Source organism: Antiquaquibacter oligotrophicus (genome assembly GCF_020535405.1).
GTDB classification, from domain to species: Bacteria; Actinomycetota; Actinomycetes; order Actinomycetales; family Microbacteriaceae; genus Rhodoglobus; species Rhodoglobus oligotrophicus.
In genome coordinates, this window is record NZ_CP085036.1 from 1,937,348 (window position 1) to 1,995,018 (window position 57,671).

A 57,671-nucleotide genomic window follows, 5' to 3' on the forward strand; every position below is an offset into this window, starting at 1 on the left:
CGGGCTCACGGGTCTCCTCGTTGTTGTTGTGCTCGGTGTTGTCGCCGTCACGGCGCCCGACGTGCGCACGCCGAACTTCGAACCGTTCCTCCCGCACGGCTGGGCCGGGGTCGCCACGGCGATCAGTCTCTTCGTGTGGGCCTTCGCCGGGTGGGAGGCCGTGACACACATTGCGGGCGAGTTCCGTAACCCGCGGCGCACGATCCCCATTGCGACCGCCGTTGCGGTGGTTGTGGTGGGAGCGGCCTACCTCGCCCTACAGGTGGTGACGGTCGGTGTGCTCGGCGGCGACGGCGCACCGAGTGTGGTGCCCCTCATCGATCTTGTCGCGGTGAGTGTTCCGGAGTGGGGGCCCGCGGTCGTCGCGGCGATTGCCGCGGTTGTCGCGCTCGGTGTGTTGAACGCGTACGTTCCGGCGTTCGCGAACCTCGCGGCATCCCTCGGTCGAGACGGCCACCTCCCGCGCTGGTTCGGCAAGGGGGCCGAGGCGGGTGCCGTGCCGCGGCGTGCACTGGCCCTTATCGCGGTCATCGAACTGGCGTATTTCGGCATCGCGGCCTCGCGGGGGCTCGACCTCACCCCGTTCATCCTCATCCACACGTCGTCGATGGTGGCCGTCTACGTGGTGGGCTCGCTCGCCGCCGTGCGGTTGCTCGCGCGCTTCAGCCTCGGCTGGTGGATGGCCGTGGTCTCGCTTGTCCTCACCGTTGGGCTGCTCGTGCTCGCGGGTGCCAACCTGCTCATCCCCGCACTTCTTGCCGTGATCGCTGTCGTGGTCACGGTCGTGCGCATCAGAAGGAGAACTCGTGCCCAATGAGACACGCCGCCGCGTCGTCGACCTCAGCCACGTCATTCGCGCAGGCCTCGTCACCTACCCCGGGCTGCCCGCTCCCGAGATCGAGCCGTTTCTCACTCGAGAGGACTCTCGCGGAAAGTATGCGGAGGGTACGGAGTTCGCGATGGATGTCATCCGCCTCATCGGAAACACGGGCACCTACCTCGACAGCCCCTGGCACCGGTACGCGGACGGCGCCGACCTTGCCGGCCTGGATCTCGCGACTCTTGTCGATCTCCGGGCCGAGGTTTTCCACATCCGAGACTCGACGGAGCGCGGAGTGCCTGCCGGTGTATTCCAGGAACGGAATGTGACGGATGCCGCGGTGCTCATCGACACCGGATGGAGCAACCACTTCGGTACCCCCGCCTACGGGGTCGACGCCCCGTACCTCTCGCGCGAGGCGGTCGAGTACCTGGTGGACCAGCGCCCGGCGCTCGTCGGAATCGACTCGCTCAATATCGACGACACCCAGAGCGGGGGCGAGCGCCCCGTGCACTCGGCTTTGCTCGCCGCGGGAATCCACGTCGTTGAGCACCTCACGCGACTCGACGAACTGCCGCCGAGTGGTGCCCGATTCACGGCTGCGCCGCCGGCGATCCACGAGTTCGGCACCTTCCCGGTGCGAGCGTTCGCGATCCTGGACTGACGTCCCTCGCGCGGCCCTGCACTAAGGTCGGGGACGTGGCCAGCGCGGGAGACGGACAAAAGCCCAACATCCGTCATGTCGCGCGCCTGGCCGGCGTCTCGCACACCACGGTGTCCCGCGTCATCAACGATCACCCGCGTATCGCGCCGGAAACGCGTGAGCGTGTTCTCGGCATCATGCGCGAGCTCAACTACCGACCCAATAGCGCGGCCCGCGCTCTCGCCAACCGTCGAACTCACCGGATCGGCGTCATCGTGGACAGTGTTGTCGAGTTCGGTCCCGGCAGCACGGTGCGGGCCATTGAGGAGGCGGCGCACGAGCGCGGATACACGGTGAGCACGATTGCCGTCGACGACCGCGTCTCGACCTCCGATGCGCTCGGCACCCTCGATGCCATCGGCGTCGACGGGCTCTGCCTCATCACTCCGCGGTCGTCGTCGGTCGAGTCGCTGCGATCGGGAGCGCTCGATGTGCCAGCGCTTGTGGTGGGGCCTGAGCCCGAGCCCGACTTTTTCACCGTCTCGGTTGATCAGCGCCGCGGCGCCCGCCTCGCGGTCGAGCACCTGATCGAGCTCGGGCACCGCGACATCCTCCATCTCGCCGGCCCCCTCGACTGGCTGGATGCCCGTGCGCGCGCATCGGAGTGGACCCGCTGCATGACCGAGGCGGGTCTGCGCCCGCGTCCCGTTGTGGTGGGGGACTGGACCTCGGACTCCGGTTACGCGTTCGGTCGCAGCCTCACGACCATGCCCGCGTTCACGGCGGTGTTCGCCGCCAACGACCGGATGGCGCTGGGTCTCATCCACGCGTTACACGAGCAGGGCATCCGGGTTCCCGACGACATCAGTGTCATCGGCTTCGACGACCTGCCGGATGCTCGGCATTTTCTTCCGCCGCTCACGACGGTCAGCCAGGATTTCCGCTCCCTCGGGGTGCTCAGCATGGAGACTCTTCTCGCCGCGATCGAGAGACGCGATGCGCCAGATCGCGGCCTCATCGAGCCGCATCTCGTGGTGCGCAACTCCACGGCGGCACCGCGAAGCTGAGCCCCCGCCCTCACCGCACCCTGTTGTCCGGTGCGCATGTGACCGGTAACATGGCCCACTGTGACTACCTATAGCCTCGATGTCGAGGCCTCCATCGCCGAGCTTCGCGCCCAGGTCGCAGAGCTCCACAACGAACTCGTCCGCAACAACCTCGTCGTCTGGACCGGCGGCAACGTCTCCGGTCGCGTGCCCGGTGCCGACCTCTTCGTCATCAAGCCCTCCGGAGTCGTCTACGACGAACTCAGCCCCGAGAACATGATCCTGTGTGATCTCGACGGCGACGTCATCCCCGGCACTCCGGGGTCCGAGCGCAGCCCGTCGAGCGACACCGCGGCCCACGCCTACGTGTATCGCAACATGCCGTGGGTCGGTGGAGTCGTGCACACACACTCCACCTACGCCACGGCGTGGGCGGCACGCGGCGAAGAGATCCCGTGCGTCATCACCGCGATGGCGGACGAGTTCGGTGGCCCGATCCCGATCGGGCCCTTCGCCATCATCGGGGACGACTCCATCGGTCGCGGCATCGTCGACACGCTGAGCGGTCATCGGTCTCGCGCGGTGCTCATGCAGAATCACGGGCCGTTCACGATCGGCGTCTCCGCTCGCGACGCCGTGAAGGCTGCGGTCATGGTGGAGGATGTCGCGCGCACCGTGCACCTCGCGCGAGAGGCCGGGTCGCTCATCCCCATTCCCCAGGAGGCGATCGACCGCCTCTACGACAGGTATCAGAACGTTTACGGACAGGGAGAGGACGAGCGCCGATGAACTCAGCAGTTGACGCGATCAGTTCAGGCCGGGCATCCCTCGGGATCGAGCTCGGCTCGACCAGAATCAAGGCGTGCCTCGTGGGCGACGACCCTTCCGAGGTGCTTGCCGTCGGCGACTTCGAGTGGGAGAACCAACTCGTCGACGGTCGCTGGACGTACTCCCTCGACTCCGTGTGGCAGGGTGTGCAGGCCGCCTACGTGGGGCTCGCGGATGACGCGGAACGGCGCCACGGCGTTCGCCCTACCTCCTTCGGCGCCATCGGCATTTCGGCGATGATGCACGGCTACCTCGCGTTCGACGCGGACGGCGAACTTCTCGTCCCCTTCCGCACGTGGCGCAACACGTCGACGGGGCCAGCGGCAGAGGCGCTCACCGAAGCGTTCGGGTTCGCGATCCCCCTGCGGTGGTCGGTCGCGCACGTCTACCAGGCGGTGCTCGACAACGAGAGCCACGTTGCGCACATCGACTACCTCACGACCCTCGCAGGTTACGTGCACTGGAAGCTCACGGGAGAGCGGGTCCTCGGCGTCGGAGATGCCTCCGGCATGTTCCCGATCAACGATGCCACCCGCGGATATGACGAGACCATGCTGACCGCGTTCGACGGGCTCGTCGCACAGCGTGCGCCGGGGTTGGACCTGCGGTCGGTGCTACCTGCGGTCCTTCCGGCCGGACGCGAGGCTGGAGCCCTCACCGAGGAGGGCGCCGCGCTCCTCGACCCAACGGGATCGGTGAGGCCGGGCATCCGGTTCGCTCCTCCCGAGGGCGACGCGGGAACCGGCATGGTCGCGACCAACGCTGTCGCACCTCGCGGTGGCAACGTGAGCGCCGGCACCAGCATCTTCGCCATGGTCGTGCTCGAGGGGCCACTCGCGAACCTCCACGAGGAACTCGACCTCGTCACGACTCCTGCTGGCGACCCCGTGGCAATGGTCCACTGCAACAACGGTGCGAGCGAACTCGCCGCCTGGGTGGGGCTCTTCCGACGGTTCGCCGAGTCCGCGGGTGCCGATATCGATGCGGATGCCGTCTACCGCACGCTCTTCACCGAGTCGCTCGACGGCGCGGCCGACGCCGGCGGACTTCTCGCCTACAACCAGCTCTCGGGCGAGCCGATCGTCGGCCTCGACGAGGGACGGCCGCTGGTGGTGCGCGCCGACGATAGCGTGTTCTCCCTCGCGAACTTCATGCGAGCGCAGCTCTACGGTGTGTTCGCGTCCCTGAGTATCGGAATGTCGGTGCTCGACGAGGAGGGTGTTGCCCTCGATCGGATGTATGCCCACGGCGGCATCTTCCGCACCGCGGGTGTCGCCCAACGTTTTCTCGCGGCGGCGCTGAATGCGCCGGTCTCCGTGGCAGCAACCGCGTCCGAGGGCGGACCGTGGGGCATGGCGGTGCTCGCCGCGTACACGGCATCCGGCGCTGAACAGAGCCTGCCCGACTACTTGCGCGACCGGGTGTTCCAGGGCGCGCAGCTCAGCGACGTCGATCCTGACCCCGCCGACGTTGCCGGCTTTGCCTCGTACCTCGAGCGCTACCGCGCGGGGCTCGCCATCGAGCACGCCGCGATCCAGGCCCTCTGACTCACGCACGAACAACAACAAGGACACATCATGACGAGCATCATCCCGGACCTCACGACCAAAACCGTGTGGTTCCTCACCGGCAGCCAGGACCTCTACGGAGAGGAGACCCTGCGCCAGGTCGCCGAGCAATCCCAGGAGGTCGCGCGAGCCCTGGAGGAGTCGTCCGACATCCCGGTCACGATCGAGTGGAAGCCTGTGCTCAAGTCGAGTGACGGCATCCGTCGAGCCATGATCGACGCCAACTCCGATGACAACGTCATCGGTGTCATCACGTGGGCGCACACGTTCAGCCCGTCGAAGATGTGGATTCACGGACTCAACGTGCTCGAGAAGCCGTTGCTACACCTTCACACCCAGGCGAACGTCGCGCTGCCGTGGGACGAGATCGACTTCGACTTCATGAACCTCAACCAGGCCGCCCACGGCGACCGGGAGCACGCCTACATCCTCAGCCGCATGAACGTGCCGCGCAAGACGGTGGTGGGCCACGTCAGTAACCCCGCAGTTCTCTCGCAGGTGGGCAACTGGACTCGCGCCGCGGCCGGGTGGGATGCCGCGCAGAACATGAAGCTCGCGCGCTTCGGCGACAACATGCGCTTCGTTGCCGTCACGGAGGGGGACAAGACCGAGGCCGAGATTCGTCTCGGCGTTCAGGTCAACACGTGGGGTGTGAACGAGCTCGCGGATGCCGTCCACGCGGCCTCGGACGCCGACATCGACGCCCTCGTCGCCGAGTACGAGGCCACCTACGACGTTGTTCCGGAACTGCGGAAGGGGGGCGAGCGTCACGAGTCCCTCCGCTACGGCGCGGCCATCGAACTGGGTCTGCGGAGTTTCCTCGAGGCAGGGGGCTTCACTGCCTTCACCACGAGCTTCGAGGATCTCGGCGCGTTGCGTCAGCTACCGGGGCTCGCGGTGCAGCGCCTCATGGCCGACGGCTACGGTTTCGGAGCGGAGGGCGACTGGAAGACGGCGGTGCTCGTGCGCGTCGCAAACGTCATGGGTGCAGGGCTCCCCGGCGGGGCATCCCTCATGGAGGACTACACCTACCACCTCACGCCGGGGGAGGAGAAGATCCTCGGCGCCCACATGCTCGAGGTGAGTCCGTCGCTCACGACCTCGAAGCCGAGCCTCGAGATCCACCCGCTCGGCATCGGCGGCAAGGAGGACCCGGTTCGCCTGGTCTTCACGGCCGACTCCGGCCCCGCGGTTGTTGTGGCGCTGAGCGACATGCGCGATCGCTTCCGCCTCGTCGCCAACGTCGTCGAGAACGTGCCGCTCGACGCCCCCATGCCGAAGCTCCCGGTCGGTCGTGCGGTGTGGAAGCCCGCACCCGACTTCGCGACGAGCGCCGCTGCGTGGCTCACGGCGGGTGCGGCACACCACACGGTCATGTCGACCGCGGTGAGTGTCGACGTGTTCCGCGATTTCGCCGAGATGGGTGGCATCGAGCTCCTCGTCATCGACGAAGACACAACCCTGCGTGACTTCCAGCGCGAGGTGCGCTGGAACGCCGCCTACTACCGCCTAGCCCAGGGCATCTAAACCTCGGTACGTTACGGAGGATGCCACGCCGGTGCGGCCACTCGAGGTGGCCGCACCGCGGCGTGGCATCCTCCGCAAACGTCGCCCCGAGAGCGTTCGGGGTACGACGTGGTATAAAAATGTGAACGTACACACGAGCGATGGGGCGCGGACGGAACATGGAGCCAGAGAAGGTTCGTGCGCCGAACATCCGTGATGTCGCTCGTCTTGCTGGCGTCTCGTACCAGACCGTGTCCCGTGTGCTCAACGATCACCCGAGCATCCGGGAGTCGACGAAACAGCGTGTTCTCGAGGTTATCCGGGAGATCGGCTACCGCCCGAACCAGGCGGCTCGCGCTTTGGTCACGAGCCGGTCGCGCACGATCGGTGTGCTCACGGCCCAGACGGTGAACTATGGGCCGTCTACGAGTGTGACGGCCATCGAGCACGCCGCGCGCGAGGCCGGCTACCGCATCACGATCACGAGTATCGCCTCCAAGGACTACGCCTCGATTCGCTCCGCGCTCGATCACCTGCGCACCCAAGCCGTCGAGGCCATCGTCGTGATTGCGCCCCAGGTCCGTGTGCTCGAGGCGATTCGCGAACTCGATCTCGACGTGCCCTACATCACCCTGCAGAATGCAGAACTCGGTGCCCACAGTATGTCGATCGACCAGGTCGCTGGCGCGCGTATGGCCACACGACACCTCATCGACCTCGGGCACACCGAGATCATGCACATCTCCGGTCCTCAGGACTGGATCGAGGCGGAAGCCAGGATGCAGGGCTACCTCGACGAACTCAACGATCGTGATCTTCGCACCAGGGCACCGATCCTCGGTGACTGGACCGCGCACTTCGGCTACTACGCGGGGCTCGAGCTCTTGCGCTTCCGCGACTTCACGGCACTCTTTGCGGGCAATGACCAGATGGCGCTCGGCTTCATTCACGCGTGCTGGGACTCCGGTTTGGATGTGCCGGGGGACATCAGTGTCGTCGGTTTCGACGACATCCCCGAGGCTGCGCACTTCTACCCGCCGTTGACGACGGTGCGCCAGAACTTCGCCGAGATCGGACGTCGGGCTATCTCGTTGCTGCTGGCTGAACTCCAGGGTGACCCGGTCGACCACGCGCAGATCGAGCCGGAACTGGTGGTCCGCCGTTCCTCCGCTGCACCGCGTTCCTGAACCTCATAGCTGGCTGTCATCGTTTCGTGATCATCCAGGCTTGACAGATGTGACCGTTTCGCGTGTAGTGTGTTCCCCGGCATGTGAAACGGTCACATCGGCAGTCACATGGCCAGTCGAGAACAAGACGATGGAGTCGCATGAAAGCCTTCACCCCCGAGATCGAGGTGGCGATCGCGCGCACCCGGGATGAGGTCGCAGCGCTTCACTCCGAGCTCGTTCGCAACGGCCTCGTCGCGTGGACGGGCGGTAACGTCTCCGGTCGCGTTCCTGGCGCCGACGTCTTCGTCATCAAGCCCTCCGGTGTGAGCTATGACGAGCTCAGCCCCGAGAACATGATCGTGTGCGACCTCGACGGCTCGATCATCCCCGACACCCCCGGCAGTGAGCGTGCGCCGTCGAGCGACACCGCTGCCCACGCCTACGTCTACCGCAACATGGAGCACGTCGGTGGTGTCGTCCACACGCACTCCCCCTACGCGACGGCCTGGGCCGCGCGAGGCGAAGCGATCCCGTGTGTGCTCACGGCCATGGCCGACGAGTTCGGCGGCGAGATCCCCGTTGGACCCTTCGCGATCATCGGCGACGACTCCATCGGTCGCGGCATCGTCGAAACGCTGAGCGGTCACCGCTCGCGTGCGGTGCTCATGCGCAATCACGGCCCATTCACGATCGGTCGTGACGCACGCGACGCCGTGAAGGCCGCCGTCATGCTCGAGGATGTCGCGCGCACCGTGCACATCGCGCGTCAGGGCGGCGAGCCACTCCAGATTCCGCAGGGCGCCATCGACTCGCTCTACGACCGGTATCAGAACGTTTACGGACAGCACGCCAAGGCGGTGCTCCCGTGACCACACAGGACTCCCCGGGATTCGTCCCGGTCAGAGACCCGGCCTTCATGGACGAGGCCGGGAAAGTTGCACCGAATACAACGACAACGAAGTCCATCAATCGAAAGGAAACACAGTGAAGAAGAGAGCACTTCTTTCGCTCGTCGCCTCTGGCGCCCTGGTCGTCGGCCTTGCTGCCTGCGCCCCGGCCGGTAACGGCGGCGACTCCGGTGGCGGCGAAGGCGGCCTCATCGGTGTTGCGATGCCCACCAAGTCCTCGGAGCGTTGGATCGCCGACGGCAACGCCGTCAAGGCGACGCTCGAGGAGCAGGGCTTCCAGGTCGACCTGCAGTACGCGGAGGATGACATCCCCACGCAGGTCAGCCAGATCGAGAACATGATCACCAAGGGTGCGAAGGCACTCATCATCGCGTCGATCGACGGCACGACCCTCTCCGAGGTTCTGCAGACCGCCGCGGATGCCGAGATCCCCGTGATCGCGTATGACCGCCTCATCCGCGACTCCGAGAACGTCGACTACTACGCGACCTTCGACAACTTCCTCGTCGGCCAGCAGCAGGCGTGGACGGTCCTCAACGGCCTCGGACTCACCGAGCTCGACGGAACGCCCATCGACGGTGCGCCCGCCGGTCCGTTCAACATCGAGCTCTTCGCTGGTTCGCTCGACGACAACAACGCGTTCTTCTTCTGGGATGGCGCGATGGATGCCTTCCAGCCGTTCTTCGACAACGGAACGCTCGTCGTCAAGTCGGGTCAGACCACGATCGAGCAGGCCGCGACGCTCCGCTGGGACGGCGAGACCGCTCAGAGCCGCATGGAGGACCTCCTCACCGCGAACTACTCGGACGGCAGCAAGGTCAACGCCGTTCTCAGCCCGTACGACGGCATCTCGCGTGGAATCATCTCCGCCCTCACCGACGCCGGATACTCGGTCGGTGCAGAGTGGCCGATCATCTCCGGTCAGGACGCCGAGGTCGACTCGGTCAAGGCGATCCTCGCTGGTGAGCAGTACGCGACCATCTTCAAGGACACGCGTGAGCTCGCAAAGGTTGCGGCCGGTATGGCCATCGCGATCCTGAACGGCGACGAGCCCGAGGTCAACGACACCGAGACGTACGACAACGGCGTCAAGGTCGTTCCGTCCTACCTCCTCCCGCCGGTTCCGGTTGTGAAGGACAACGTCGTCGAGGCTCTCGTCGACACCGGTTACTGGACTGAGGCTGACCTCGGTCTGTAATACCAGGGTCGTCTAGACCCACCGCCGGTGGCGGGGGAGAGCATCCCTCGCCACCGGCTCCCTCCACTTTTTCCGCAAGCCGACCGCCCGCAGTAGGGCCCCGATCAAGGAAGACGGCACAGTGACTCAGAACATCCTCGAGATGCGGTCCATCACGAAGACCTTCCCCGGAGTGAAGGCGCTCTCGAACGTCACGCTCGAGGTCGCGCGAGGCGAGGTTCACGCCATTTGTGGTGAGAACGGCGCCGGCAAGTCGACGCTCATGAAGGTGCTCTCCGGTGTGTACCCGCACGGTACCTACGAGGGTGACATCGTCTTCGAGGACAAGGTTGTCGAATTCCGCGACATCCGCGACTCCGAGGCCGAGGGCATCGTCATCATCCACCAGGAGCTCGCCCTCAGCCCGTACCTCTCGATCGCCGAGAACATCTTCCTCAACAACGAGGTCAAGGGGCCGCTCGGTCTCATCGACTGGAACAAAACCAACCAGGAGGCGAAGGCGCTCCTGGCCCGCGTCGGCCTCAAAGAGAACCCGACCACCCGCATCATGGACATCGGTGTCGGCAAGCAGCAGCTCGTGGAGATCGCCAAGGCGCTCTCCAAGCGCGTGAAGCTCCTCATCCTCGACGAACCGACCGCGGCCCTCAACGACGAGGACTCCGACCACCTGCTCGACCTGATCCTTCACCTCAAGGGCCAGGGGATCACGTCGATCATCATCAGCCACAAGCTCAACGAGATTAAGAAGATCGCCGACTCTGTGACGGTCATCCGCGACGGCAAGACGATCGAGACGATCGCCAAGTCGGATGTCACGGAGGAGCGCATCATCAAGGACATGGTCGGTCGCGACCTCGAACACCGCTACCCCGACCACACGCCGCACATCGGCGAAGAGATCCTCCGCGTCGAGGACTGGACCGCCCACCACCCGCAGGACCCGACGCGTGTCATCGTCGACCGGGTCAATCTCACGGTGCGTCGCGGTGAGATCGTCGGTATCGCCGGCCTCATGGGGGCGGGGCGTACCGAGTTCGCGATGAGCCTCTTCGGACGCTCCTACGGGTCACGCGTGAGCGGCAAGGTGTTCAAGGAGGGCAAGGAGATCCAGACGCGAACGGTCGACGAGGCCATTCGCAACGGACTCGCGTACGCGACCGAGGATCGCAAGACCTATGGCCTCAACCTCATCGAGGACATCAAGCGCAACGTCTCGGCGGCAGCCCTCGGCAAACTCGCGAAGCTCGGCCTCGTCAACGACAACGAGGAATACAAGGTCGCCAACGAGTACCGCAAGAGCATGAACATCAAGGCTCCGACGGTGCTCGCGAAGACGGGCAAGCTCTCGGGAGGAAACCAGCAGAAGGTCGTGCTGTCGAAGTGGATCTTCTCCGACCCCGACGTGCTGATCCTGGATGAACCGACTCGCGGTATCGACGTCGGCGCCAAGTACGAGATCTACACGATCATCAATCGCCTCGCCGCACAGGGCAAGGGCATCATCGTCATCTCGTCGGAGCTGCCGGAGTTGCTCGGCATCTGCGACCGCATCTACGCACTCTCCGAGGGCCGTATCACCGGTGAGCTTCCCATCGAGGAAGCCAACCCCGAAGCCCTCCTCACCCTCATGACCATGGAAACGCCCCGCTAGGGCCCGCCACACCCCACAAGGAGCACAGCACAATGTCGAACCTCGATACCGACCTCGTCGAGCAGGTCGGGCCTCCGCGCAATCGACTCACGAGCGCCCTCAGCCACGTCATCACCGACCTCGGCAAAAACGGCATCTTCCTCGCCCTCATCGCCGTGGTCGTGCTCTTCTCGATCCTGACGAACGGCATCCTGCTTTACCCGCAGAACATCTCCAACCTCATCGTGCAGAACGGGTACATCCTGATCCTCGCGATCGGTATGGTCATGGTCATCGTCGCGGGTCACATCGACCTGTCGGTGGGTTCCGTTGCGGCGTTCGTCGGCGCCGTGTCGGGTGTCTTCGCGGTGCAGTGGGGCCTGCCGTGGTGGCTGGCCATCATCCTGTCGCTGGGTGTCGGCGCGCTCGTCGGTGCCTGGCAGGGATTCTGGATCGCCTTCGTGGGGATTCCCGCCTTCATCGTGACCCTCGCGGGCATGCTCATCTTCCGTGGTCTTGCCCTCGTTGTTCTCGGCAACGCGAACATCGGTTCGTTCCCGGTCGAGTACCGCGCGCTCGGTAATGGATTCCTCACGGATGTCTTCGGCGAGTTCCCCATTGACCCGCTCACCATGGGTGTCGGTGTTATCGCGATCATCGCGTTCTGGGTCCAGCAGATCCGCGCCCGCCGCGGACGCCAGAGCTACGGCCAGGATGTCGAGCCGCTCGGCTGGTTCATCGGAAAGCTTGTGCTCCTCACTGTGGGTGTGCTGGCCTTCGCGTACGCGCTCGCGACCTTCAAGGGCATCCCGATCACGCTCATCATCCTCGCGGTGCTCGTCATGGTCTACGGCATCATCACCAACCGCAGTGTGTTCGGCCGCCACATCTACGCGATCGGTGGCAACCGCCACGCGGCAGAGCTGTCGGGTGTCAAGACCCGCCAGGTCGACTTCTGGATCTTCGTCAACATGGGCTTCCTCGCGGCGCTCGCGGGTCTCGTCTTCACCGCTCGTCTGAACCTCGCGGGCCCCAAGGCCGGTGACGGATTCGAGCTCGAGGCGATCTCGGCCGCCTTCATCGGTGGAGCTGCGGTTCAGGGCGGTGTGGGAACGATCGGTGGTGCCATCATCGGTGGTCTCATCATCGGTGTTCTCAACAACGGTATGTCGATCCTCGGTATCGGTATCGAGTGGCAGCAGGCCGTGAAGGGTCTCGTGCTGCTCTTCGCGGTCGCGTTCGACGTGTTCAACAAGCGTCGTTCCGGAGGCCGCTAACCGAAGGCTCACAGGGCCGCCGAAGGTAGGGAACTAATAGCGACATTCCTGGCATTAATGTTGCAATATTCCCTTACTTTCGGCGGCCGCTGTGCTTAAATGAACCCGTGAGTGACGTAACCGCCGGTTCATCCCGACTTCAGACGGACCTGTTTCAAATCCTGCGCGATGGCAAGGCGAGAACCCGAAGCGAGCTAGCCGGAATCACCGGGCTCGCGCGGTCCACCGTCGCGGCGCGCATCGAAGCGCTCATGGAGCTCGGTCTCATCGGCCCGATCGAGGACGCCGTGTCGACCGGAGGTCGCCCGTCGTCCCAGTTTGCGATCTCGGGCAGCAACCGCATCGTCGCGGGCGCCGACATCGGCGCATCCCACGTTCGAGTCGCGCTGAGCTCCCTCACGGGTGAGATCCAGGGTGAGCTCAAGGAGACCATTCCGATCGATCGCGGCCCGGAAGAGGTGCTCGGATGGGTCGTCTCCGGGCTCGAGAAACTCCTCGCGGAATCCGGCCGATCCGAAAGTGATCTGCTCGCCATCGGCGTTGGACTCCCCGGTCCGGTCGAGCACCGCTCCGGTCGCCCCATCAATCCGCCCATCATGCCCGGCTGGGACAAATTTGATGTACCCGGATGGATCGGGCGCTCGTTCTCGGTACCCGTCCTCGTCGACAACGACGTCAACATCATGGCCCTCGGCGAACGTCACGTCGCGTGGCCCGGAGTGGATCAGCTCATCTTCGTCAAGGTCGCCACGGGCATCGGCGCCGGCATCATCTCCGGCGGCGTACTGCAGCGCGGCGCCCAGGGCACAGCGGGCGACATCGGACACATCGCGGTGACCCGTGGCGAGGACATCCCGTGCCAGTGCGGTAACCGCGGATGCCTGGAGGCCCTGGCATCCGGACCGGCGATCGCGCGTGTCCTTCGTTCAGACAACGCCATCGAGGCGGAGACGAGCAACGACGTCGTGGGGCTCGTGAAACAGGGAAACCTGCAGGCCATCCAGGCGGTTCGACAGGCCGGGCGTGACATCGGCGAAGTACTCACGACGTGTGTGAGCCTCATGAACCCGCAAGTCATCGTCATCGGCGGATCGATCGCGCAGGCCGGCGAGCACATCATCGCGGGGGCTCGCGAGGTCGTCTACGCGCGATCGATGCCCTTGGCCACCGAGTCCCTCCACATCGTGCAGTCACGCACCGGAGCTGACGCGGCAATCGTGGGAGCGGCGCTTCTCGCGCTCGACCACGCGCTGTCCTACGTCAACGTGGAGAAGATGATTCTCGAGAACGAGCCGAAGCTCGCGCGAGCCTAGGCGCTGACCCGAAGGCCAGCGCCTAGCGCTCGTCAGACGGCCGCGTACTGCTCGCGGATGATCGGCCGGTAGTCCACCGCGGGCTCGGCCGACACGGGAACCACCCAAGCCGGGCGCTGGCCCGTGAGTGCCCACGCCGACTGCACCGCTGCACCCGCTGCGACATACTCGCCCGGCTGCGGAACAACGACGGGAACATCGAACACCTGGGCCGCGATCGTCGATACGGCGGGGTTCTGCGCTGCGCCACCCACGAGGAGGATGCGGCTGGCCGTAACTCCATTGGCGCGAAGGGCGTCGAGTCCCGCCGCGAGACCGCAGAGCAGACCCTCGATGGCGGCGCGCGCGAGGTTCTCGCGGGACGTCGAGGCGAGGGTCATGCCGAAGAGGGTGGCCGTGGCATCCGGCAGGTTGGGGGTGCGTTCGCCCTCGAAGTAGGGCTGGAGCACGAGACCCTCGGCGCCGGGCTGGGCCCTGAGGGCGAGCTCGCCGAGCTCGTTGTGTGTCACTCCGAGGAGCGCCGAGATCGAGTCGAGCACACGGGCTGCGTTGAGTGTTGCGACGAGGGGCAGGTACAGGCCGCTCGCGTCGGCGAAGCCCGCGACCGTTCCGCTGGCGTCGCGGCTCGGCGTCTCGGTGACGGCAAACACGGTGCCGCTCGTACCGATGGAGACCACAACATCTCCCGCGACGGCACCGAGGCCGAGGGCCGCGCCCGCGTTGTCGCCGGCACCTGGCCCGAAAACGAGGTTGCCGACCGCGCCCGCGCTCTCCGAGGGGGCAACGACACGCGGAACGATGGCCTCGTGGCCGAGGGCGATCGTCAGCAGCTCGTAGTCGTAGTCGTTCAGGGTGGGATTCCAGTAGCCGGTTCCACTCGCGTCGGAGCGATCCGTCGTGAGGGTGTCGAGACGCGGGTTCTCCGGGCCGAAGCCGCGCAGGCGCCACGTCAGCCAGTCGTGGGGGAGGGCGACCGCGGCCACACGTGCGGCGTTCTCCGGCTCGTTGTCGCGCAACCAGCGCAGCTTTGTCGAGGTGAAGCTCGCGACGGGCACCGAGCCGGTGCGCTCCACGATGTCCGGAACCTCAGCAGCGAGATCGCGAGCGGCCTGCGCCGAACGTGTGTCGTTCCAGAGCAGGGCGGGGCGGATGACGCGGCCGCCGGCATCGAGCACAACCATGCCGTGCTGCTGGCCCCCAACGGAGATGGCGGCCACGTCGTCGAGTCCACCCGCTTCCGCGATGGCGTCCTGCAGGGCATCCCACCACGCCTGGGGGTCTACCTCGGTTCCGGCCGGGTGGGATGCGCGGCCCGAGCGCACAACGGCGCCGGTCTCGGCATCCACGATGACAACTTTGCAGGACTGCGTCGATGAGTCGACGCCCGCGACCAGTGTGCGGTCACTCATGGGGTACCTCCGGTTGAGAGCGGGTGAAACGATTTCGTTGTGTAAAGAAAACCACCCCGCCTGGGGCTCCGAAGAGCACACCCAGACGGGGTGACGCTGTGTTTTCGGGTGACGGGACTAGCCGCGTGCGCCCATGAGGTGCTCGACAGCGAGCTGCTGCAGGCGAACGAAGTTGAAGCCCTTGCCGTTGAAGTAGGCAGTGGCGTCGAAGTCCTCGAACGCGGACTTGTCGGCGAGGAGCTCCTTGTAGGTCTCGCCGTCACCGAGCGTCGGAACCGAGATCTCGTCGACCTTGGCATCCTTGAGCGCCTGCTGGACCTCGGGGTCCGCACGGAAGGCAGCGGCACGCTCCTTGAGGAGCAGGTACATCTGCATGTTGGCCTTGACCGACTCCCAGACACCCGTCTCGTCCTCGGTGCGCGAGGGCTTGTAGTCGAAGTGACGCGGTCCGTCGTAGGACGGGGTGCCGTTCGGGCCACCGTTCTCGAGCAGGTCGACGAGCGAGAACGCGTTCTGCAGGTCGCCGTGACCGAAGACGAGGTCCTGGTCGTACTTGATTCCACGCTGACCGTTGAGGTCGATGTGGAAGAGCTTGCCGTGCTCCAGCGCCTGGGCGATGCCCTGCGTGAAGTTGAGGCCGGCCATCTGCTCGTGACCGGTCTCGGGGTTGAGGCCGACGAGCTCCGGACGGTCGAGGGTCGCGATGAACGCCATGGCGTGTCCCACAGTCGGCAGGAGGATGTCTCCACGGGGCTCGTTCGGCTTCGGCTCGATGGCGAAACGGATGTCGTAGCCGTTGTCCACGACGTAGTCACCGAGCGAGTTCACGGCCTCGCGGTAGCGCTCGAGCGCCCCACGGATGTCCTTCGCTGCGTCGTACTCAGCGCCCTCGCGGCCGCCCCACATCACGAAGGTCTTCGCACCGAGCTCGGCGGCGAGGTCGATGTTGCGGAGCACCTTACGCATCGCGAAGCGACGGACCTCGCGGTCGTTGGAGGTGAAGCCGCCGTCCTTGAAGACCGGGTGGCTGAACAGGTTCGTCGTGACCATCGGGATGATGAGACCGGTGTCCGCGAGCGCCTTCTTGAGACGGTCGATCTCGTGGCGACGCTCCTGCTCGGTCGCCTCGAAGGGGAAGAGGTCGTCATCGTGGAAGGTCATTCCGTACGCACCGAGCTCGCTCAGCTTGTTGACGGCGAAGACCGTGTCGACGGGTGCGCGGGTCGGTCCACCGAACGGGTCGGCGGCCTGCCAGCCGAAGGTCCAGAGTCCGAACGAGAACTTGTCCTCGCGGGTGGGGGTGAGAGAGCTCATGTTGTTCCTATTTCCTTGTTGAGATGGTCTAGCCCAGCCGGATGCCCGCGCTATCGCTTTCGCGCGTTGCCGCGCTCGGCGAGAGCCTGCTGGAGCATGACCGCGAGCACGATGATGATGCCCTTGGCAACAGCCTGGATCGACGTGTTCAGGTTGTTGATCGTGAAGATGTTGGTGAGGGTCGCGAAGATCAGAACACCGAAGACGGTGCCGATGATCGTTCCGCGTCCACCCGCGAGGAGGGTTCCACCGACAACGACGGCGGCGATCGCGTCGAGCTCGTACAGCGAGCCGTGCGTCGACACACCGGCCGTGGTGCGACCGAGGATCATGACCGCACCGATACCGGCTGCGAGTCCGGCGATCACGTAGAGGTAAACCGTGTGGCGCTTGACGTTGATACCGGCGAGGCGAGCCGCTTCACGGTTTCCACCGATCGCGACGGTGCGGCGACCGAAGGTCGTCTTGTTGAGGAGCACCCAGCCGACCGCGGCGACGATCGCGAACATCCACACGAGCGAGGGAATTCCGAGGAAGTCACCGCGTCCGAAGAACTCGACGAAGCTGTTGTCGCGAACGATCTGGCTCGTGCGGTTGGAGAAGATCTCCGCGAGACCGCGAGCGGCGACCAGCATGGCGAGGGTCGCCATGAAGGCGACAACTCGACCGTACGAGATCACGATTCCGTTGACGAGCCCCGCGAGGGCGCCGACGGCGATCGCGACGACAACCATGATCACCCAGGTGGTCTGTTCGGCGAAGATCTGCACCCACGACAGCGTGGCGACGACGGACGCGAGGCCGAGGACCGATCCGACCGAGAGGTCGATGCCGCCACCGATGATGACGAAGGTCATACCGATACTCAGCACACCGATGATCGATGCGAAGCGCACGAGGGTGAGGATGTTTTCGATGCTCGCGAAGCGCTCACCACCGGTGATGGCACCCACAACGAAGAGCAGGATGAGAGCAAGGATGAGGCCCAGGTTGCGGCCGAGGCCGCTGCCCATCAGGCGGGAGAAGCGAGCTTTGAAGCTCTTATCGTTCTTCTCCTGAGTCTCGATATCGACGGTCGTCGTGTTCACGCGGCCTTTCCTTCCATAACCAGGTCGAGCACTCCGTGCTCGTCAATCTCATTTGAGCTCACGGTGGTGAGCACACGTCCATCTGCGACAACCAGTACGCGGTCTGCGAGACCGAGTACCTCTTCGATTTCGCTGGAGACGACGATGATCGCCGTTCCCGCAGCGGTCAGCTCGCGAATGAGCTGGTAGATCTCCGACCGGGCGCCGACGTCGACACCGCGGGTGGGCTCATCGAGCAGAAGCACCTTCGTTCCGTGCACGACCCAGCGTGCGAGAAGGATCTTCTGCTGATTTCCTCCCGAGAGCAGTCCGGCTGCACGGTTCGGGTCGGACGGGCGCAGCTCGAACGCGTCGATCTGCTCCTGCGAGACCTTGCGCTCGGCGTTTTCGCGAACGAACGGACCGGCCGCGAATCGCGTGAAGGTCGAGAGGGTGATGTTCTTGTAGATCGGCTCGCCGAGCAGGAGGCCCTGGCTCTTGCGCTCCTCGGGGGAGAGCCCGATGCCGCGACGCACGGTATCGAGGATGGCCCCGGGCGGAAGTACCTTGCCGTCGAGGGTGACCGTTCCGCTGGTGCGCTTGATCGAGCCGTAAATCGTTTCGAGGATCTCCGAGCGGCCCGAACCGACGAGGCCGGCGAGTCCGATGACCTCTCCGGCGCGCACCTCGAGGTTGACACCCTCGAACATTCCGGCAGCGCCCAGGTCTTCGACCTTGAGCACGACGGGAGCGTCGGGGGCGACCGGGGTTGCTGGCGGGAAGACGTTCTCGATCTCGCGACCCGTCATGAGCTTGACGAGTTCCTTGGTCGGGGTGTCGGCGACGGCGAGGCCGTTGGCCATGCTGCGACCGTCCTTGATGACCGAGATGCGGTCACCGATCTGTCGGATCTCCTCGAGTCGGTGGGAGATGTAAACGACGGCGATGCCTTCGGAGGTGAGCTGGTCAACGACCTTGAACAGGTTCTTGACCTCTTCGGAGTCGAGCACGGCGGACGGCTCGTCCATGATGATGAGCTTGATGTCGTGCGAGAGGGCACGCGCCATCTGCACGATCTGCTTGTTGGCGGCGGACAGCGATCCCACCTCGCGCGTTGGCGCGAGGTCCCCGTGACCGAGGCGCTTGAGCAGTTCGCGTGTGCGACGGTTGGCCTCACGCGACTTCAGCATTCCGCCGCGGGCGAGTTCGTGGCCGAGGAAGATGTTCTCGGCGATGGTCAGCCCGTCGACGACGTCGAGCTCCTGGTACATCGTTGCGATGCCGAGATCGAGAGCCGCGGTGGGGCTACCGCCGATCGTGACCTCTTCGCCGTTCCAAAGGAACTCACCCTTGTCAGGAGTGTAGGCACCAGAGAGAATCTTGATGAGTGTCGATTTCCCGGCGCCGTTCTGGCCGAGGATGCAGTGAACCTCGCCTGGAGCGATGGACAGGTCGACACCTTTAAGGGCGCGCACCCCGGCGAAGGCCTTCGTGACGCCCTTCACCTCGAGCAGGGGTGTTTCATGGTCGGCTTTGATCATGAGGGCAACATAACAGAACTACCGAAACTTCGCAGCACCGGGGTGCCTCAGAGACGAGGTCACGATTCGGAATCAGCTTGACGACGGGGCGTTCTACGCACTAACAGCGGGCTATGATCAACTTCTGGTTGATGGTGCGTCATCTTATGTGTGATTGACAACCCACAAGCCACTGCTTATGTTGCATGAGACGTCAATGAGGACGATGGGGTTTTCCCGGGGTTTGTCCCGATCGCTTCTTCCTTGTTGATGGTTACTGCAGTTCACATTCGATTCAAGGAGGAATGACATGGTGGTTTCGAGGACGGTGAGCCGTAAGCTGCTCATCGCTGCTGGTGCAAGCCTTGCCACTGTTGGTTTGCTGGCCGGTTGTGCTGCTGGTACGCCGACGGACACGGGCACGGAGACCGGTGGTGGAGAGTCCACTGGTGGGAACGATGAGACGGGTGACACGGTTGTCATCGGTTTCTCGGGTCCTGCTGCTGACCACGGCTGGTTGGGTGCTATTAACTCGGCTGCTATTGCTGAGGCGGCGAAGTACCCGGACATTGAGCTGAAGGTTGCGGAGGGTACTAACGACGCGAACCTGCAGATCAGCCAGGTTGAGACGTTTGTCAACGAGGGTGTTGACGCGATCGTTCTGCTTCCGACCGATGGTGCGGCGCTGACGGAGGCTGCTATTGCGGCGATGGAGGCTGGCGTTCCGGTTGTTAACGTTGACCGTGAGTTCTCGAGCCCGTTCGCGGCTCGTACCACGATCCTCGGTGACAACTACGGTATGGGTGTTTCGGCTGGTACGTACATTTGTGAGCAGCTGGGTGACAACCCGGATGCGGTGATCGCTGAGATCGCCGGTATTGACTCGCTTCCGCTGACGCAGGACCGCACGCAGGGCTTCAACGATGCTCTTGCTGACTGTGGTCTGTCGGTGTCCAACCGTGTTGCTGCTGACTTCACCGTTGCCGGTGGTGAGGCTGTGACCTCGCAGCTGCTGTCGGCTGCACCGCAGATCGACGCGATCTGGAACCACGATGACGACCAGGGCATTGGTGTCCTGGCCGCTATCGCTGCTGCCGGTCGTGACGAGTTCTTCATGGTTGGTGGTGCTGGTTCTGCCAACGCCATGCGTGAGATCCAGTCCGGTGAGTCGGTGCTCCAGGCGACGGTTATCTACCCGTCGACCCAGGCCGCTGACGGCATCCGCCTGGCACGCCTGATCGCCCAGGGCAAGGTCATGAGCGACCTCGTCGAGGCTGCGGTGCCGGCACGTATCGTGCTCTACGCACCCGTGGTCACGGCCGAGAACGTGGAGGAGTTCCTCCCCACCGCGTTCGAGTCCTAAACCGAACACAGACGGTGCCCACGCAGAAACCTGCGTGGGCACCGTCCCTTTTAACGCGTACCCCTTAATAGGGGTACATCAGCGGTAGTAGGGCGCGTCAGCTCGAGCGCCGACGCCGCACCACAAAAAGCGCTGCTAGGAGCGCGACGAAGAGCACGCCGGCCGCGACGAGAGTCCAGATGAGCCAGGTGGGGATGCCCGTCGCCGTCGACGCGTCGGGAGCCGCGTCATCCGTCACGATGTCGACATCCATGGTCATGGTCGATGACGCGGTACCGGGAGTGGTGGTCGATACGGTGACGTCCCATGTGCCCTCGGTGAGGAACGGCTCCGGACTGATCCACAGGCCTTCCCCTTCGGGCGATGAGATGAGCCGTACGGGGCCGACAGCCGTGCCATCCGAGGCGACGGCGGTGGCCACCGGGTCCATGATCTCCGTGACAGGATGCCCGTCTTCGAGATAGTGCGCAATGAGGGAGATGCCGCCCGCGCCGTCCTGCCCGAACTCGAGTTCGAACGGCCCACCGTGCGCCAGTGCGGGTGTCGCTGCTCCCCACGCGAGCAGCGCTGCTACGGCGAGAGCGATCGCGCCCGGTTGTGCTTTGGATTTCCCTCGTCGTGTCTTCGTCGTCACCACGTCACTCCTCGATCGTGCGACCTATCGGGTCGCTTGCTGTCGACGGGCCACTGTAACCCGAAAGCCCGGCGTTCGCCTTGTCAGCGCGATCCGGCGGTGCCCTGTTTGCATTGCATACGAGAGGGATTTGTCATGACATTGTGCAACTTATGATTGACCTGCGCCAGAACCCCCCGTACGCTGAACGCACGGTAACCCCCAGCTTTGGGGGTACACCACGGGCTTGCGGTCCGATCGGGCTGCAATCTCCTGCGCACGACAAGGAAGTCGGTGCGCAAGCGCTCGATGATGACGCTGAAGGGAGGACGGGAAAGCGCGGGCAAGCGCACTCGCGAAATGTCCAATCACAGAAGCCGAGTCACGGCGTGCGTCGTTGCAGCGACTGACCGTGACCCGGCTGCCGGTCAGTAGGTGGCCAGCGATAAACCCATTTTCAGGAGCCTATTCTCACTATGGACGGTAACAATCACCCCTCGCGGCCACGGCGCCGCTGGGCTGTAGCGGCCACCGCCGCCATGGCGCTAACCGGAGGGCTGCTTTCCGCAGTCCCGGCAGCAGCGCACGATGGCGTTGATCACTCGACCGAACCAGGAGCCGATTCAGCGCTCGACTGGACCAACTACGAAAAGGCGCTCATCACCAAGGATGTCGGTGAGCCGATCGACCTCGCGATCCTTCCAGACGGTCGCATCATCCATACGGCACGGAACGGAGACATCCGCGTCACCGACCCGTCAACGGGCATTACAACTCTCGCGGCCACCATCCCCGTCTACGCGAATTCCGAAGACGGTCTCCAGACCGTTGCCATCGATCCGGACTTCGAAGAAAACAACTGGGTCTACGTTGTTTATGCGCCCATCGACGCAGACGGCGACGGCAGTCCGGACACTCCGTCCGGCAACGCGCCGAATACCCTTCCTTCAGGACAGGACGCGTCCTACTGGGACCAGTGGGTGGGCGTGAATCGTCTAGCCCGCTTCCAGTGGACAGGAAGCACCATCGACCTTGCGAGCGAGCAAACGATCATCGATATCGAGGTCCAGCGTGGCCAGTGCTGCCACGTAGGTGCTGACATAGATTTCGACGGTGAGGGAAACCTGTACCTGAGCACGGGTGACAACACTCCCGCAAGCACGCCCGGTGCCAACGGATTCGCACCCAACAACGATGCGCCCAACATGAACCCCGGGTTCGATGCGCGTCGCGGGGCGGGAAACACCAACGACCTGCGCGGCAAAATTCTCCGTGTCCACGTCGAGGATGACGGCTCCTACACGATCCCAGAGGGAAATCTCTTCGCACCCGGAACGGAGTTGACGCGCCCCGAGATCTTCGTGATGGGTGTGCGCAACCCGTTCCGCTTGGAGGTTGACCCAGAAACCAACTCCCTCACGTGGGCCGACTACGGCCCGGATGCTAGCGCCGCGACGGCGGCGACCGCGGGACGTGGCCCGATGGGGTACGTCGAGTGGAACGCCGTATCGCTGGATGACCCGCATAACTCGGGCTGGCCCTATGTCACGGGCGACAATTTTGCCTACAACGACTGGGACTTCGCCACCGCAACGCCTGGCGCATTCTTCGACCCCGAAAACCTTGTCAACGACTCGGAATGGAACACGGGCCTGACGGAGATCCCAGACGCGCGCCCGGCAACGCTCTATTACGGCGACGCCCCGGGGCAGCAGCCGTGGGACGAGTTGGTGAACTTCGGTTCCGGTGGCGGTCAGGGCCCCATGGGCGGCCCGGTCTACAGCTACGACGACACGAACCCCTCGCCAACAAAGTTCCCGGAGTATTGGGACGGGAAGGCGTTTATGGGCGAGTTCTCGCAGGATTACATCGCCGCATTTACTGTCGACTGGGCGGACACGTTTGGCGTGACCCACATCGAGGACTTCCTGCCCAACTCCTTCTTGACCGGAGCGGGGCAGCCGATCCACGACAACCCCATGGACATGGAGTTTGGTCCGGACGGTTCCCTCTACGTACTCGAGTACGGAGACGGCTTCTTCCAACAGAACCCCGACAGCGGGCTCTACCGGATCTCCTACACCCAGGGCAACCTTGCACCGCAGGCCAGCTTCACAGCAACCCCGTACTCGTCGTCGGCGCCTCCCCTCGAGGTGACCTTCGACGCGTCTACATCGTCCGACCCTGAGGGCGGAGACCTCACCTTCGAGTGGGATTTCAATGGCGATGGCACCTACGAGGCGACGGGCGTAACGGCGGCCCACACCTACACCGAGGTCGGCGCCTACGACGCTGTCCTCCGGGTGACGAACGAGTTGGGGCTGTTCGCCCTCACGAGCAGGCAGATTTCGGTCGGCAACCAGGCCCCGACGGTCACGGTGGAGTTCCCCGGTAACGGTGGGTTCTTCGACTGGGGTCAGGACATCCCCTACAGCATCACGACGGACGACCCCGAGGACGGAACGGATACCGAGTGCTCTCGAGTCGCGTGGACGTACGGGCTCGGTCACGATGAGCACGCCCATCCGGAAGAATCTGGCACCGGCTGCACGGGTGTGTGGCCCACCGACGCCAACTCTCCCGAGCACGGTCCAGGCGCGCTACTGTATGGCGCTGTCGTCGTCACGTACGAGGACGAGGGGGCAGAGTCTCTTCCGCCCGCTGTCGGTGAGGCTTCGATCCGTTTGAACCCGAAACTGCAGCAGGCCGAGCACGCGGCGCAGCGCGAGGGCGTCACCGTCGTGGAGGATGCCACGGCATCCGGCGGCTCTGCCGTCCAAGGTTTCGGCCCCGGCGACTTCCTCACCTACACACCCGTGAACTTCTCCGGTATCACCGGGGCGGTCGTGCGGGCCAGCGGTGCGGGAACGGTCAGCCTCCACTGGGGTCCGCCGGATCACGCTGCCGCATTCGCGACAGCCACGATCCCGGCTGGCGCCGGATGGCAGGACGTGGAGATCGAGTTCACTCCGCCGGTGGGTACCGGCGAGCTCTACGTCTCATCGTCGACGGAGCTGTCGCTGGACTCGATCACGATGGTCGGTGACGGAGTCGCAGTACCGGAGGAAGAGCCGGAGCAGTGCGTCGGGGGTCTCTCTGACGAGTTCGTCGGTAGTGAGCTCGATCAGGATCGCTGGGAAGTCCTGAACCCCGACGGGTCGATCGTGGTAGCCAATGGCAGCCTGACGATGCCGATCTCAAGGACGGACTTCTACGGCACGAACAACACGACGGTTCCGAACCTCGTGCTCCAGCCGCTGCCGGACGGGCCGTTTACGGCGACGACGAAGGTGACAGCCGATCTTGCCGCCTCCTGGCAGCAGGCCGGACTCGTGATCTTTGACGACCCAGACAACTACGCGAAAATCGCGCTGCAGCACACGGCCACTGCCGGTGAGCGTCGCATGCAGTTCCTCCGCGAGGTTGCCGGGGCGCCCAACGAGGTCGCCGCGACGTCGAACGTCGCGGTGGCAGCGAACTTCCCGGACACCTACTGGGTGCGCCTGACAAGTTCGGACGGCGTAAGCCTCAATGCCGCGTTCTCGGCGGACGGCATCACCTTCACGAACATGCCCGAGACGAAGTCTCTTGCCGGGATGGTCGACCCGAAGGTCGGTCTGCTCGCCGTTGCGGGCACCAATGCTCCGGCGACGCTGGTTCCCGCAAGCTTCGACTTCTTCCACGTCACGCCGGACGAGGCAGCCGGGGCCCCGGGCCCGGATGACGAGTTCGACGGGACGGAGCTGGAGACGTGCCGCTGGACGGTGGTGAACGAGGATACGGAGCTTTACGGCGTTGCCGACGGGGCCCTGAGGATCCAGACCACGCCGACCGACTTCTACCAGGCCAACAACACCGCGGTTCCGAACCTGATCCTGCAACCGCAGCCGGGTGACGACTGGGTTGTCGAGACTAAGGTGGACGGCGCTCAGCTCAACCAGCAGTACCAGCAGGGTGGAATCATCCTGTATGGCGACGAGGACAACTACGCGAAGATCAACTTCATGACGCCCAACACCGCAGGTTCCGCGGTGACCCGACGCATCGAGATGCGCAGTGAGGTGAACGCAGCGATCCAGAACCCGCAACCGCAGGCAACGGTGACCGGCTCCACGTGGCTGCTGCGACTCGAGAAGTCCGGTACGACGTTCACGGGGTCCTACAGCGCCGATGGTGCAACATGGACGACCTTCGCTTCCGTCCAGAACCCGAACCTGGCAGATGCCATGGTCGGTGTTTACGCGCTCGCCTCGTCCTCTCAGCAGGCCTCGGCCCCGGTGTTCTTCGACTACTTCCGCGTACTCGCTGAGGATCCGGTGGACGAGACTGCTCCGACGGTTCAGGCCAGTGTCGACGATCGCACCGTGACGATCACGGCTTCGGATGCTGGAAGCGGTGTGGCGTCGGTGGAGTATCAGTTGCCAGGCGGTGAGTGGACGGTGTACACCACTCCGTTCGACGTGCCGGGTACTGACGCTGTGACGGTCTCCTTCCGTGCAACGGATGTCGCGGGCAACGTCTCGACGGTGGCTACCGTCAACGTGGCCGCCGAGCCGGGCGAGGATCGAGTTCTCATTCCCGTTGATCAAGTCTCGATGGGTATGTACTCGTTGGGCCCGTGGGTCAACGCGGAGGGACTGGAGCCTGTGCTGGGACGACTGTCCGAGATCGGCTTTGAGAACATCGAGCCGTACGGAGCCAACTTCACCGGGTACACCGCTCAGCAGTTCCGAGCGCTTACCGACGGGCTTGATCTGAGCGTTCCGAGTTCGCACTACAACGTGAACGAGGCGACGTTCGACACCACGCTCGCGTACGTCGAGACTCTCGGCCAGGAGTACGTCGGCTCTGGTGGGTTCGCTGCTCCCGGCATCGGCTCGTATGCGAACACGTTGGCTACGGCCGAGACGATGAACCGTCTGGGTGAGCGTTCAGTGGCCGCCGGCGTTGGCAAGTTCTTCGGCCATAACCATGCGAGCGAGTTCACAACTCAGTACACCCACGACGGTGAGCTGATGTCGGCGTGGGAGATTCTTGTCGCCGAGACGAACCCGGAGTGGGTGACCTTCCAGCTCGATGTTGCGTGGGCTACCGATGCAGGGGTGGATGCCGCGGCACTCATCACCGAGTACGCAGACCGCATCGACCTTCTCCATGTCAAGGACGCGGTGAACCTCAACAGTGCGGGAAACCCGTCGTTCCGAAACCTTGGCGAGGGTAACGTTCCCCTCCAGGAGATTCTCGCCGCTGGTGTCGCCGCTGACATCGATTACTTCGTAATGGAGTACGACGTAGCCGCCGACGGTGAAAGCTTCGCGGCCGAGGGCTTCGAGTACCTGACCGGCATTCCGGCCGGTACGGGCGAGGAGGAGACTGTGGTCGACCGTATCGCGGGCGCCAACCGCTACGAGGTCGCGGTGAACATCTCGCAGGCCGCATACCCGGAGACCGCCCCGGTGGTCTACGTTGCCAGCGGCGAGAACTACCCGGATGCGTTGTCGGCAGGTCCTGCCGCGGCGTTCGAGGGTGGTCCGCTGCTCCTCGTCAAGCCGGGCGAGCTCCCGGCCGTGATCGGTGCGGAGATTGCGCGACTGGCTCCGGAGAAGATCGTGGTGGTCGGTGGGCCGGCATCCGTGGATGACGACGTCTTCTACGAGCTGTCGGGTATGGCCGCTGAGACGGTGCGTATCGCCGGTGCCAACCGTTTCGAGGTCTCTCGTAACGTCGCACAGTACGCCTTCGGTGACGAGGTGCCACTCGCCTACATCGCGACGGGGGAGAAGTTCCCCGATGCGCTGACGGCCGGTGGTGCAGCCGGTTCGCAGGACGCTCCCGTCATCCTCGTGAGGGGTTCTGCTGCGGATCTGGATGACGCGACGGCGGCTCTGCTCGCCGACTTCGGTACAACGCAGACGCGAGTCCTCGGTGGCTCCGCCTCGGTGTCGCCCGGGGTCTTCAGCGACATCAAGGCGCTCACCGCGGCGACGCGACTGGGCGGGGCTGATCGGTATGAGGCGGCGCGCGCGATCAACGCTGACGCCTTCACCTCCGCCGACCGGGCATTCATCGCGACCGGGTTGAACTTCCCGGATGCGCTCGCGGGTTCCGCGTGGGCTGCCGCATCGGCTTCGCCGATGTACGTGGCTCCCGGTTCGTGCATCACTCCGGGTGTCCTGGCGGACCTGGAGATGCTCGGAGTGACCCACGTCACCCTCCTGGGTGGCGAGGCGTCGCTGACTCCGGATGTCTTCGCGCTCACACCATGCGCATGATGAGGTAGCCGACCCAGTCGACCGATCAAGGGCCGTCGTGGTCGCCGGGACTTGTTCCCGCGATCACGGCGGCCCTTTGGCGATGTCCGAAGCACGCATCGCCGCTGAGGGCGAATAGCTCAGTGGATGCGGATCGCGCCCCCAAAGCTGGGGGAATTTGTTGCGCAATAGTCGGTTTATGTTCAAAGCGAGCGAATAGTTGCTTGCCGGTCAACATATCAACTACCGTGAGTGAAGTTCGGTCATCGTTGACATGGGCCTCTCCTGTGCGCGCTGACCGGCATCCCGTCACAGTGCAGTGGCGGTAGCCACCCAACTAGGAGAGATTCTGTTGAGAGCTCAATCCCATTCCCCCACGATCAGGCGATGGACGGCAGCGGCGGTAACGTCGGCCCTCGTCGCCAGCGGGTTGGCCTTCCTGGCCGCCCCCGCCGCCGCAGTAGAAGCGGCACCAGCGGCAGCAGCCGCACCGGGCGACGCCTTCAAGGCGCTCGTCTTCTCCAAGACCGCTGGCTTCCGGCATGGATCCATTCCGTCCGGTATCGCCGCGATCGAACAGCTCGGTATCGACAACAACTTCGAGGTTGACGCGACCGAAGATGCTGCGGACTTCACCGAAGAAAACCTCGCGCAGTATGACGTCGTCATCTGGCTGTCGACCACGGGCGACGTACTCAACGACGACCAACAGGCCGCCTTCGAGGACTACATCGAGTCCGGTGGTGGATACGCGGGTATCCATGCTGCGTCCGACACCGAGTACTCGTGGCCGTGGTACGGCGGTCTCGTCGGTGCGTACTTCTCTGCGCACCCGCAGAACCAGACCGCGACCATCAAGGTCGAGGACAAGGTCCACCCGTCGACAGCCCACCTCGATGACCGCTGGGTCCGATACGACGAGTGGTACAACTACCAGACCAACCCGCGCGGCGACGTGCACGTGCTCGCCTCCCTCGATGAGACCACGTACACCGCAGGCACGGGCGCGATGGGCGCTGATCACCCGATCGCGTGGTGCCAGAACTATGAGGGCGGACGCTCCTGGTACACCGGTGGTGGCCACACCAATGAGTCGTTCGCCGAGCCGGCATTCCTCCAGCACCTTCTCGGCGGAATTCAGACAGCAGCAGGGGTCGCCGACGGACAATGCGCGGCGACGCAGGATGACAGCTACCAGCTGGTCCAGTTGCTGGGCGAGACCAACAACCCCATGATGCTCGAGGTCACCGACGACGGCGACGTCTTCTACGTCGAGCGGGACGGACGCATCCGCCTCATCGACGGAGAGACCCTCGTGACCACGACGGCTCTCACACTCAGCGTCTTCCTCGAGAACGAGGACGGCCTGCAGGGTATGGTGCTCGACCCCGAGTTCGACACGAACGGCTGGATCTACGCTTACTGGTCCCCGGCCAACGTTGGCTCGTACGGTCCGCACAATGCTCTATCGCGGTTCACCTACAACCCCGACACACGCATCATCGACCCGGCGAGCCGAGTCGACCTGCTGCGGGTGCCCGTTCAGCGCGACGAGTGCTGTCACGTCGGTGGAGACATGATCTTCGACAATGACGGCAACCTCATTCTCGTCACCGGTGACAACACCAACCCGCACGCGTCCAGCGGCTACTCGCCCATGGACGGGCGCGCAGGTCGCGAGGCGTGGGACGCCCGCCGTTCCTCGGGCAACACGAACGACCTCCGCGGAAAGGTGCTGCGCATCACCCCGCAAGCCGACGGAACGTACACGATCCCCGAGGGCAACCTCTGGGCCCCCGGCACCGCGCAGACTCTCCCCGAGATCTACGCGATGGGCTTCCGCAACCCGTTCCGCATCGACATCGATCGCGGAACGGGTAATCTCCTGGTCGCCGACTACGGACCGGATGCTGCCAACGACAGCCCCACGCGCGGGCCGGGTAACCGGGTCGAGTGGAACATCGTCTCCGAGCCCGGAAACTACGGCTGGCCGTTCTGCACCGACCGTTGCTACAACCGGTACAACTTCGCGACGAACCAGGCCGGCGAGGTCTACGACCCGGAGAACCTGGTCAACGACTCTCCGCACAACACGGGACTGACCCAGCTCCCGGACGTGATCTTCCCGGAGATCTGGTACAACTACGCGGGCAACCCGGCCTTCCCCGAGATCGGTGGTGGTGGCGCCCCCATGGCAGGGCCGACCTACCAGTTCGACCCCGAGCTCGAGTCGGACGTCAAGTGGCCTGAGTACTGGGACGGCAAGGCGCTCCTCGGTGAGTGGAACACCGGCAAGGTGTTCAGCATTCAGCTCGACGAGGAAACCGGAACGGACATCATCGACATCAACCGGGTTCTGCCGGGCATCCTCGATCCGTCCGCCGGCTTCGCTCGCGCGATGGACCTCACGTTCGGCCCCGACGGTGCGCTCTACGTCATCGACTGGGGTAACTCGTTCTGGGGTAACAACGCCGACTCCGGCATCTACCGCGTCGAGTACACCCAGGGCGACCCGTCGCCGATCGCGCGCGCGGCGTCGGATGTCACGTCCGGCGGCAACCCGCTCGAGGTGCAGTTCAGCTCGGATGGTTCGCGCCACCCGGCTGGGCTTCCGATCACGTACTCGTGGGACTTCGGTGATGGTGCAACCTCCACCGAGGAGAACCCCGTGCACACCTACACGGTCAACGGCCAGTACACCGCGACCCTCACCGTCTCCGACGGCGAGCGAACCGGACAGTCGACCGTCACCGTCACCGTCGGTAACGCGATGCCGGAGGTCTCCGTCGTCTTCCCCGACAACGGTGGCTTCTTCGAGTGGGGCGACCAGGTGCGCTACGAGATCGTCGTGAACGACCCGGACGGCGAGTTCATCTGCGAGAACGTGACGGTGCACCCTGCTCTCGGCCACGACTCCCACGCTCACCCCATGGAGGTGCTGGAGGGCTGTGAAGGCTTCATCCAGACCACTCGCGATGACGGCCACGGTCTCGACGCGAACATCTTCTGGGTGATCGAGGGTCGGTACACCGACGACGGCGGCGATGCGGGCATCCCGCTCACGGGCTTCGGCGGCAACATCCTGCAGCCCAAGCGCATCCAGTCGGAGTACTTCACCTCGACGGGACGCCTCGCTGGCAGCACGAGCACCGGTGACCCCGGCGTGCAGATCCAGGCGACGGAGGACGTCGACGGCCTCAACAACATCGGCTACATCGAACCCGGCGACTGGTGGGCTCACGAGCCGATCAGCTTCTACGAGATCGAGTCGCTCAAGATGCGTGTCGCCTCCAACAACAACCCGGGTGTCGTCTCGGTGCGGTGGGGTGCTCCGGATGGTCCAGAGCTCGGCCAGATCTCCGTCCCGAACACGGGCGGATGGCAGAGCTGGCAGACCACGCCGGCACTCACCCTCCCGGAGAGCGCGTACCAGGGTTCCGGAACGCTGTACTTCGTGCTCCTCTCCGGTGGCATCAACGTCAACTGGATGGAGGTCGAGGGTCGCGGTGTGACGAACAACGTGCGCCCGAGTGTGCAGCTGACCGTCGACACCACGTCCGGTGAAGGCCCCCTTGAAGTGAATGCTTCGGTCGTGGCATCCGATCCCGACGGCGAGCCCGGCGACGAGCTCACCTACCAGTGGGATCAGGGCACGGGCGACGGCTTCCAGCCGGGTACCGCGAGCGAAAGCTTCACGTACACCGAGCCGGGAACCTGGCGTCTGACGGTGCGAGTGACGGATGCCGGTGGCGCCTACAACGACGCCTACCGCGAGATCACCGTCGTCGAGCCGCAGCCGACCCAGTGCTTCGCGGGTCGCTCGGACGACTTCCTCGGTACGGAGCTCGACGAGAACCGGTGGGAGGTGCTGAACCGCGACCAGTTCCTGTCGGTCGCCAACGGCAGCCTCACGATGCCGATTTCGCGCACGGACTTCTACGGCGCTAACAACACGACGGTTCCGAACCTCGTGCTGCAGCCGCTGCCGGATGGTCCGTTCACCGTGACGACCAAGATCACCGCTGATCTCGCCGCCAGCTGGCAGCAGGCCGGTCTCGTGATCTACGACACCCCGGACAACTACGCCAAGATCTCGTTGCAGCACACCAGCAACCCGAACGAACGGCGTATGCAGTTCCTGCGTGAGGTCAACGCGGCTCCGAATGAGGTCGACGCCTCGAACGTCATCGTTCCGACGACGTTCCCGGACACCTACTGGGTGCGTCTGACGAGCACGGACGGGTCGAACCTGACCGCGTCGTACTCTGCGGACGGTCTGACCTTCCTGCCGATGTCCCAGACGAAGTCGATCGCCGACCTCGTGAACCCGAAGATCGGCCTCCTGGCCGTCGCGGGTACCGGGGCTCCGACGACGCTCGTTCCTGCGAGCTTCGACTGGTTCCACATCACGCCGGATGACACGGCGACGACGGGACCGGACGACGAGTTCGACGGCACGGCGCTCGACGCCTGCCGGTGGGACGTGGTGAACGAGAACACCGAGCTGTACGAGGTGGCGAATGGATCCCTGCGGATCCAGACGACCGCCACGGACTTCTACCAGGGCAACAACACCCCGGTTCCGAACCTGATCCTGCAGCCGCAGCCGGGTGAGAACTGGGTTGTCGAGACCAAGGTGGATGGCACGGCGTTCGACCGTCAGTACCAGCAGGGCGGAATCATCCTGTACGGCGATGAGGACAACTACGCGAAGGTCGACTACATGACGACCAACGCGGCTGGTGCCACCGTCAACCCCGTCGTCGAGATGCGGAGCGAGGTGAACGCGTCGATTCAGAACCCGCAACCGCAGGATGATGTCACGCGAGTGCCTCACTACCTGCGACTCGAGCGTGCCGGTACGACCTTCACCGGTTCGTACAGCACGGATGGCGTCAACTGGACCGTGTTCGAGTCGGTGCAGAACCCGAACCTCGCGAACGCGCGCCTCGGTGTGTACGCGCTGGGTGCTTCTCAGACCGCGTCAGCGCCGGCGTACTTCGACTACTTCCGGGTTGTCCCGGCGGAGCCGGAGGACACCACCGCGCCGACCGTGTCGGGTAGCGCAACGGGCCGCACGGTCACGGTGACCGCTGAGGACACCGAGTCCGGTGTTGCCTCGATCGAGTACCAGTTGCCGGGTGGTCAGTGGACCGCGTACACGGCGCCCTTCGAGGTGCCGGGTACGGATGCCGTGACGGTGTCGATCCGTGCGACCGACAATGCGGGCAACGTCTCCATCGTGGGTTCGGTGCAGGTCGCAGGAGTCGGCGATCCGGATGTTGTGGTCGACCGTATCGCGGGCGCCAACCGCTACGAGGTCGCGGTGAACATCTCGCAGGCCGCATACCCGGAGACCGCCCCGGTGGTCTACGTTGCCAGCGGCGAGAACTACCCGGATGCGTTGTCGGCAGGTCCTGCCGCGGCGTTCGAGGGTGGTCCTCTGCTCCTCGTCAAGCCGGGCGAGCTCCCGGCCGTGATCGGTGCGGAGATTGCGCGACTGGCTCCGGAGAAGATCGTGGTGGTCGGTGGGCCGGCATCCGTGGATGACGACGTCTTCTACGAGCTGTCGGGTATGGCCGCTGAGACGGTGCGTATCGCCGGTGCCAACCGTTTCGAGGTCTCTCGTAACGTCGCACAGTACGCCTTCGGTGACGAGGTGCCACTCGCCTACATCGCGACGGGGGAGAAGTTCCCCGATGCGCTGACGGCCGGTGGTGCAGCCGGTTCGCAGGACGCTCCCGTCATCCTCGTGAGGGGTTCTGCTGCGGATCTGGATGACGCGACGGCGGCTCTGCTCGCCGACTTCGGTACAACGCAGACGCGAGTCCTCGGTGGCTCCGCCTCGGTGTCGCCCGGTGTCTTCAGCGACATCAAGGCGCTCACCGCGGCGACGCGACTGGGCGGGGCTGATCGGTATGAGGCGGCGCGCGCGATCAACGCTGACGCCTTCACCTCCGCCGACCGGGCATTCATCGCGACCGGGTTGAACTTCCCGGATGCGCTCGCGGGTTCCGCGTGGGCGGCCGCATCGGCTTCGCCGATGTACGTGGCTCCCGGTTCGTGCATCACTCCGGGTGTCCTGGCGGACCTGGAGATGCTCGGAGTGACCCACGTCACCCTCCTGGGTGGCGAGGCGTCGCTGACTCCCGCCGTCTTCGCTCTCACGCCGTGTGCATGACGAGGTAGATGACGTAGTCACCTGAACAGAGGCCGCCACGGCCGTCGGAATTTCGAATCCGGCACCGTGGCGGCCTTTGTTTCGTCTAGAAGCAGCTTTTGATTGACCTGCGCCATAAATGCGGGTTAGGTTGGGAGCAGGTTCTACCCCCGTTTAGGGGTAGAACGGCAAGACAACGGAGTCGAGGTGCACGAACGCTCGACGGCGAGCTGAGGGGAGGCGGCACCCGCGCTTCGGCGCACACGCAAGTACTCACAAAAAAAGCCGAGACACGACATGTGTCGTTGCAGCGACGTCGTGACTCGGCAGTCGACCAAAGATGGCCGACAGAACCCCTAACAGGAGCACTTTTCATCATGAACTATACGCATTCCCGCTCGCGAGCGCTTCGGCGCCCGTGGGCTGTTGCCGCAGCAGCAGCGCTGGGGCTGTTCGCTGGGCTACTGACCTCACCCGCCGCGGCACATGACGGTGTCGATCACGACGCAGAACCCGGCGCTGAATCCGCGCTGGACTGGAGCAACTACGAGAAGGTGCTCATCACCCGCGACGTGGGGGAGCCGATCGATCTGGCGATCCTGCCCGACGAGCGGATCATCCACACCGCCAGAAATGGTGACCTCCGGCTCACCGATCCGTCGACCGGTGTCACGGATGTCGTAGCTACACTTCCCGTCTATGCGAACTCCGAAGACGGCCTTCAGACGGTGGCACTCGACCCCGGCTTCGACGAGAACAGCTGGGTCTACCTCGTCTACGCTCCCCTCGACGCCGACGGCGACGGGGTTCCGGATACTCCGACCGGCTCGGCGCCACAGATGCTCCCCGAGGGGGAGACCGTCGAATACTGGGACCAGTGGCTCGGCGTCAACCGACTGAGCCGCTTCGAATGGACCGGTGACACTATCGACCTCGCGAGCGAGCAGGTGATCCTCGACATCGAGGTGCAGCGCGGACAGTGCTGCCACGTGGGTGCCGACATCGACTTCGACGCCGACGGCAATCTCTACCTCAGCACCGGGGATAACACTCCGGCGAGCACACCCGGCGCGAACGGGTTCGCGCCCAACAACGACGCGCCGGGCATGAACCCCGGCTTCGATGCACGTCGTGGAGCCGGGAACACCAACGACTTGCGTGGCAAGATCCTGCGCATTCACGTCGAGGACGACGGTTCATACACGATCCCCGATGGCAACCTCTTCGAACCCGGAACCGAGCTGACGCGCCCCGAAATTTTTGTCATGGGTGTGCGCAACCCGTTCCGGATCGAAGTGGACCCGCAAACGAACTCGCTGTCGTGGGCCGACTACGGTCCGGATGCCAGTGCTGCAGTCGCCGAGACTGCTGACCGCGGACCGATGGGACTCGTCGAGTGGAACGTGGTCGCTCTTGACGACCCCCACAACGGTGGCTGGCCCTTCGTGACGGGCGACAATTTCGCGTACAACGATTGGGACTTCGCCACGGGCACTCCCGGCGGGTTCTTCGATCCGGACAACCTCGTGAACGATTCCGCGTGGAACACCGGTCTCACGGAACTGCCGCCGGCTCGACCCTCCACCCTCTACTACGGCGACTCCCCGGGCGACCAGCCGTGGGACGAGTTGGTGAACTTCGGTTCCGGATCGGGACAGGGGCCCATGGGCGGCCCCGTGTACCACTTCGACGAGTCCAACCCGTCGGAATCCAAACTGCCGGAGTACTGGGACGGCAAGGCCTTCATGGGGGAGTTCTCCCAGGACTACGTCGCCGCCTTCACCGTGGATTGGGATGCCTTCGACGTCACGCACATCGAGGACTTCCTTCCCAACGCCGCACTGAGTGCGGCCAACCAGCCGATTCACGACAACCCCATGGATCTGGAGTTCGGGCCGGATGGCGCGATGTACACGCTCGAGTACGGTGACGGGTTCTTCCGTGCCAACCCCGACGCTGGCCTCTACCGCATCTCCTACGCCGAGGGGAACAAGTCGCCGCAGGCGAGCTTCACGGCGACCCCGAGTTCGTCGTCGGCTGCGCCCCTCGAGGTGACGTTTGACGCTGGAGCATCCACCGACCCGGATGGCGACAGCCTCACGTACGAGTGGGACTTCGACGGTGACGGCAGCTTCGACGCCGAGGGGGTGACCGCCTCGCACACGTACACCGAGCTGGGCGCGTACACGGCTCGGCTCCGGGTGGCCGATGACGGTGGCAAGTTCGGCCTCACGAGTCGCCAGATCTCGGTGGGTAACCAGGCCCCAACGGTGATCGCCGACTACCCGGGCAACGGGGGCTTCTTCGATTGGGGCCAGGCCATTCCGTTCAGCATCTCGACCGAGGACGCCGAGGACGGTGCCGAGACCGTGTGTTCACGTGTGGCATGGACCTACGGTCTGGGCCATGACGAGCACGCCCACCCTGAGGTTTCGGGCACGGGGTGCACCGGTTCGTTCCGAACCGACCCCAACTCGCCAGAGCACGGGCCGGGCGCTCTCCTCTACGGAGCGGTCGTCGTCACGTACACGGACAACGGTGCCGGCGGTCTCCCGCCGGCAACGGGCGAGACGACGATCCGTCTCAACCCCAAACTGCAGCAGGCCGAGCACGCGATCCAGCGTGAGGGTGTCACCGTGGTGGCGGATGACGCGGCATCCGGTGGATCCGCCGTCGAGGGACTCGGCGATGGCGACTTCGTCGCCTTCGACCCGGTGAACTTCTCGGGAATTAGCGGTGCGGTGGTTCGTGCATCCGGGGCGGGCACGGTCGACCTCCGGTGGGGTTCGGCCGACGCTGAACCGTTCGCGACCGCGACGATCCCCGCAGGCAATGACTGGCAGGATGTGGAGATTTCGTTTGCCGCTCCCGAAGGGTCCGGTGCGCTGTACGTGACCTCGCCGTCCGACCTCGCGCTCGATTCGATCGAGATGGTCGGCGACGGTGTCGCTGACGTCCAGGCGCCCGAGGTTGCGCACACTCTTGCGCCCGCCGTTGCCGGCGGCGTGGGAGGCGTGTTCAACGAGCCTGTGCGGTTCTCGGTGCAGGCCAGCGACAATGGGGCCATTCAGTCGGTCCAGTACTCGCGTGACGGCGGTGTCACATGGCTGAACCTTTCCGCGAACCAGCAGTACGGTGTCACGTTCAACGAAAACGGCGAGTATTCGCTCACCTATCGCGCGACGGACGCTGGCGGGAATGTCTCGGAGCTCGGCTCGGTCTCCTTCACCATCGATCTGGAGGCCGCGGACGCGGATCTGACTCCGCCGACGGTGTCGGCGACGGTCGATGGCCGCACCGTGACCATCACGGCCGAGGACGAGGGTAGTGGTGTCGACTCGATCGAGTACCGCCTCGCGGGCGACGCCGAGTGGACCACCTACGAAGCTCCGTTCACGGTTCCCGGGGAGGGTGCGGTCACCGTGACGTTCCGGGCGACCGACGTCGAGGGCAATGTGAGCACAACCGGTTCGGTTGTCGTGGGCGGCGACGGACGGATCCTGCTGCCGGTCGACAAGGTCTCACTGCAGATGTTCTCCCTCACTCCGTGGGTGAGCCAGGACGGTCTCGTGCCGGTGCTGGAGCGGCTCTCCGAGATCGGCTTCGAGAACATCGAGCCCTTCGGAAGCAACTTCACCGGGTACACGGCCGAGCAATTCCGCGCCCTCACCGATGATCTCGGCCTGCGGGTTCCGAGTTCGCACCACAACGTGAACGAGGCGACCTTCGACGCGACACTGGAGTTCGTTCGTACGCTCGGTCAGGAGTATGTCGGTTCCGGCGGGTTCGCCTCGCCCGGTATTGGCACCTACGAGAACACGCTCGCGACGGCCGAAACCATGAACAGGCTGGGTGAGCGGTCGGTGGCCGCAGGCATCGGCAAGTTCTTCGGCCACAACCACGCTGGCGAGTTCACAACGCAGTACGAGCACGACGGACAGATGATGTCGGCGTGGGAGATCCTCGTTGCCGAGACGAACCCCGAGTGGGTGACGTTCCAGCTCGATGTGGCGTGGGCGGCTCACGCCGGGGTGGATGTCCCGGCTCTGATCGATCAGTACGCGGATCGCATCGACCTTCTCCACGTGAAGGATGCCGTGAACCTGGGTGGCTCCGGCAGCCCGTCGTTCCGCAACCTGGGCGAGGGTGATGTTCCCCTGCAGGAGATCCTCGCCGCGGGTGTTGCAGCAGACGTCAACTACTTCGTGATGGAGTACGACCGTGCTGCCGACGGCGAGAGTTTCGCCGCCGATGGGTTCGAGTACCTCACCGGCATTCCCGCGGGTTCGGGTGATGTGGTTGTGGATCGGGTCGCGGGTGCCAACCGCTACGAGGTCTCGGTCAACATCTCGCAGGCCGCATACCCGGAGACCGCCCCGGTGGTCTACGTGGCGAGCGGCGAGAACTACCCCGATGCGCTGTCGGCGGGTCCCGCCGCGGCCTTCGAGGGCGGTCCTCTCCTGCTGGTGAAGCCGGGTGAACTGCCGGGTACCGTCGGTGCGGAGATCGAGCGACTGGCCCCAGAGAAGATCGTGGTTGTCGGAGGGCCAATGTCCGTCGATGACGACGTCTTCTACGAGCTGTCGGGTATGGCCGAGGAGACGATCCGTGTCGCCGGTGCCAACCGTTTCGAGGTTTCTCGAAATGTCGTGGAGTACGCCTTCGGCGACGAGGTTCCTCTTGCTTACATCGCGACGGGGGAGAAGTTCCCCGATGCGCTGTCGGCTGGTGGTGCGGCCGGTGCGCAGGATGCTCCGGTGATCTTGGTCCAGGGTTCCGCCTCGGATCTGGATGACGCGACCGCAGCACTGCTGGCTGACTTGGGCACAACGCAGACGCGGGTCCTGGGTGGCTCGGCGTCGGTGTCGCCGGGTGTCTTCAGCGACATCAAGGCGCTCACAACCGCGTTGCGTCTCGGTGGAGCGGATCGGTACGAGGCGGCGCGAGCCGTCAACGCCGACGCCTTCTCCTCGGCTGACCGCGCGTTCGTTGCGACCGGGTTGAACTTCCCGGACGCGCTCGCGGGCTCGGCGTGGGCGGCAGCGTCGGCATCCCCGATGTACGTGGCTCCCGGCACCTGCGTCACGGCGGGAGTCTTGGCCGACCTGGAGATGCTGGGTGTGACTCACGTGACTCTCCTGGGTGGCGAGGCTTCGTTGAGTCCGGATGTCTTCTCGCTCACGCCGTGCGCGTGATGAGGTAGACAACTCGGTCGGTTAGGCACAGGCCGTCACGGTGTCGGGGATGCACTTCCCCGAGGTCGTGGCGGCCTGTGCCGTATTCCGGCACCAAGAATCGTTATGCGATCGCATCCGTTTTCCACGCCCACTTTCAGGATGTGTGCAACATAAAGGAGTTACGTAACCCGACGGTGAGCTCGGGACCCCTCGTACTGGGCTGATGGGCGACTGCGGCCACTTCTGACGGGTCGCGAGCATCTTTTGTCGGCTTGACAACAGGGGCGGTAGTGCTTATGTTGTTCGAGACGTCAATGAGGACGATGGGGTTTTCCCGGGGTTTGTCCCGATCGCTTCTTCCTTGTTGATGGTTACTGCAGTTCACATTCGATTCAAGGAGGAATGACATGGTGGTTTCGAGGACGGTGAGCCGTAAGCTGCTCATCGCTGCTGGTGCAAGCCTTGCCACTGTTGGTTTGCTGGCCGGTTGTGCTGCTGGTACGCCGACGGACACGGGCACGGAGACTGGTGGTGGAGAGTCCACTGGTGGGAACGATGAGACGGGTGACACGGTTGTCATCGGTTTCTCGGGTCCTGCTGCTGACCACGGCTGGTTGGGTGCTATTAACTCGGCTGCTATTGCTGAGGCGGCGAAGTACCCGGACATTGAGCTGAAGGTTGCGGAGGGTACTAACGACGCGAACCTGCAGATCAGCCAGGTTGAGACGTTTGTCAACGAGGGTGTTGACGCGATCGTTCTGCTTCCGACCGATGGTGCGGCGCTGACGGAGGCTGCTATTGCGGCGATGGAGGCTGGTGTTCCGGTTGTGAACGTTGACCGTGAGTTCTCGAGCCCGTTCGCGGCTCGTACCACGATCCTCGGTGACAACTACGGTATGGGTGTTTCGGCTGGTACGTACATTTGTGAGCAGCTGGGTGACAACCCGGATGCGGTGATCGCTGAGATCGCTGGTATTGACTCGCTTCCGCTGACGCAGGACCGCACGCAGGGCTTCAACGATGCTCTTGCTGACTGTGGTCTGTCGGTGTCCAACCGTGTTGCTGCTGACTTCACCGTTGCCGGTGGTGAGGCTGTGACCTCGCAGCTGCTGTCGGCTGCACCGCAGATCGACGCGATCTGGAACCACGATGACGACCAGGGCATTGGTGTCCTGGCTGCTATCGCTGCTGCCGGTCGTGACGAGTTCTTCATGGTTGGTGGTGCTGGTTCTGCCAACGCCATGCGTGAGATCCAGTCCGGTGAGTCGGTGCTCCAGGCGACGGTTATCTACCCGTCGACCCAGGCCGCTGACGGCATCCGCCTGGCACGCCTGATCGCCCAGGGCAAGGTCATGAGCGACCTCGTCGAGGCTGCGGTGCCGGCACGTATCGTGCTCTTCGCACCCGTGGTCACGGCCGAGAACGTGGAGGAGTTCCTCCCCACCGCGTTCGAGTCCTAAACCGAACACAGACGGTGCCCACGCAGAAACCTGCGTGGGCACCGTCCCCCCCTGTACTGAAATAGAAGAAAGCGAACAAAGATGTCACTGCCCCAGTCCCCTCGTGTCGCCATGATCGGCTACGGGTTCATGGGTGCCGCCCACTCACAGGGCTGGCGTGTCGCCCCCCGGTTCTTTGACCTCCCCGCGAAGCCGCAGATGCAGCTGCTCGTGGGTCGTAGCAGTACCGGAGTCGCGGATGCCGCGGAGCGCTGGGGCTGGGCCGAGACCGCGACGGACTGGCGTGAGGCCATCTCTCGCGATGACATCGACATCATCGACATCGTCACCCCCGGTGACTCCCACGCCGAGATCGCGATCGCCGCGCTCGACGCTGGCAAGCACGTTCTGTGCGAGAAGCCCCTCGCCAACACGGTCGAAGAGGCCGAGGCGATGGCGGCGGCAGCCGAGCGCGCCGCAGCCAAAGGTGTCTACGCCATGCTCGGTCACACCTACCGTCGTGTCCCCGCGGTGACCTTTGCGCGCGATCTGATCGCGGCAGGCAAGATCGGCGACATCCACCAGGTACGCGCCTCGTACCTGCAGGACTGGCTCATCGACCCCGAGGTGCCCCTCGCATGGCGCCTCCAGAAGGAGCACGCCGGTTCTGGCGCACTCGGTGACATCGGCGCCCACATCATTGACCTCACCCAGTTCGTGACGGGGCTCCTCATCGAGTCCGTCTCGGGCACCGTCGAGACGATCATCAAGAAGCGCCCCATCCTCACCGACCACGCGTCGGGACTCGCGGGCAATAAGGGTGGCGAGGAGTTCGGCGACGTCACCGTCGACGACATTGCGCTCTTCACCGCTCGTTTTGAGGGTGGGAAGCTCGGAACGTTCGAGGCAACACGATTCTCGACCGGCCGTAAGAACGCTCTCCGCTTCGAGATCTCCGGTTCGAAGGGTGCGATCTCCTTCGACCTCGAGGACCTCAACTCGCTCGAGTACTACGACGCGACCCTCCCCGCCGAAGAGCAGGGCTTCACCAAGATTCTCGTGACCGAGCCCGGTCACCCGTATGTTTCCGCCTGGTGGCCCGCCGGCCACATGCTCGGCTACGAGCACGCGTTCTCGCACCAGGTGAAGGATCTCATCGAAGCAATCGCCGCAGACCAGCAGCCGACGCCGACGTTCGCCGATGGACTCAAGGTCCAGCAGGTGCTCGCGGCGGTGGAAGCCAGTTCGGCAAACGGAAGCGCCTGGACCCAGGCTTAGGAACGAGAGGGACAACACCGATGTCACGACCGATTACTCTGTTCACCGGCCAGTGGGCCGACCTTCCGCTCGAGGAAGTGGCGAAGCTGGCTTCCGAGTGGGGCTATGACGGCCTCGAGCTCGCGTGCTGGGGCGACCACCTCGACCCGAGCCGTTGGGACGACGACGAGTACGTCCAGGGTCGACTTGATCTCCTCGCGAAGTACAACCTCAAGGTCTGGGTCATCTCGAACCACCTCAAGGGTCAGGCCGTCTGCGACGACCCGATCGACCAGCGTCACAAGGACATCCTTCCCCCGGCCATCTGGGGTGACGGCGACCCGGAGGGTGTGCGCCAGCGCGCCGCCGAGGAGATGAAGAACACCGCTCGTATTGCCGCCAAGCTCGGCGTCAAGACGGTTGTTGGGTTCACCGGCTCGTCCATCTGGAAGTACATCGCGATGTTCCCGCCGGCAAGCCAGGAGATGATCGACGCTGGCTACCAGGACTTCGCCGACCGCTGGAACCCGATTCTCGATGTCTTCGACGAGGTGGGCGTCCGCTTCGCGCACGAGGTTCACCCGAGCGAGATCGCGTTCGACTACTGGTCGACCGTTCGCACCCTCGAGGCCATCGGTCACCGCGAGGCGTTCGGCCTCAACTGGGACCCGAGCCACTTCGTGTGGCAGGACCTCGACCCGGTCGGATTCCTCTACGAGTTCAAGGACCGCATTTACCACGTGGACTGCAAGGACACGAAGATGCGCGTCGGCAACGGCAAGAATGGCCGTCTCGGTTCGCTTCTCCAGTGGGCCGACGGTCGTCGCGGCTGGGACTTCATCTCGACCGGCCACGGCGATGTGCCGTGGGAGGACAGCTTCCGCATGTTGAACCAGATCGGCTATGAAGGCCCCATCTCGGTCGAGTGGGAGGATGCAGGCATGGACCGGCTCATCGGCGCCCCCGAGGCGCTCGAGTTCGTGCGCAGGCTCGCCTTCGACCCGCCCGCAGCGGCGTTCGACGCGGCCTTTAGCACGAAGACGGAATGAACCGGGTCGGGCACGGTCAGCCGGATGTTGCTGACCTGCCCGTCTCAACCCCGACTGCGAGTGACACCACTCGCCGCGGCAATCTCTCGCTCGTGCTGTCGCTCGTGCATCACAAGCGAGCGATCAGTCGGGCCGAACTGACGCGCGTCACGGGGCTCAACCGTTCGACGATCGGCACTCTCGTGTCGCATCTCGTGGAGTTGGGTCTCGTGAACGAGGGCCGCGCAAGCGGCAACAGTCAGATCGGACGGCCGAGCCCCACTGTGACGCCCAATCGGTCACTCGCTGCTTTGGCGATCAATCCCGAGGTGGACGCGGTAACGGTGGGACTCGTGGGCCTCGGCGGCGAAGTCATCCGCAAGATCCGTTTCGCCACGCTCCAATCTCCGACCCCCATCGAGGTCGCCAACATCTCGGCGGCGATCCTCGAAGGAATGAAGGTGGAGTTGGAGTCCGGCTACCGCATCGTCGGGGTGGGGGTGGGTGTTCCTGGACTCACGCGAGTCGAGGACGGCGTAGTGTCCTACGCCCCGCATCTCGGTTGGCGTGACGCGCCCGTCGCCCAACTCATCGCGGAGGCGACCGGGTACAGCGTTACGGCAGCCAACGATGCTTCGCTCGGCGCGATCGCCGAACTCCAATTCGGCGGCGGCCAAGGATGTCAGGACCTCGTGTACCTGAACGGTGGCCCCAGCGGTATCGGCGGGGGAGTCGCGGGCGGCGGTGCCCTGCGTACGGGACGCAACGGCTACGCCGGTGAACTCGGCCACACGCTGGTGCGCACCGATGGTGCCGAATGCCACTGCGGCGGTTCCGGATGCCTGGAAACCGAGGTGTCGCTCGCGCGCCTCCAGGAGCTCGTGGGACTCGCCGGTGCCGACATCGACGAGGTGGCGAGGGCGCTGCGCGCAAGCGACCCCACCGTGGTCATGCCGGAGATTCGTCGGCAGCTCGACTATCTCGCCATCACGTTGCGTAACGCCGTCAACGCGTTCAACCCTGAGCGGATCATCCTCGGGGGATTCCTCGCGACGCTGTACTCAATGGACCCCGACTACCTCGTATCGCAGGTGCGCGCCAGGGCGCTGCATGGTCCGGGTGAGGTTGTCGAGATTTCCGAGGCGCAGCTGGAATCGAACATCCTCATGATCGGGGCGGCCGAGCTCGCGTTTTCTCGTTTGCTCGCTGACCCTCTCATCCCGCTCCCATAATCGCTCCATACCGTTACCCCACGGTTCTTGCTGACGACGGCGAGGCCAGTGAAAGGATCACCCGACGATGTCTGGTCACATGACGCTCTCACGCTGGTGGGCTGCTGCCCTCGCCGTACTTCTCGCGTTCACGGCGAGTGTGCTCGGCGTGGCATCCGCCGCTCAGGCCCACGGCGGGCCCATCGAGCTCACCGTGGGTGACGATGGCACGGGCATCATCATGATGACGGCGACCTACATCGACGATGGGCACCAGGTGGAGGACATCATCGAGGCGACGGCTACGGCGGTGTCGCCGACGGGTGAACAGGTTGGCCCGCTGCAACTATTCTCGGGGGATCTCGGTCCCTTCACGTGGTCGACACGTGAACCGCTCGCCGAGGGTCAGTGGGAGGTCACGGTGACGACGACCGCGCCAGCCGATGCGACCATCACCACGCCTATGACCATTCAGTACGTGACGGACACGAGCGGACCTGCCGGCGGCCAGGGTATCGATACGACCCTGTTGTATGTGGGAATTGGTGTTGCCGCCCTAGTGCTCATCGTGTTGATCGTCCTGATTGTGCTTCGTCTTCGCGCGCGAAAGGCCTAGATGCCACTAGTCACGGGGGTAGAACGACCGGTTTGTTGAGGGGATAGATATAAGCGTCATATGTCCCCCATCCCCTTTATCTCGGGTGACAACGCGATTTTCGCGGTGTAGGGCCGTCGCGAGAGCACCGAATTTATCTTGACACACAACATTTAATGCCCTAATTTCAGCCTCAGTATCGATCAATGAGGATCGCCCTGTGTGTGCTCCCCTGAGGTCGGTCGACCCTTCACATCCGAAAAGGAGCAACCAGGTGAACATTGCAGTCCACCCTGTTCGAAGGAAGTCGCTGTTCTTAGCGATAGTGGCATCCTTCGCAATGGTGCTGGGGGTGTTGGCCCCAGTGTTTGGGGCAGCGCCCCAGGCGAAGGCGGATGATCCCGCCTTCAAAATTCTCGTCTTCGATAAGACGGCTGGCTTCCGCCACGCGTCGATTCCGGTCGCCAAGGCCGCAATCGCCGACATGGCAGCCAACCCCGTCAACCCCGCAGACGCTTTCGCAGTCGATTTCTCCGAGAACCTTCTGACCTCGACGGGAATCGGCGGCACGGATGCAGCTGTGCTGTTTAACACGGCCAACGCTGCGACGGTCAACCTCGCTCAGTACGACGCCATCGTCTTCAACTCGACGACCGGCGACATTTTCAACTCTGAGCAGGAGGCCAACTTCCGTGCCTACATCGAGGGCGGCGGCGGTTTTGCCGGTATCCACTCGGCTTCGGACACGGAGCACCAGTGGACCTGGTACACGCAGGAGCTTGTTGGAGCGCGCTTCAACAACCACCCGGCGAACCAGACGGCGACGGTCAACATCCTCGACCGTACGAACGAGTCGACGAAGCACTTCACGAGCGACCAGTGGGTCAAGTACGACGAGTGGTACAACTTCGTCGACCTGCAGCGCGACAAGATCCACGTGCTGATGTCCCTCGACGAGAAGTCGTACAGCCCCGGCGGTGGAGCGATGCCGGCTGACCACCCGATCGCGTGGTGTCGTCAGACCGACACGATCCGTTCCTGGTACACGGCGCTCGGTCACACGACTGGAACCGGCAACAACAGCGGTGGCGACGGCACGGTCAACACCTACGCGATGCCTGAGTTCCGCGCCCACCTCCTCGGTGGTTTCAAGATCGCTGCCGGCACCATCCCCTCGGGTTGTGCGGCAAGCCAGTCCTCGAGCTTCGAGCAGGTCATGCTCGACGAGAACACCGTCAGCCCGATGGCGCTGAACGTTGCCCCCGACGGCACCGTTTTCTACATCGAGCGTGACGGTCGTCTGCGTCAGATCGACCCCACCACCAACACCACCTCGACCGCGCTGACCCTCCAGGTCTACAGCGGAAACGAGGACGGTCTGCTGGGTGTGGTCCTCGACCCTGACTTCGAGGAAAACGGGTGGATTTACCTCTACTACGCTCCCACCGCAGCCAACTTGGGCGGAGACCCGACCCACAACCGGCTCTCGCGATTCACCTACAACTTCAGTACGAAGACGGCGGCGCCGTCGTCGGAGAAGATCATTCTCAAGGTGAACACGCAGCGCAACGAGTGCTGCCACAAGGGTGGAGACATGACGTTCGATCTGAACGGCAACCTCGTCCTCGCCACCGGTGACAACACGAACCCGTTCGCCTCGGGCGGCTACACGCCGATCGACGAGCAGCCGGGACGTGCGGCTTGGGATGCCCAGGGCACCTCGGGCAACACGAACGACCTTCGTGGAAAGCTCATCCGCATTACGCCGCAGGACGATGGCACCTACACCATCCCCGCCGGTAACCTCTTCGCCCCGGGAACGCCGCTGACGCGTCCCGAGGTTTACGCGATGGGCTTCCGTAACCCGTTCCGCATCGGACTCGACCACGAGACTGGCAACATCTTCGTGGGTGAGTACGGTCCGGACGCCGGCTCGAACAGCTCCACGCGCGGTCCTCGCGGATCGGTTGAGTGGAACGTCGTTTCGCAGCCCGGCAACTACGGTTGGCCTTACTGCCACGGCCGCAGCAACGCACAGGGTGCTGCCGGTGACGTTGGCACGGGTTGCTACAACGACTACAACTTCGCCAACTCGACGAGTGGTGCGGTCTTCAACCCGAACGCGCTGGTCAACGACTCGCCGAACAACACGGGTATGACCAACCTGCCCGCGGTGATCGCACCGACGATGTGGTACCCCAACAGCAGCAACACCTACACGCCGGAAATCGGCAGTGGCGGTGGCGCTCCGATGGGTGGCCCGACGTACGAGTACGACCCGCTGAACCCGTCGGACACGAAGTGGCCGGCGTACTGGGACGGCAAGGCGATCTTCGCCGAGTGGAACCAGGGCAAGATGTACTCCATCCAGATGGATGCAGCTACGGGAACGCAGGTCCGGAAGATCAACACGATCCTTCCCGCGATCTTCGACGCAGGCTCCGGTGGCGGTAACTTCTACCGCGGTATGGACATGGAGTGGGGACCTGACGGTGCCCTCTACGTGATCGACTGGGGTTCGGGCTTCGACGGTAACAACGCCAACTCGTCGATCTTCCGCGTTGACTACACCGCGGGTGAGGCGTCGCCGGTTGCTCACGCATCCGCTGACGTGACGAACTCGGCAACGGCTCCGCTCGAGGTGAACTTCACCGGCGACACGAGCTTCCACCCGTTCGACTACCCGATCACGTACTCGTGGAACTTCGGCGACGGGTCTCCCGCCGTCACGACCGCGAACGCGACCCACACCTACACGGCCAACGGGCAGTACACCGCCCAGCTGACCGTGACGGATGACCGTGGTGGCACAAGCGTGTCGAACGTCGAAATCGTGGTCGGAAACGCCGCGCCGACGATCGAGATCGTGTTCCCCGAGAACGGTGGCTTCTTCGAGTGGGGTGACCAGATCCCCTACGAGATCGTGGTTACCGACCCGGACGCCACCGAGCCGATCGACTGTGAGAACGTGAGCCTGCTGCCGGCCCTTGGGCACGACACGCACGCGCACGACTACGGTCAGCTGTTCGGCTGTGAGGGCTACTTCCAGACGGCTCGCGACGCAGGCCACGGCCTCGAGGCGAACCTGTTCTGGGTGCTCAGCACGACCTACCAGGACGACGGAGGTGCCGTTGGCATCCCGCTGACCGGCTACGGCTCGGCAGTGCTGAACCCGACCCTCATGCAGGCGGAGTACTACGACGCGACTGGCCAGCTCGGCCAGACCACCGGCGGAGTCCAGCTCGAGAACACGACCGACTCGCTTGGCGGCGGCCGTGACATCGCGGGCGTTGACGTCGGCGACTGGTGGGCACACAACCCGGTCAACCTCGTTGGCATGGACGGTGTGAACATCCGTCTCGCCTCCGCTGCTGGCGGAACGATCGAGGCCCGCTTCGGTAACGACGTCGAGACCGCAACGGTCATCGGCACGCTGAACTACACGGCAACGGGAGGCGCTACTACGTACGCCTACCAGAACCTCGCGTTCAGCAACGTTCCGTCGGGTGAGGGCACGTTGTTCTTCGTGAACACCGCCGGCACCGCGCGAGTGAACTACTACGAGTTCCAGGGTGACGGAGTCGAGTCCAACTCGGCCCCGACCGCGACACTGTCCGTGAACCGCGAGACGGGCGTTGCCCCGCTCTCGGTGACCGCGACCCTCGCGGACGTCATCGACCCCGATGGTGCCGAAGGTGCTCCCGTCGACATCGAGTGGGACTCGGGACAGGGCTACCAGCCTGGTACCGCGTCCATCACGGTCAACTACACGGAGCCGGGTGACTACATCCTCCGCGCGCGTCTGACCGACGAGCTCGGCGCCTACACCATCCTCGAGCAGCCCATCACCGTGGACGCCCAGGAGATCGGGGAGTGCTTCCTCGGTCGCTCGGACGGCTTCGATGGCACCATGCTCGACAGCGACCGCTGGGACAGCAACGTCCGCGTCGACCAGACCCTGGTCGTCGAGGACGGAACGCTGAAGATCCCCGCAGCCGTTGGTGACCTGTACCAGAACAGCACTCCTGTGAGCCCGAACCTCGTGCTCCAGGACATGCCGACCGGTGCATGGACCATGGACACGAAGGTGACCTTCCCGGCCCGTATCGGATACCAGCAGGCTGGTCTGCTCGTCTACGCAAACGACAACAACTACGTGAAGTTGACGATGCAGGCGCGCACCGGTGACTCGACGCCCAACGCGGCAACCCGCGTTGTGCAGATGCTGAAGGAAGACAACGGAACCGCTTCGGAGACCAACTCGCCGAACCTCGGCGCGGAGTTCCCCGACACGGTGTACCTCCGTATCGTCTCCGACGGTGCAGCCACCCCGACCCTGACCGGGTACTACTCGGCCAACGGTTCGGACTGGACCGCCATCACGACCACGCGCAACCTCTCGGGTATCACCGAGGCGCCGCTGAAGGTTGGTGTCTGGGCTTCGGCCTCGACCTCGGCCCAGGCGACGGCAGCGCCCATCGTGACCGCTGAGTTCGACTGGTTCACCATCACTCCGGATGACACGGCCGTGCCTGTTGGCCCGAACGACGAGTTCGACGGTGACCGCATCGACCCGTGCCGCTGGGAAGTCCTGAACGAGAACGGCAACCTGTACCGCGTACAGGGAGGCAACCTCGAGCTCGACACGACCACGGCCGACATCAACAACACCTCCGCCAACCCGATCCCGAACCTCACGGTTCAGGAGCAGCCGGACGGCGACTGGACTGTTGAGACGAAGCTCGATGCAACCGCGTTCGACCGCCAGTACCACGCCGGTGGAATCATGCTCTACTTCGACGACGCCAACTACATCAAGTTGTACGTCGAGCAGCAGAGCGCGACCGCCCGCCAGGTTGAGTTCCGCAACGAGGTCAACAACGTCATCGGTACGCCGAACCCGAACGTCACGGGTGCGCCGACCACCGTATGGCTGCGTATGACCAAGACGGGCACGACCTACGGCGCCTGGTACAGCTATGACGGCACGACCTGGCTCCAGGTCATGGCGAATGGCACCACCGGAGCTCCGGTTGCGTTCACGAACGCCGCAGTCGCAGATGCCAAGATTGGCCTCTTCGCACTCGGCACGAGCAGCCAGGGTGAGAACAACCGCACGGCGAAGTTCGACTACTTCCACGTGATCAGTGCCGACCCCGTCTTCGACGTGGACGCCACGGTTGCGCCGGCAGTCGACGGAACCAACGGCTGGCACAAGACGCAGCCGGTGACGGTGACGCTCGCCACCGAGAACGGTGACCCGGAGCTGCAGGACTACATCGAGTACAACCTCGGTGAGGGATGGATGGAGTACACCACTCCGCTCGTCCTCACGGCTGAGGGAACGCACACGGTGCAGTACCGCGCTTCGGAGACCGGCGGTGAAGACACGGCTGAGAAGTCGGTCACGGTCAAGATCGACACCACTGTTCCCACGGTGGACGGCAACCTGGTTGTCGACCCCGAGGATGCAGAGGACCGCACGCTCGAGATCACTGCCGCCGACGCCACGAGTGGTGTCGCGTCGATCCAGTACTCGAGCAACGGCGGAACGTCGTGGACGACCTACACCGCACCCGTTGCCCTCCCGCTCACGGCGCAGACCATTCAGGTCCGCTCCACTGACGGTGCAGGCAACGTGTCGGCGATCGACACGGTCGAGGTCCCCGCAATCGGTGAGTGTGGAGAGGTTGGCCCGAACGACCAGTTCGACGGTGCCGCTCTTGACACCTGCCGGTGGACGGTCATCAACGAGAACACCGCGGGTTACCGCGTTGAAGGTGGATTCCTGAAGATCGACACGACGCAGGCGGACATCTACAGCGCTGGCGGCAGCATCCCGAACATCATTGTTCAGGACCAGCCGTCGGGTGACTGGACGATCGAAACCAAGGTCGACACCTCGACCTTCGACCGTCAGTACCAGAACGCCGGTCTCATCGCCTACATCGATGCAGACAACTACATCAAGTGGGACATCGTGACCACGAACGCTGCGGGCAGCACCATCGCCCGTAACTTCGAGTTCCGCCACGAGGTTGCCGGCGCGGTGCAGAACCCGCAGAACAACGTGAACGCGACGGCCACCGGAGGCATTGCGCACCTGCGCCTCGCCAAGGTGGGCAACGTCTTCACGGCCTCGTACAGCACTGATGGAACGACGTGGACGGACTTCACCAACACCTTTACGGACGCCAACCTTTCGGCGAACGCTCAGGTGGGTCTCTACACGCTGGGTTCGACCTCGTCGGGCACCGCGGGTAAGACGGCGACGTTCGACTACTTCACGGTCGACGCAGAGGAAGTCGATGTCACGGCTCCCACCGTGTCGGGCACCGCTAACGGCCGCACGGTCACTCTGACCGCGGAGGACACCGAGTCTGGTGTCGCCTCGATCGAGTACCAGCTGCCTGGTGGCGAGTGGACCGCGTACACCGCTCCGTTCGACGTGCCTGGCACGGAGGCGGTGACGGTGAGCATCCGTGCGACCGACAACGCGGGCAATGTTTCGACCACGGGAACCGTTGAGGTTGCCGCTGTCGAAGAGCCCGAGCTCGTTGTTGACCGCATTGCTGGCGCGAACCGCTTTGAGGTTGCAGTGAACATCTCGCAGGAGGCTTACCCGGACGGCGCACCTGTCGTCTACGTGGCCAACGGTGAGTTCTACGCTGACGCCCTCTCGGCTGGTCCGGCCGCGGCATACGAGGGCGGTCCGCTGCTCCTGGTTCGCCCGGGTGAGCTGCCGGCAGTCATCAGCGCGGAGATCGCCCGCCTCGACCCCGAGAAGATCGTGGTCGTCGGTGGTGTCAACTCGGTGAGCGAGACGGTCTTCGGCCAACTCGCTGGACTCACCGATGAGGCAGTCCGTATCGCTGGTGCTAACCGTTACGAGGCTTCGCGCAACATTGCGGAGTACGCGTTCGGTGGAGCCGATGTGCCGCTGGCCTACATCGCGACGGGTGAGAAGTTCCCCGACGCGCTGGCCGCTGGTGGTGCCGCTGGTTCGCAGGACGCTCCGGTGATCCTTGTGAAGGGCGATGCAGCAACGCTGGACGCCGCAACGGCAACCCTGCTTGACGAGTTCAACACCACCGAGACGCGAGTCCTCGGTGGCGAGGCCTCCGTCACCCCGGGTGTCTTCAACGGAGTGGACGCGATCACTGACGCGACCCGCCTCGGTGGAGTCGACCGTTACGAGGCAGCACGCAACATCAACGCAGACGCGTTCGACACGGCGGAGCGGGTGTTCCTGGCAACAGGCGCCAACTTCCCGGACGCTCTCGCTGGTTCCGCGTGGGCTGCAGGAATCGGAGCGCCGCTGTACGTGACGCCCGGCACCTGCGTGACCGCGGGCATCCTCGCCGACCTGGAGGCACTGGGCACAACCCACGTGACTCTGCTCGGTGGCGAAGCCTCGCTCTCGCCCGAGGTGTTCAGCCTCACCAGCTGCTGATCATCAGCTAGCGACTAACTAAACACGTGATGGCCGCCGCGGCCTCGGAACGGTGCACAAGCACCCGACCGGAGCCGCGGCGGTCATCCGTGTTAAGCCGCGTCACACAACAAGGGTTGAGCTCACGTCGGCAATACTGTGATTCACAGCCCGCCATCAGGGCGAGTGGTAGCATTGTTGCCTCTCGCAACGACCGCGGGGTGTCGCTTGCGTAAGCGTGACCTAGCCACGATGTGTGCGGTGTCGTCAGCCTGCTACGGGGCGCTGAAGGCGAGAGGATCGGGTTGTGTCATCCAGTGAACTGGCATCTCCGGTGCAGATTCGCGGGCCCAAGGCCTACCGCGGCAACAATTTGGACAACGTACGTCGAAACAACCTGTCACTCGTGCTCGGCCTGGTACACACATCCGGCGCCGTCTCTCGAGCTCAGCTGACTCGCGAACTCGGGCTCAACCGTTCCACCATCGCTGCCCTCGTCTCGGAACTGGTCGCGCGGGGTCTCGTCGTCGAGTCGACGCCGGAGTCGAGCAGCCAAGTGGGGCGACCGAGCCTCGTCATCACCCCCAGCCCCACCATCACGGCCATCACCATCAATCCTGAACTCGACGCCATCACCATCGGCCTCGTCGGGCTCGGGGGCACCGTCGTTCGCCGGGTTCGCTACGACAACGTGCGGATCCCGTCACCGCAGGAAGCGGTCAACGTCGTTAAAGCCGTCGTCGACGGAATGACCATGGCCGACTCGGAGGACCAGAAGGTCATCGGGCTCGGGGTCGCCATGCCGGGTCTGGTCCGGGCATCCGACGGCATGGTGCGACTCGCCCCCCATCTCGGCTGGCGTGACGAGCCCTTCGCCGAGGAACTCTCCGCGGCGACCGGCTACCGGGTCACCGCCGCCAACGACGCCATGTGCGGCGCGATCGCCGAGCACACGTTCGGCGCCGGCCGTGGAGTCGACGACATGATCTACCTCAACGGGGGAGCGAGCGGTATCGGCGGCGGTGTGATCGTCGACGGTGTGCTCCTGACCGGCGCGAACGGCTACGCGGGCGAACTCGGTCACACGCTCGTCAACACGCAGGGGCGCGATTGCCACTGTGGGGCATCCGGATGCCTCGAAACCGAGGTGTTCCGCCAGCCGCTACTGAAGGCGCTCGGCCTGCACGACAGCGAGGCCGAGCGACTGGACGAAGCACTCATCTCTGCCTTCGCGGAAGGCCCGACGCCGGAACTGGCCGAACTTGTCGAGCGTCAGGCGAAGTATCTCGTGATCGCCCTGCGAAACGCGGTGAACGTGTTCAACACCCGCCGGGTTGTGCTGGGTGGCTTCCTCGGTTCGTTGTACTCGGTGGTTCCGGAGCTCTTTGCGCCGATCTCCGAGCGCAGCCCCATGATCGGCGGCGGTGCTGGGGTCGAGGTCGAGCGGGCCCAGCTCGGGCAGAGCATTCTCATGGTGGGAGCGGCCGAACTCGCGTTCGCCGACCTGCTCGCCGACCCCACGATCATCGGCTCGCCGGAGCGTGTGCCCGCCGAACGTGGTGCCGTCGCGACCTGACAAAATCGCTGGGCCGAGAGTGGCCCGAAAGCACTAGCGTTGGCTCATGAGGATACTGCTAGTGGGCGCCGGCGGTGTGGGCGACGCCATCGCGAAGATTGCCGCACGCCGAGACTTCTTCGAGACGATCGTCGTGAGTGACTACGACCTGGCGCGGGCCGAGCGCACCGTCGCGTGGGTGGAGGCTCGGGGGGAGGCGTGCGGGCGTTTTGTCGCTGCACGCATCGATGCCTCCGACCCGGAGAACGTCGCAGCGGTTGCCCGCGAGCACGGTGCAACCCACGTTATGAACGCGGTCGAGCCGAAGTTCGTCCCCACGATTTTCGCGGGCGCGTTGGCGGCGGGCGCCGACTACCTCGACATGGCGATGAGCTTGAGCGAGCCGCATCCGACAAACCCCCACGAGGAGACGGGAGTCAAGCTCGGCGACGACCAGTTCGCCCAGGCGCCCGATTGGGAGCAGGCGGGCCGCCTCGCCCTCGTCGGCATGGGTGTTGAGCCCGGTCTCTCGGATGTTTTTGCACGGTACGCCGCCGACCACCTGTTCAGCGAGATCGACGAGCTGGGCACACGCGACGGTGCAAACCTCGTGGTGCGCGATGAGGCAGGCAACGAGATCTTTGCACCCAGCTTCAGCATCTGGACGACCATCGAGGAATGCCTGAACCCCCCGGTGATCTGGGAGAAAGACAAGGGCTGGTACACCACCGCGCCGTTCTCCGAGCCGGAAGTCTTCGACTTTCCCGAGGGCATCGGACCGGTCGAGTGCGTCAACGTCGAGCACGAAGAGGTGCTGCTCATGCCGCGCTGGGTGGACGCAAAACGCGTGACGTTCAAGTACGGGCTGGGGGAGGAGTTCATCGGCATCCTCAAGACCCTTCACCAGTTGGGCCTCGACAAAACCGAGCCGCTTCGCGTGCGCTCGGCCGATGGCCCCGTCATGGTTGCGCCCCGCGACGTTGTTGCGGCGGGCCTGCCAGACCCGGCGACCCTCGGGCCCCGGATGACCGGCAAAACCTGCGCAGGGCTGTGGGTCACCGGCACCGGCGTCGACGGTAAACCCCGCGAGGTGTACCTCTACCATGTGGCCGACAACGAGTGGACGATGGCCGAATACGAGAGCCAGTGCGTCGTGTGGCAGACGGCCCTCAACCCGGTTATCGCGCTCGAGCTGCTGGCAAACGGCACGTGGTCGGGTACGGGTGTGCTCGGGCCTGAGGCGTTCGACGCCGAGCCGTTCCTCACGTTGATGGCGCTGCCGGTCGCCGAGGGTGGGTATGGGCAGGCGTGGGGGCTGGAGGACCGCGCGGTCTGACCCCGGACGGGGGGCGCGCGACGTCGCAGCGATGGGTTAGCGTGAAGCAAGCTCATCCGCAGAGCGAAATAGTCATGTCCGGGCGCTGGGGAGCACCGGATTCGCTCTTTCGATGGGACCGCCGTGCGCTCTGCAACCGCTCGAACCACCCTTTCCTCCGTTCTCGCCGTCGCTCTGCTGGGCGGCGTGCTCTTACCGCTGGGCGCGACTCCAGCGTCAGCGGCCGCGCTCGTCGGCATTGATATCTCTGTCATCCAGGACGGAACCGCGCACGGCACGGTCAACGAGTGTCTCGTGACCGACCCCGACAGCTCGCTCGCCGACGAGTCACCGACCGATGGGATCGTGTGTACCGACGACACGGTCACCTTCGGATGGAACTACAGCGTGAGCGCCGAGGGTGCCGACGATGTCGTCATCAGCCAGACACTTCCCGCCGGCTGGTCGTGGGATCCGCTCTCGCTCACGGTCTGTGAGGGCGGAGCCGACTACACCGGCGTTGTAGAGCTCTCGGTCGACGGTCTCACCCTTACCTGCACTCTTACCTTCCCCAACACGGGGTCGGCCCGTTCCGGTCAGATGCCCGTGTTCGCGATTCCCGAGCCGGGTGTGGGCGACGGCAGCACCTACACGGCGGAGCTCGTGGTGACGGATGACTCGGGCCCTGTGGACGTCGATCCCGCGAGCACTGTCACGGTGCGGAGTCAGCCGCGCTGGAACCTCGTCAAGGGAGCGTGGGGGAGCTACAGCTTCGCCGAGGTGGACTTCGGGTTCGGGCCGGAGCCCGCGACCCATCTCTCGTTCTGGGTGCAGATCGTCGCCGAGAGCGCCAACAACTTCAAGGGTCAGGACGCCCTGCAGCCGCTGACGTTCCGCGACATCGTGACGGGTATCGATCCGGAAGCGACACTCGTGCAGTGCCCCGTGTCGCACGTGAGCGGGCCGTCGATGACCTGCACGCAGCCGAGCGGCCCCGGCGGGGACATCCTCATCGAACTGCCGGGTGGCATGGCCGTGCCCCCGCAGAGTGTGTTGCCGGGGACGTCCGGGCTGGCGTGGCACGGAGCGATGACCGTCGCTATCCCTAACCGCAGCCTGCCCGGCTACCCGGTCACCGAACTGAAGATCAACCAGTTCGTCGAGTTCGACCCCGATGGGGTGAGCAGCGGATCGAACCTCGGCGTCGAGTTCGAGAACGGTTCTGAAACAGGCGCCGAATGTGTGAGCGGTAACGGCAATGACAACTGCGCATACATCAACGTGACGGGCCCGGTGCCCGGACTCGGGGACATCTACACGGGCAAGAGCCTCCGGCAGAAGTTCGGCGTCTACGCCCCAGCAAACTGCGGCGGCCACTGGTGGTGGTGCATGCCGCTCAACGGTACAACCGGCACGAACGACGTGAACAACGGAGCCCAAGGCAACCAGGACGGAGTGCAGTTCCGCGGCGACGACTTCTGGGCGGGCTTCAACGTGCAGTGGGACCCCAATCGCGAAGAACTACCGGCGAACATGATGATGTGCGACGTGTGGGATCCGGCGCTGCAGCAATTCGATCCGAACGGCATGACCGGCACCTCGCAGGAGGGGTGGTGGAACCAGCCGACGACGCAGGAGCGCATTCAGTTCTCGAACCAGGTTTTCGCGGATGACACGGCGCGCGAGAACGCGGACTGCGGCGTGTGGGGTGACCTCGCCGACGGACCCTGGTACGAGACCTGGGAGGAGGTGCCGGGCGGACCGGACACCATCACTGCCATCCGGTGGACGACACCGGCCGTCCGCGAATATAACGGCCAGCCGTGGACGCTACCGATGAAGGTCGACGACTCCGTTGCCACCGGCACGGTCATCCCCGACTTCTCGCACCTCTACTACGACCAGCAGGTTGACCCCGAGGACAACCCCGACGGTTGGCGCTGGGTCAACCGCGACAGCTTTAGCGTTGCCGAACTCACACTCGCGCTCGATAAGGACACGGTGCCCGCCGGACAAACCAACTCCGTCGCGGGAGCCCGTGTACCGTACTCGCTCGATGTGACCGCGTTCACTTCCGAGTCCGACATCAGCACCGAGCTCACGGGGCTGCGCGTCGTCGACACCCTCCACCCTTGCCTCCAGGAGCCGCAACTTGATCCGTCAGTGACGGGTTGGACGATGTCGGTCACAGCGGCGCCGAACCTCGGGCCCGATGGCCTCGCCTGCACGAGTGACGACGTGAGCGGCGCCGAGCTGACCTTCACCCCGACCTCGACGCTCGTGTCGGGCGACGTGATCGAGCAGATCGTCTACTCCGTGGTGGTGGCCACCCTCGTGACGAACGGGCAACAACTCCTCAACACTGCAGTCGTCAAGGTTGATGACGGGGTCACCGACCAGACCGAGGCTGGCCGCACGGATCAGTGGACGCTCACCGTCGCCGCCCCCGGTGCTGTGCGTGTCTCGAAAGTCGCCGACTTCCCTCTCGTCGAGATCGAGCCGGACGACCTGTCCTGGACTATCTCCTACTCGAACACACTGGGATCCGCGCTCGGCGAGACGACGTTCATCGACGTCCTGCCACACAACGGGGACGGACGAGGCACGGACTTCGATGGCGCCTTCGGCTTCGATGGGGCGCAGGTCATCGCCGGGACCGACACGACCATCGAATACACGACGGATGCTGTGGCCACGGTGGATGTGGACCCCGCCACCAACACGTCGACGTGGGTCGAAGCATCCGCGTACGTCGGCGACCTTGCTGACGTGACGGCGATCCGTATCAGGGTCGCGGACCTGTCGCCCGGTGAGGTCGGCGCGGTGAGGATCTTCGCCGACCCGAGCGGCAACGCCGAGGGCGACCTCTATCGCAACCAGGTGGGCGCCGGTCGCGCCGAGAATCTCGCCCAGGCAATTCCTCCGACACTTGTATCGCAGATCCGCGTGGTCGCCTCGAGCATCGGCGACCGTGTGTGGCACGACCTGAACAGCGACGGCGTGCAGGATGTCGGCGAGCCGGGCCTCGAGGGGGTGACGGTCGTCCTCCTCGACGAGAA

The 57,671-nt window shown here is 64.6% G+C and carries 30 protein-coding genes (2 of these 30 running past the window's edge); 25 read left to right on the forward strand and 5 right to left on the reverse strand.

What is annotated here, in order from left to right:
• From LH407_RS09570 to LH407_RS09625, 12 genes are all read left to right on the forward strand, one after another.
• Nucleotides 1-817, forward strand: the 3' portion of a protein-coding gene (locus tag LH407_RS09570; RefSeq protein WP_322134217.1) for an APC family permease. Its footprint begins 479 nt before the window's first position; only the last 817 of its 1,296 coding nucleotides appear in the window; its start codon lies beyond the left edge, outside the window; the stop codon is at nucleotides 815-817.
• Nucleotides 807-1,484 carry a cyclase family protein gene (locus LH407_RS09575; RefSeq protein WP_322134216.1) on the forward strand — a complete coding sequence of 226 codons (678 nt, stop codon included), beginning with the start codon at nucleotides 807-809 and terminating at the stop codon, nucleotides 1,482-1,484. Before LH407_RS09570 ends, LH407_RS09575 begins: the two co-directional genes overlap by 11 nt.
• Before the next feature lie 35 nt (nucleotides 1,485-1,519).
• Nucleotides 1,520-2,530 carry a LacI family DNA-binding transcriptional regulator gene (locus LH407_RS09580; protein ID WP_322134215.1) on the forward strand — a complete coding sequence of 337 codons (1,011 nt, stop codon included), beginning with the start codon at nucleotides 1,520-1,522 and terminating at the stop codon, nucleotides 2,528-2,530.
• Nucleotides 2,531-2,590: 60 nt separating this feature from the next.
• Nucleotides 2,591-3,298, forward strand: coding sequence for an L-ribulose-5-phosphate 4-epimerase (locus LH407_RS09585; protein ID WP_322134214.1), 708 nt, complete (start codon nucleotides 2,591-2,593; stop codon nucleotides 3,296-3,298).
• A complete protein-coding gene (locus LH407_RS09590) occupies nucleotides 3,295-4,884 on the forward strand; it encodes a xylulokinase (protein ID WP_322134213.1) in 1,590 nt (529 codons plus the stop codon). Before LH407_RS09585 ends, LH407_RS09590 begins: the two co-directional genes overlap by 4 nt.
• A gap of 30 nt (nucleotides 4,885-4,914) precedes the next feature.
• Nucleotides 4,915-6,432: an L-arabinose isomerase gene (gene araA / locus LH407_RS09595; protein ID WP_322134212.1), complete on the forward strand. Its 1,518-nt coding sequence runs from the start codon at nucleotides 4,915-4,917 to the stop codon at nucleotides 6,430-6,432.
• Nucleotides 6,433-6,572: 140 nt separating this feature from the next.
• Complete coding sequence (locus LH407_RS09600; protein ID WP_322134211.1) at nucleotides 6,573-7,598, forward strand: LacI family DNA-binding transcriptional regulator; 1,026 nt, start codon at nucleotides 6,573-6,575, stop codon at nucleotides 7,596-7,598.
• Nucleotides 7,599-7,738: 140 nt separating this feature from the next.
• On the forward strand, nucleotides 7,739-8,449 hold the full coding sequence (locus LH407_RS09605) for an L-ribulose-5-phosphate 4-epimerase (RefSeq protein WP_322134210.1): 711 nt from the start codon (nucleotides 7,739-7,741) through the stop codon (nucleotides 8,447-8,449).
• Nucleotides 8,450-8,564: 115 nt separating this feature from the next.
• Nucleotides 8,565-9,686: a multiple monosaccharide ABC transporter substrate-binding protein gene (gene chvE, locus LH407_RS09610; protein WP_322134209.1), complete on the forward strand. Its 1,122-nt coding sequence runs from the start codon at nucleotides 8,565-8,567 to the stop codon at nucleotides 9,684-9,686.
• 121 nt (nucleotides 9,687-9,807) lie between these two features.
• On the forward strand, nucleotides 9,808-11,337 hold the full coding sequence (gene mmsA, locus LH407_RS09615; protein WP_322134208.1) for a multiple monosaccharide ABC transporter ATP-binding protein: 1,530 nt from the start codon (nucleotides 9,808-9,810) through the stop codon (nucleotides 11,335-11,337).
• A 32-nt stretch (nucleotides 11,338-11,369) separates the two neighbouring features.
• A complete protein-coding gene (gene mmsB / locus LH407_RS09620) occupies nucleotides 11,370-12,593 on the forward strand; it encodes a multiple monosaccharide ABC transporter permease (protein WP_322134207.1) in 1,224 nt (407 codons plus the stop codon).
• A gap of 107 nt (nucleotides 12,594-12,700) precedes the next feature.
• Entirely contained in the window at nucleotides 12,701-13,906 is a 1,206-nt protein-coding gene (locus LH407_RS09625) for an ROK family transcriptional regulator (RefSeq protein ID WP_322134206.1), read from the forward strand.
• A 32-nt stretch (nucleotides 13,907-13,938) separates the two neighbouring features.
• Here the strand turns inward: LH407_RS09625 and xylB are convergent, their stop codons facing one another.
• The 4 genes from xylB to LH407_RS09645 all read right to left on the reverse strand — a co-directional run bounded on the left by xylB (nucleotide 13,939) and on the right by LH407_RS09645 (nucleotide 19,237).
• Nucleotides 13,939-15,315 (reverse strand): xylulokinase, encoded by a 1,377-nt coding sequence (xylB, locus tag LH407_RS09630; protein ID WP_322134205.1) that lies wholly within the window; start codon nucleotides 15,313-15,315, stop codon nucleotides 13,939-13,941.
• A gap of 117 nt (nucleotides 15,316-15,432) precedes the next feature.
• On the reverse strand, nucleotides 15,433-16,629 hold the full coding sequence (gene xylA, locus LH407_RS09635; protein ID WP_322134204.1) for a xylose isomerase: 1,197 nt from the start codon (nucleotides 16,627-16,629) through the stop codon (nucleotides 15,433-15,435).
• Between the two features lie 50 nt (nucleotides 16,630-16,679).
• Entirely contained in the window at nucleotides 16,680-17,642 is a 963-nt protein-coding gene (locus LH407_RS09640; RefSeq protein WP_322134946.1) for an ABC transporter permease, read from the reverse strand.
• Nucleotides 17,643-17,713: 71 nt separating this feature from the next.
• Complete coding sequence (locus tag LH407_RS09645; protein ID WP_322134203.1) at nucleotides 17,714-19,237, reverse strand: sugar ABC transporter ATP-binding protein; 1,524 nt, start codon at nucleotides 19,235-19,237, stop codon at nucleotides 17,714-17,716.
• 289 nt (nucleotides 19,238-19,526) lie between these two features.
• On the opposite strand from LH407_RS09645, the gene LH407_RS09650 reads away from it, so the two are divergent.
• Nucleotides 19,527-20,579 carry a substrate-binding domain-containing protein gene (locus tag LH407_RS09650; protein ID WP_322134202.1) on the forward strand — a complete coding sequence of 351 codons (1,053 nt, stop codon included), beginning with the start codon at nucleotides 19,527-19,529 and terminating at the stop codon, nucleotides 20,577-20,579.
• 97 nt (nucleotides 20,580-20,676) lie between these two features.
• Here LH407_RS09650 and LH407_RS09655 read toward each other — a convergent pair whose 3' ends face one another.
• Nucleotides 20,677-21,213 (reverse strand): hypothetical protein, encoded by a 537-nt coding sequence (locus LH407_RS09655; protein ID WP_322134201.1) that lies wholly within the window; start codon nucleotides 21,211-21,213, stop codon nucleotides 20,677-20,679.
• A 518-nt stretch (nucleotides 21,214-21,731) separates the two neighbouring features.
• On the opposite strand from LH407_RS09655, the gene LH407_RS09660 reads away from it, so the two are divergent.
• The 12 genes from LH407_RS09660 to LH407_RS09715 all read left to right on the forward strand — a co-directional run.
• The gene (locus tag LH407_RS09660; protein WP_322134200.1) at nucleotides 21,732-27,464 is read left to right on the forward strand and encodes a cell wall-binding repeat-containing protein; all 5,733 of its coding nucleotides are present in this window, start codon (nucleotides 21,732-21,734) and stop codon (nucleotides 27,462-27,464) included.
• A 331-nt stretch (nucleotides 27,465-27,795) separates the two neighbouring features.
• Complete coding sequence (locus LH407_RS09665; RefSeq protein WP_322134199.1) at nucleotides 27,796-33,624, forward strand: ThuA domain-containing protein; 5,829 nt, start codon at nucleotides 27,796-27,798, stop codon at nucleotides 33,622-33,624.
• A gap of 356 nt (nucleotides 33,625-33,980) precedes the next feature.
• Entirely contained in the window at nucleotides 33,981-38,798 is a 4,818-nt protein-coding gene (locus LH407_RS09670) for a cell wall-binding repeat-containing protein (protein WP_322134198.1), read from the forward strand.
• Nucleotides 38,799-39,187: 389 nt separating this feature from the next.
• The gene (locus LH407_RS09675; protein WP_322134197.1) at nucleotides 39,188-40,240 is read left to right on the forward strand and encodes a substrate-binding domain-containing protein; all 1,053 of its coding nucleotides are present in this window, start codon (nucleotides 39,188-39,190) and stop codon (nucleotides 40,238-40,240) included.
• An 81-nt stretch (nucleotides 40,241-40,321) separates the two neighbouring features.
• On the forward strand, nucleotides 40,322-41,497 hold the full coding sequence (locus LH407_RS09680; RefSeq protein ID WP_322134196.1) for a Gfo/Idh/MocA family protein: 1,176 nt from the start codon (nucleotides 40,322-40,324) through the stop codon (nucleotides 41,495-41,497).
• Nucleotides 41,498-41,517: 20 nt separating this feature from the next.
• Nucleotides 41,518-42,525 (forward strand): sugar phosphate isomerase/epimerase family protein, encoded by a 1,008-nt coding sequence (locus LH407_RS09685; RefSeq protein ID WP_322134195.1) that lies wholly within the window; start codon nucleotides 41,518-41,520, stop codon nucleotides 42,523-42,525.
• Complete coding sequence (locus LH407_RS09690; RefSeq protein ID WP_322134194.1) at nucleotides 42,522-43,736, forward strand: ROK family transcriptional regulator; 1,215 nt, start codon at nucleotides 42,522-42,524, stop codon at nucleotides 43,734-43,736. The genes LH407_RS09685 and LH407_RS09690 overlap by 4 nt, the downstream gene beginning before the upstream one ends.
• 79 nt (nucleotides 43,737-43,815) lie before the next feature.
• Nucleotides 43,816-44,331, forward strand: coding sequence for a hypothetical protein (locus LH407_RS09695; RefSeq protein WP_322134193.1), 516 nt, complete (start codon nucleotides 43,816-43,818; stop codon nucleotides 44,329-44,331).
• A gap of 304 nt (nucleotides 44,332-44,635) precedes the next feature.
• Entirely contained in the window at nucleotides 44,636-51,763 is a 7,128-nt protein-coding gene (locus LH407_RS09700; protein WP_322134192.1) for a ThuA domain-containing protein, read from the forward strand.
• A gap of 286 nt (nucleotides 51,764-52,049) precedes the next feature.
• On the forward strand, nucleotides 52,050-53,318 hold the full coding sequence (locus tag LH407_RS09705; protein WP_322134191.1) for an ROK family transcriptional regulator: 1,269 nt from the start codon (nucleotides 52,050-52,052) through the stop codon (nucleotides 53,316-53,318).
• A 46-nt stretch (nucleotides 53,319-53,364) separates the two neighbouring features.
• On the forward strand, nucleotides 53,365-54,633 hold the full coding sequence (locus tag LH407_RS09710; protein WP_322134190.1) for a saccharopine dehydrogenase family protein: 1,269 nt from the start codon (nucleotides 53,365-53,367) through the stop codon (nucleotides 54,631-54,633).
• 123 nt (nucleotides 54,634-54,756) lie between these two features.
• Nucleotides 54,757-57,671 carry the 5' portion of a DUF5979 domain-containing protein gene (locus LH407_RS09715; RefSeq protein WP_322134189.1) on the forward strand. 2,203 nt of this gene lie beyond the right edge of the window, so the window shows 2,915 of its 5,118 coding nt (coding positions 1-2,915); the start codon lies at nucleotides 54,757-54,759; its stop codon lies off the right edge, out of view.

What these genes read in the sequence shown, in the direction of transcription:
- LH407_RS09590 (WP_322134213.1), top strand. Translation starts at nt 3,295, where the DNA reads ATGAACTCAGCAGTTGACGCGATCAGTTCAGGCCGGGCATCCCTCGGG.
- araA (WP_322134212.1), top strand. Translation starts at nt 4,915, where the DNA reads ATGACGAGCATCATCCCGGACCTCACGACCAAAACCGTGTGGTTCCTC.
- LH407_RS09600 (WP_322134211.1), top strand. Translation starts at nt 6,573, where the DNA reads ATGGGGCGCGGACGGAACATGGAGCCAGAGAAGGTTCGTGCGCCGAAC.
- LH407_RS09605 (WP_322134210.1), top strand. Translation starts at nt 7,739, where the DNA reads ATGAAAGCCTTCACCCCCGAGATCGAGGTGGCGATCGCGCGCACCCGG.
- mmsB (WP_322134207.1), top strand. Translation starts at nt 11,370, where the DNA reads ATGTCGAACCTCGATACCGACCTCGTCGAGCAGGTCGGGCCTCCGCGC.
- xylB (WP_322134205.1), bottom strand. Translation starts at nt 15,315, where the DNA reads ATGAGTGACCGCACACTGGTCGCGGGCGTCGACTCATCGACGCAGTCC.
- xylA (WP_322134204.1), bottom strand. Translation starts at nt 16,629, where the DNA reads ATGAGCTCTCTCACCCCCACCCGCGAGGACAAGTTCTCGTTCGGACTC.
- LH407_RS09640 (WP_322134946.1), bottom strand. Translation starts at nt 17,642, where the DNA reads ATGGGCAGCGGCCTCGGCCGCAACCTGGGCCTCATCCTTGCTCTCATC.
- LH407_RS09645 (WP_322134203.1), bottom strand. Translation starts at nt 19,237, where the DNA reads ATGATCAAAGCCGACCATGAAACACCCCTGCTCGAGGTGAAGGGCGTC.
- LH407_RS09650 (WP_322134202.1), top strand. Translation starts at nt 19,527, where the DNA reads ATGGTGGTTTCGAGGACGGTGAGCCGTAAGCTGCTCATCGCTGCTGGT.
- LH407_RS09660 (WP_322134200.1), top strand. Translation starts at nt 21,732, where the DNA reads ATGGCGCTAACCGGAGGGCTGCTTTCCGCAGTCCCGGCAGCAGCGCAC.
- LH407_RS09670 (WP_322134198.1), top strand. Translation starts at nt 33,981, where the DNA reads ATGAACTATACGCATTCCCGCTCGCGAGCGCTTCGGCGCCCGTGGGCT.
- LH407_RS09675 (WP_322134197.1), top strand. Translation starts at nt 39,188, where the DNA reads ATGGTGGTTTCGAGGACGGTGAGCCGTAAGCTGCTCATCGCTGCTGGT.
- LH407_RS09680 (WP_322134196.1), top strand. Translation starts at nt 40,322, where the DNA reads ATGTCACTGCCCCAGTCCCCTCGTGTCGCCATGATCGGCTACGGGTTC.
- LH407_RS09685 (WP_322134195.1), top strand. Translation starts at nt 41,518, where the DNA reads ATGTCACGACCGATTACTCTGTTCACCGGCCAGTGGGCCGACCTTCCG.
- LH407_RS09690 (WP_322134194.1), top strand. Translation starts at nt 42,522, where the DNA reads ATGAACCGGGTCGGGCACGGTCAGCCGGATGTTGCTGACCTGCCCGTC.
- LH407_RS09695 (WP_322134193.1), top strand. Translation starts at nt 43,816, where the DNA reads ATGACGCTCTCACGCTGGTGGGCTGCTGCCCTCGCCGTACTTCTCGCG.
- LH407_RS09710 (WP_322134190.1), top strand. Translation starts at nt 53,365, where the DNA reads ATGAGGATACTGCTAGTGGGCGCCGGCGGTGTGGGCGACGCCATCGCG.